The following is a 53,701-nucleotide window of genomic DNA, read 5'->3' as shown; positions in this document are numbered from 1 at the left end:
CATCCAGCACCTGGCCGGCATGAAGGACTCCAAGGTGATCGTGGCGATCAACAAGGACCCCGAGGCCCCCATCTTCAGCGTGGCCGACTACGGCCTGGAGGCCGACCTGTTCCAGGCCGTGCCGGAACTGGTCAAGGCGCTCTGAGCCTCGCGCTATCCAACAACGACAAAAGGAGACATCCATGCAACGCCGTCATTTCACCGCCGCCCTGGCCGCCAGCGTCGCCGCGCCCCTGGTGCGCGCGCAGGCCTGGCCCGCGCGCCCGATCCGGGTGCTGGTGGGCTATCCGCCCGGCGGCTTCACCGACGTCACGGCCCGGCTGGTCTGCGACAAGCTGCAGGCGCGGCTGGGGCAGCCGGTGATCGTGGACAACAAGCCGGGCGCCAACGGCATCGTGGCCGTCGACACCCTGGCGAAGGCGGCGCCCGACGGCCAGACCTTCGCCGTGGTGATCGCGGCGCATGCCGCCAACACCACGCTGTACAAGAAGCTGCCGTACGACCCGGTCAAGGACCTGGCGCCGGTGTCGCTGATCGGCCTGTCGCCGCTGGTGCTGGCCGTCAACAACGAAGCGCCGTACAGGAACGCCCGGGAGCTGGTGGCATATGCCAAGGCCAACCCGGGCAAGATCAGCTACGGCTCGAGCGGCAACGGCTCCGCCGTCCACCTGTCGACCGAGCTGCTCAAGTCGCTCACCGGCACGCACATGGTCCACATCCCGTACCGCGGGTCCGCCGCGGCGCTGACCGACCTGCTGGGGGGCCAGATCCAGCTGTTCGGCGACGCCGCGCAGGGCCTCATCAGCCCCGGCAAGGCCGGCAAGGTCCGCCTGGTCGGCGTCGCCAGCGACAAGCGGCTGCCGGCGCTGCCGGACGTGCCCACCTTCGAGGAGCAGGGCGTCACCGGTTTCGTTGCCAGCACCTGGGCCGGGGTGCTGGCCCCGGCCGGCACGCCCGCGCCGATCGTCAAGCGCGTCGCGGACGAGATCGCCACCATCGTGCGCCAGGACGATGTCCGCGCGCGCCTGGAGGCGATGGGCACCATCCCGGCGGGCAGCGGCCCGGCCGATTTCGGCAAGTTCATCGCGGACGAAACCGCCAAGTGGGGCAAGGTGATCCGCGAAGCCAAGGTGACGCTCGACTGAGCGCGCCAACCAAGGAGAAAACAAGCATGGCCAAGACCAAAGCCGCGTTCCAGTGGGACGACCCGTTGCTGCTGGAGCAGCAGCTGACCGACGACGAGCGCGCGGTGCGCGAGGCGGCGCACGCGTACTGCCAGGAGAAGCTGGCCCCGCGCGTGGTGCAGGCGTTCCGCGAGGAGACGACCGACACCGCGATCTTCCGCGAGATGGGCGAGCTGGGCTTCCTCGGCCCGACGATCCCGGAGCAGTACGGCGGCGCCGGGCTGAACTACGTGTGCTACGGCCTCGTGGCGCGCGAGGTCGAGCGGGTCGACTCGGGCTACCGCTCGATGATGAGCGTGCAGTCGTCGCTGGTGATGGTGCCGATCTACGAATTCGGCAACGAGGCGACCCGGCAGAAGTACCTGCCCAAGCTGGCCACCGGCGAGTGGATCGGCTGCTTCGGCCTCACCGAGCCGAACCACGGCTCGGACCCCGCCAGCATGATCACCCGCGCCCGCAAGGTGGACGGCGGCTACCGGCTGACCGGCAGCAAGATGTGGATCTCCAACTCGCCGTTCGCCGACGTGTTCGTGGTGTGGGCCAAGGACGACGAGGGCTCGATCCGCGGCTTCGTGCTGGAGAAGGGCTGGAAGGGGCTGTCGGCGCCCAAGATCCAAGGCAAGGTGGGCCTGCGCGCGTCGACCACCGGCGAGATCGTGATGGACGAGGTGTTCTGCCCCGAGGAGAACGCGTTCCCCGAAGTGCGTGGCCTCAAGGGCCCGTTCACCTGCCTGAACTCGGCCCGCTACGGCATCGCCTGGGGCGCCCTGGGCGCGGCCGAGGACTGCTGGTTCCGCGCGCGCCAGTACGTGCTGGACCGCAAGCAGTTCGGCAAGCCGCTGGCGGCCAACCAGCTGGTGCAGAAGAAGCTGGCCGACATGCAGACCGAGATCACGCTGGGCCTGCAGGGTTGCCTGCGCCTCGGGCGGATGAAGGACGAGGGCACGGCCGCGGTGGAGATCACCTCGATCATGAAGCGCAACTCCTGCGGCAAGGCGCTGGACATCGCCCGGCTGGCCCGCGACATGATGGGCGGCAACGGCATCAGCGACGAGTTCGGCGTGGCGCGCCACATGGTCAACCTCGAGGTCGTCAACACCTACGAGGGCACGCACGACATCCACGCCCTGATCCTGGGCCGCGCCCAGACCGGCATCGCGGCGTTCTGAGCGGCGAGCGCGGACCGGCCAGGCGCAGGCCGTCCGCGCGCCGCACCACGGGCGGCATCCGGATGCCGCGCCGTTGCTCGACGGTTGACCGGGCCGGCCGCCTCCTCGCTTTCACCAAGTCCGCCGGCCGGGCGTCTGGGCAGAATGGCCCGACAACGATCCGGAGACAACCGATGAATGCATTCCGCCTGCTCCCGGTGCTGGCCGCAGCCGCACTGGGCCTTGCATCCCTGGGCGCCGCGGCGCAGGCCGCCTGGCCCACCAGGCCGCTGCGCATCGTCGTCACCTTCCCGCCGGGCGGCGCCCCCGACACGCTGGCGCGCATCCTGGCGGAGAAGTGGGGCGCGCTCGGGCAGCCGGTCACGGTCGACAACAAGCCCGGCGCCGGCGGCAACATTGGCGCCGACTTCGTGGCCAAGAGCCCGCCGGACGGCGCGACGCTGGTGGTGGGGACCGTGGGCACGCACGCCATCAACGCGTCGCTCTACCCGAACCTGCCCTACCACCCGCAGAAGGACTTCACGCCGATCGGCTTCCTGGCGTCCACCCCGAACCTGCTGGTGGTCAACAACACGGTCCCCGCGCGCAGCGTGGCCGAGCTGGTCGAGCTGGCGAAGAAGACGCCCCTGACCTTCGGCTCGAGCGGCAGCGGCACCTCGATCCACCTGTCCGGCGAGCTGTTCAACACGATGGCCGGCGTGAAGATGCAGCACATCCCGTACAAGGGGCGCGCCCAGGCCATCCCCGACCTGCTGGGCGGGCGCATCACGATGATCTTCGACAACATGCCTTCGGCGCTGCCGCTGGTGAAATCGGGCGAGCTGCGGGCCGTCGCGGTCACCAGCGCCAACCGTTCGCCGGCCGCACCGCAGATCCCGACCGTCGCCGAGTCGGGCCTGCCCGGATTCGAGGCGACGTCCTGGTTCGCGCTGTTCGCGCCGGCTGGCCTGCCGCGCGAGGTGCAGACGAAGATCAATGCGGAGCTGGCCAGGGTGCTGGCCATGCCGGACGTGAAGGAGAAGCTGGCGACCCTGGGCCTCGATCCCGCGCCGGGCACGCCGGACCAGCTGGCCACGCTGGTCCAGTCCGAGATCACCAAGTGGGCGAAGGTGGTCAAGGAGTCGGGCGCCAAGCCCGACTGACACGGCGACGACCCCTTGTCCCAGTGGGGCACGGGTGCAAGGCAGGTGGAGACAATGCGCCGCGAAGGTGCCCGATTGCCGATGCCTGCCATGCCGTTCCCACCTTGCCACCGGTGCGTGCTCCCGGACGGACCGCGTCCATGAACGTGGTCAACGTCCTGGGCACGCCGCTGGTGCCGTGTTCCTACGATCCGCTGACCGGGTTCTTCCGGGACGGCTGCTGCCAGACCGACGACCAGGATCACGGCACGCACGTGGTCTGTGCGCGCGTCACGCGGGAGTTCCTGGCGTTCTCGCTGGGGCAGGGCAATGACCTGGTCACCCCGCGCCCCGAGTTCCGCTTCCGGGGCCTGAAGCCGGGCGACCGCTGGTGCCTGTGTGCCCTGCGCTGGCGGCAGGCACTCGAGGCCGGCGTGGCGCCGCCCGTCGTGCTGGAGAGCACGCACGCCAAGGCGCTGGAGTTCGTCGCACTGGAGGACTTGCGCCGGCACGCGTGGCAGCCGGGCGGCCGGATCGCCTGAGGCGACGCCTCGACACGGGGTCCGGCGAGCGCCCGGGGTGCCGCCGCCGTCGGCGACATGGCTGGAAGCCCGCCCTCAGGCCGCTGCTTCCAGGCCGTTGCGGAAGTGTTCCTGCATCCGCAGCGTGGCGGCGGCCGCATCGCGCGCCAGCAGCGCCTGCAGGACCAGCCGGTGCTCGGCCAGGCTCTCCTCGATGCGGCCCGACTTGAGCAGCGAGTGATGGCGGTTGAGCTTCATCACCTTGCGCAGGTCGGCCACCATCTGGTTGCGCCAGCGGTTGCCGGCGACTTCCAGCAGCCGCATGTGGAAGCGTTCGTTGATGGTGAAGAAGCGGTCGCGCTGGCGGACGGCAGCTTCCAGGTCGTCGTGGATCGCCTGGAGTTCGCGCAGCTCGGCGTCGCTGGCCTTCGACGCCACGACCCCCGCGGCGTCGCTCTCCAGCAGCGAGAGCAGGTGGTAGACCTCGGCCAGGTCCTGCTCCGACACTTCGGTGACGTACGCCCCGCGGCGCACCTTCATCGTCACCAGGCCCTCGGCGGCCAGCACCTTGAGCGCCTCCCGCAGCGGCGTGCGGCTGATGCCGTATTCCTGCGCGAGCTTCACCTCGTCGATCCAGCTGCCCGGTTCCAGCTCGCGCCGGAAGATCCGCTGGCGCAGCAGCTCCGCCACCTCTTCATAGAGGGCACGGGGGGCGAGCGAGACGGCGGACATGGCGGGCGATTCTAGGGGTCGCGGCATTCTGCATCAATAATTATGAATACGATAAGATGCCGCACCTCCGGAAGAACCTCATGCCTGACACTCCCGAATTCCCGGCGGCGAGCCTCGAGGACTGGATCCGAGCCGCTGCCAAGTCCGCGCCCGGCGGCCAGGTCGACGCACTGAACTGGGTGACGCCGGACGGCATCGCCGTCAAGCCGCTGTACACCGCCGCCGACCTGCAGGGTCTGCCTCACACCGACACCCTGCCGGGATTCGAGCCCTACGTGCGCGGGCCCCAGGCCACGATGTATGCGGTGCGCCCCTGGACCATCCGCCAGTACGCGGGCTTCTCGACCGCGCAGGAGTCAAACGCGTTCTATCGCAAGGCACTGGCCGCGGGCGGACAGGGCGTCTCCGTGGCGTTCGACCTCGCCACCCACCGCGGCTACGACAGCGACCACCCGCGCGTGACCGGCGACGTCGGCAAGGCCGGCGTGGCGATCGACTCGGTGGAAGACATGAAGATCCTGTTCGACGGCATTCCGCTCGACAAGGTCAGCGTGTCCATGACCATGAACGGCGCCGTGCTGCCGGTGCTGGCGGGCTATGTGGTGGCAGCGGAAGAGCAGGGCGTGCGGCAGGACCAGCTGTCGGGGACCATCCAGAACGACATCCTCAAGGAGTTCATGGTCCGCAACACGTACATCTACCCGCCCCAGCCGAGCATGCGGATCATCGGCGACATCATCGAGTACACGGCCCGGAACATGCCGAAGTTCAACTCGATCTCGATCTCGGGCTACCACATGCAGGAGGCCGGCGCGAACCAGGCGCTGGAGCTGGCCTTCACGCTGGCCGACGGCAAGGAATACGTCAAGACGGCGCTGGCCAAGGGACTGAGCGTCGACGACTTCGCAGGCCGGCTGTCGTTCTTCTGGGCGATCGGGATGAACTTCTATCTCGAGATCGCCAAGATGCGCGCCGCGCGCCTGCTCTGGTGCCGGATCATGAAGGGCTTCGGCGCCAGGAGCGCCAAGAGCCTGATGTTGCGCACGCACTGCCAGACCTCGGGCTGGTCGCTCACCGAGCAGGACCCGTACAACAACGTGGTGCGCACCACGATCGAGGCGATGGCCGCGGTGTTCGGCGGCACGCAGTCGCTGCACACCAACAGCTTCGACGAGGCGATCGCGCTGCCCTCGGAATTTTCTTCGCGCATCGCGCGCAACACCCAGCTGATCATCCAGGAAGAGACCCACATCCCGAACGTGATCGATCCCTGGGCCGGCAGCTACATGATGGAGAAGCTGACCCAGGACATGGCCGACGCGGCCTGGGCCATCCTGGAGGAGGTCGAGGCCATGGGTGGCATGACCCGCGCGGTCGACTCCGGCTGGGCCAAGCTCAAGATCGAAGCGGCCGCGGCGGAGAAGCAGGCCCGCATCGATTCGGGCAAGGACGTGATCGTCGGCGTCAACAAATACCGGCTGGGCAAGGAGGATCCCGTGGAGATCCTCGAGGTGGACAACCACCGCGTGCGCGAGCAGCAGGTGGCGCGGCTGCAGCAGATCCGTGCGTCGCGCGACGACGCGAAGGTCCAGGCCGCGCTGGACGCGCTGACCGCGGCCGCCGAGCGGGGCGACGGCAACCTGCTGGACCTGAGCATCCTGGCCGTCCGGGCGCGCGCCACCGTCGGCGAGGTGTCCGACGCGCTGGAGAAGGTGTTCGGGCGGCATCGAGCCGACACGCAGAAGGTGACCGGCGTGTACGCCGCAGCCTACGACTCGGCCGAGGGCTGGGACAAGCTCAAGGGCGAGATCGCCGCGTTCGCCGAGCAGCAGGGCCGCCGCCCGCGGGTGATGATCGCCAAGCTGGGCCAGGACGGCCACGACCGCGGGGCCAAGGTGGTGGCCACGGCCTACGCCGACCTCGGGTTCGACGTCGACATGGGGCCGCTGTTCCAGACGCCCGAGGAATGTGCGCGCCAGGCCATCGAGAACGACGTGCATGCCGTCGGCGTCTCGACGCTGGCGGCCGGCCACAAGACGCTGGTGCCGGCGATCATCGCGGAGCTGCGCAAGCAGGGCGCCGACGACATCATCGTGTTCGTCGGCGGGGTCATCCCGCAACAGGACTACGCGTTCCTCTACGACGCCGGCGTGAAGGGCATCTACGGCCCCGGCACGCCGATCCCCGCCAGCGCCAAGGACGTGCTGGAACAGATCCGCAAGGCGCAGGGCTGATGGCCCACGCGCTGGCCGAGCAGGTGTTGCACGGCGCCGCCGTGCCGCAGCGCCGCGCCATCGCCAAGTCCATCACCCTGCTCGAGTCCACCCGGCCCGACCACCGCGCACAGGGCGACCAGCTGCTGACGCAACTGCTGCCGCACACCGGCAACTCGTTCCGCCTGGGCATCTCGGGCGTGCCCGGCGTGGGCAAGAGCACCTTCATCGAGGCGCTCGGACTGTTCCTGATCGGCCAGGGCCACCGGGTGGCGGTCCTGACCATCGATCCGTCCAGCAGCGTCTCGGGCGGCTCCATCCTCGGCGACAAGACCCGGATGGAGCAGCTGTCGGTGCACGAGAAGGCCTACATCCGCCCCAGCCCGTCGGGCGGCACGCTGGGCGGGGTTGCCGAGAAGACGCGCGAAGCGATGCTGGTCTGCGAGGCGGCCGGCTACGACGTGGTGATCGTCGAGACGGTCGGCGTCGGCCAGAGCGAGACCGCGGTCGCCGGGATGACCGACATGTTCGTGCTGATGCAGCTGCCCAACGCCGGCGACGACCTGCAGGCGATCAAGAAGGGCGTGATGGAGCTGGCCGACCTGGTGGTGATCAACAAGGCGGACCTGGATGCCGACGCGGCCACCCGCGCGCAGGCCCAGATCACCAGTGCGCTGCGCCTGCTCACGCAGCAGGGACGCGACCGCGGTCGCTGGCAGCCGCAGGTGCTCCAGCTGAGCGCGCTCAAGGCGGTCGGCGTCGACGCATTCTGGGCGACGGTGTGCCGCTTTCGCGAGCTGCAGTCGGCCGACGGCCGGCTGCCGGCACGCCGGCGGCAGCAGGCCCTGGCATGGATGTGGGAGCGCATCGAGGCCGGGCTGAAGCAGGCCTTCCGCCAGGATCCCGCGGTGCGCGACCTGCTGCCCGAGCTGACCGGCGCGGTGGAGGCGGGACGCCTTCCCGCGTCCACCGCCGCGCGGCGGCTCCTGGGCGCGTTCCGCCCGGACGGGGCCGTCGCGGCCGGAGGCGGCGCAGCCGGCCCTGAGACCTGACAGAACAGAACACGGAGAACGACAGCATGCAAGACATCCTCGACCAGCTCGAACGCAAGCGCGCTGCGGCGCGCCTGGGCGGCGGCCAGAAGCGCATCGACGCGCAGCACAAGAAGGGCAAGCTCACGGCGCGGGAGCGCCTGGAGCTGCTGCTCGACGAGGGCACGTTCGAGGAATGGGACATGTTCGTCGAGCACCGCTGCCACGACTTCGGCATGCAGGACAACAAGGTGCCGGGCGATGGCGTGGTCACCGGCTACGGCATGATCAACGGCCGCCTGGTGTTCGTCTTCAGCCAGGACTTCACCGTGTTCGGTGGTGCGCTGTCCGAGGCCCATGCGGAGAAGATCTGCAAGGTGATGGACCAGGCGATGAAGGTCGGCGCCCCGGTGATCGGCCTCAACGATTCGGGCGGCGCGCGCATCCAGGAGGGCGTGGCGTCGCTGGGCGGCTACGCGGACGTGTTCCAGAAGAACGTGCTGGCCTCGGGCGTGATCCCGCAGATCAGCATGATCATGGGGCCGTGTGCGGGTGGGGCGGTGTACTCGCCGGCCATGACCGACTTCATCTTCATGGTCAAGGACAGCTCGTACATGTTCGTGACCGGCCCGGACGTGGTCAAGACCGTGACCCACGAGGAGGTCACGGCCGAGGAGCTGGGCGGTGCCGGCACCCACACCACCCGCAGCGGCGTGGCCGACCTTGCCTTCGAGAACGACGTCGAGGCGCTGATCATGCTGCGCCGCCTGTACAACTACCTGCCGCTGAACAACCGCGAGAAGCCGCCGATCCGCCCGAGCAACGATCCGGTTGACCGGATGGACTACTCGCTCGACACGCTGGTGCCGGACAACCCGAACAAGCCCTACGACATGAAGGAGCTGATCACCAAGACGGTGGACGACGGCGACTTCTTCGAGCTGCAGCCGGAGTACGCGAAGAACATCGTCATCGGCTTCGCGCGCATGGAGGGGCAGACGGTGGGGATCGTGGCCAACCAGCCCCTGGTGCTGGCGGGCTGCCTGGACATCAGGAGCTCGATCAAGGCTGCGCGCTTCGTGCGGTTCTGCGATGCGTTCAACATCCCGGTGGTCACCTTCGTCGACGTACCCGGTTTCATGCCCGGCACCAGCCAGGAATACGGCGGCATCATCAAGCACGGCGCCAAGCTGCTCTATGCCTACGCCGAGTGCACCGTGCCCAAGATCACCGTCATCACCCGCAAGGCCTACGGCGGCGCCTACGACGTGATGAGCTCCAAGCACCTGCGCGGCGACGTCAACTTCGCCTGGCCGAACGCCGAGATCGCGGTGATGGGGGCCAAGGGCGCGGTCGAGATCATCTTCCGAGAGGACAAGGGCGACCCGGCCAAGCTCGCGGCCCGCGAAGCCGAGTACAAGGCCCGCTTCGCCAACCCGTTCGTGGCCGGCGCCCGCGGCTTCATCGACGACGTGATCCTGCCCCACGAGACCCGCAAGCGCATCTGCCGCTCGCTGGTGATGCTGCGCGACAAGAAGCTCGAGAACCCGTGGCGCAAGCACGGGAACATCCCGCTGTGACCAGGGGCGGCTGGCTGCTGGCGGCCTTGCTGGTCCTGCAGGGCTGCGCGTCGCCGTCCCGCGACCGCGCGCCGTTCCCGGCGGTGGACGACGCCTTCACCGACGAGGCGGTGGTGCGCGGCGTGCAGACCACCCAGGCCCAGTGTGCCGCGACCGCCGGCGCCGTCTGGGCGCAGCCGCCCGGCGAGGCGGGCGAGTGCCTGCGGTACTGGTTCTCGGGCCTGGATGGCGAGCGCGGCCGGGCCGCGCTGTTCTTCTTTTCGGGCGACCTCCTGGTGCGAGACAGCGTGGCCAAGGGCTACGCCGGCACCACGCCGGCGGCGGTCCAGGCGACCGTGGACCGTGTGCCGGGCCGCTACGGCGTGCCGTACGTCTTCATCGGCCGCCCCGGCACCTACGGCTCCTCGGGGGACCACAAGCAGCGCCGGCGGGTGGCCGAAGGCCGCCTCGTGTCGGCGGCCATCGACGAGATCAAGCGGCGCCACGCCATCGGGGACATCGCCGTTGCTGGGCTGAGCGGCGGCGGACATGTGGTCGCGTCGCTGCTCGGCGACCGGTCGGACATCGTGTGCGCGGTGCCGACCTCGGCGGTGGCCTCGCCCCGTCGCCGGGTTGCCGCCCGCGGCTGGACGATCGACGCGACGGGCTACGCGGATTCGTACGAGCCGGCGGAGCACCTCGAGGCGCGCCGGATGCACCCGGCGTTGCGCGTGTTCGTGCTCGGCGATCCGCAGGACAGCAACGTTCCCTGGCCGGTCCAGACCTTCCTGGCCGACCAGTTGCGTGCCGCGCGCGTGCCGGCCGAAGTGCTCCAGGCCGAGGGCCTCGGGCCCGAACGGCACTTCATCCTGCAGTCCGCCCTGCTGGTGGGCGCGATGTGCCTGCAGGGCAAGACCACCGACGAGATCCGCCAGCGGGCGGCCCAGGGCCTGAAAGGCTGACCACCATGTTCGACAAGATCCTGATTGCCAATCGCGGCGAGATCGCCTGCCGCGTCATCAAGACCGCCCGCAAGATGGGCATCAAGACGGTCGCCGTCTACTCCGACGCCGACCGCGACGCTCGCCACGTGCAGCTGGCCGACGAGGCCGTGCACATCGGCGCCGCGCCCAGCCGCGAGAGCTACCTGCAGGCCGACCGCATCATCGAGGCGTGCAGGCAGACCGGGGCGCAGGCAGTGCACCCGGGCTACGGCTTCCTGTCCGAGAACGAGGACTTCGCCCGCAGGGTGGAGGAAGAGGGCATCACCTTCATCGGGCCCAAGCACCACTCGATCGCGGCGATGGGCGACAAGATCGCCTCCAAGAAGCTGGCCAACGAGGCGCGGGTCAACACCATCCCGGGCTGGAACGATGCCATCGAGACCGCCGAGCGGGCCGTGGAAATCGCCCGAGGCGTCGGCTATCCGGTGATGATCAAGGCCTCGGCGGGTGGCGGCGGCAAGGGCCTGCGCGTGGCCTGGAACGACAAGGAAGCCCTGGAAGGCTTCACGTCCTGCCGCAACGAGGCCCGCAACAGCTTCGGCGACGACCGGGTCTTCATCGAGAAGTTCGTCGAGGAGCCGCGCCACATCGAAATCCAGGTGCTGGGCGATGCGCACGGCAACGTGATCTATCTGAACGAGCGCGAATGCTCGATCCAGCGGCGTCACCAGAAGGTGATCGAGGAGGCGCCGTCGCCGTTCATCAGCGATGCGACGCGCAAGGCGATGGGCGAGCAGGCCGTCGCCCTGGCCAGGGCGGTGAACTACCAGAGCGCGGGAACGGTGGAGTTCGTCGTCGGCAAGGACCAGAGCTTCTACTTCCTGGAGATGAACACGCGGCTGCAGGTGGAGCATCCGGTGACCGAGTGCATCACGGGCCTGGACCTGGTGGAGCTGATGATCCGCGTGGCCGCCGGGGAGAAGCTGCCGCTCGCGCAGGACGACGTCAAGCGCGAAGGCTGGGCCATCGAGTGCCGCATCAATGCGGAGGACCCGTTCCGCAATTTCCTGCCGTCCACCGGGCGGCTCGTGCGCTTCCAGCCGCCCAGGGAGAGCATGTGGGCCGCCGACACGGCGCACCTGCACGGCGTGCGGGTCGACACCGGCGTCACGGAAGGCGGCGAGATCCCGATGTACTACGACTCGATGATCGCCAAGCTGATCGTGCACGGAACCGACCGCCGCGACGCGATCGCCAAGATGCGCGAGGCGCTCAACGGGTTCGTGGTCCGCGGGATCTCCAGCAACGTGCCGTTCCAGGCCGCGCTGCTGGCGCATCCGAAGTTCGTCGACGGCCAGTTCAACACCGGCTTCATCGCCGAGCACTACGCCAAGGGTTTCCGTGCCGAGGACGTGGCGCACGAGGACCCGGACTTCCTGGTGGCCCTGGCGGCATACGTGAACCGGCGGGCCTTGCAGCGCTCGGCGGGAATCAGCGGACAGATGCGCGGCCACGAGTTCCGCGTCGGCGAGGAGTTCGTGGTGGTCAAGCTGGGCGAGGGCGGCCGGCACGAACGCCAGCCCGCGCGCGTGTCGGATTTCCAGGCCGTGTCGGGCTCCAGCGTGGTGGAAACCGGCGGGCGGCGCTACGAGATCTGCAGCCAGTGGCATCTGGGCGCCTCGCGCATCCGCGGCACGGTCGGCGGCCGGCCCTTCACCGCGCAGGTGGAGCGCGGCGTCGGCAGGAACCCGCTGGCGGTCGCCATCAGCCATGACGGCACGCGGCTGGCCGCCCTGGTGTTGACGCCGCGCAGCGCCGAGCTCCACGCGCTGATGCCGTACAAGGCGCCGCCCGACATGAGCCGCTTCGTGCTCTCCCCCATGCCGGGCCTGCTGGTCGACGTGGCCGTGCAGCCGGGCCAGAAGGTGCAGGCGGGCGAGCGCGTGGCCGTGATCGAAGCCATGAAGATGGAGAACGTGCTGTTCGCCGCCGCCGACGGGGTGGTGAGCAAGGTGCTGGCAGCCAAGGGCGAGTCGCTCGCGGTGGACCAGCCGATCATCGAGTTCGGCTGAGCCGCATGCAGCGCCGCGACCTGCTCGCCTCCGCAGCCGCGCTGGCCGCCCTGAGCGGATGTGCATCGCCGCGGACCAGCGATGCGCCGTTGCGACGCATCGGATTCGGCTCCTGCATGGACCAGAACCGGCCGCAGCCGGTGTGGGATGCCGTGCTCGCCGTGCGCCCGGACCTGTTCCTGTTCGGCGGGGACAACGTCTACGTCGACGCGCCGCCCTCAGCGCAGGCCTTCCGGCGTGCGTATGCCCAGGCAGCCGAACTGCCCGGCCTGTCCCGCGTGCGCGCCGCCATCCCCCACCTGGCGATCTGGGACGACCACGACTTCGGCCTGAACGACGGCGGCGCCGAGTTTCCCCTGCGGCAGCTGGCCAAGGATGAATTCCTCGCGTTCTGGAAGGTGCCGGCCGACGATCCGCGGCGGCGCCGCGAGGGCCTGTACCACGCGCAGGTGTTCGGTCCGCCGGGGCGCCGGGTGCAGGGCATCCTGCTCGACGACCGCTGGTTCCGCTCGCCCTGGCGCCCGACCGACCGGCGCGACGCGCCCGGCCGCGAGCGCTACCTGCCGGACCCCGATCCCGACAAGACGCTGCTCGGCCCGCTGCAGTGGCAGTGGCTGGAGGCACAGCTGCGCGAGCCGGCGCAGGTGCGGCTGGTGCTGTCGGGCATCCAGGTGCTGGCCGAGGGCCACGGCTGGGAGCGCTGGGGCAACTTCCCGCTGGAGCGCGAACGCCTGGTGCGCCTCGTCGCCGACACGCGGGCCGGCGGCGTCGTCCTGCTCTCCGGCGACCGGCATTTCGGCGCGGTCTATCGCCGCACCGACGGCGTCGCCTACCCGCTGACCGAGCTCACCGCGAGCGGCTTCACCCACACCTGGCGCGGCGTGCGCGAGGCTGGCCCGAACCGGATCGGCGAGCCGTTCACCGAGCTGCATTTCGGCCTGGTGGACATCGACTGGGACGCCCGCGCCCTGACGCTCTCGCTGGTCGACGTCCAGGGGCGCGCTGCCCGCCGCCATGCCATTCCTTTCGACGAACTGAAGATCACCCCATGAACCAGCCTGCTTCCCCCGTTGCCGCCGGGCGGCCGTTCCGTGTTCTCGGCCTGCAGCAGATCGCCATCGGCGGTCCCGACAAGCTGCGGCTGCAGAAGCTCTGGGTCGACCTGTTCGGCCTGGAGGTCACCGGGACCTACAAGAGCGACCGGGAGAACGTGGACGAGGACATCTGCGCGCTCGGCGTCGGCCCGTTCAAGGTCGAGGTCGACCTGATGCAGCCGCTGGACCCGGAGCGCAAGCCCGCCGTGCACGCCACGCCCTTGAACCACGTGGGTCTGTGGGTCGACGACCTGCGCGCCGCCGTCGCGTGGCTGCAGGGGCAGGGCGTCCGGTTCGCGCCCGGCGGCATCCGGCGCGGTGCGGCCGGGTTCGACATCTGCTTCATCCATCCCCGTGCCAGCGACGAGGCGCCGGTCGGCGGCGAGGGGGTGCTCATCGAACTGGTGCAGGCGCCGCCCGAAGTCGTGCAGGCCTTCACCGCGCTTGCGCGAGAATCGAGCCATGGACCTTTCTAGATTCCCCCGCCGCCGCTACACGCCCTTCGCAACGCCGCTCGAGTTCCTGCCGCGCTTCAGCGCCGCACTGGCCGAGTCCTGCCCCGGTGGGCAGGGCCCGAACGTCTGGATCAAGCGCGACGACATGCTGGGCCTGTTCCCCGGCGGCAACAAGACCCGCAAGCTGGAGTTCCTCGTCGCCGACGCGCTCGCCAAGGGTGCCGACACGCTGATCACCTGCGGCGCTCCGCAGTCGAACCACTGCCGCATCACGCTGGCCGCCGCCGTGAAGGAGGGCCTGAAATGCCGCTTCGTCATCGAGGAGCGGGTGCCCAACAGCTACGACACCAAGGCCAGCGGCAACAACTTCATGTTCCGCCTGATGGGCGTCGAGGCGATCACCGTGGTGCCCGGCGGCAGCAACATGGCCGCCGAGATGCAGAAGGTGGCCGATGCGCTCGCCGCCGAAGGCCGCAAGGGCTACATCATCCCGGGCGGTGGCTCCAATGCGTTGGGCGGCCTGGGCTACGTGGCTTGCGCCCAGGAGCTGCAGCAGCAGCTCTTCGAGCAGGGCCTGCGCATCGACCGCGTGGTGGTCGGCTCGGGGAGCTCGGGCACGCACGGCGGCCTGCTGGCGGGCTTCATCGGCAACAACATCCGCATCCCGATCACCGGCATCGGCGTCAGCCGCGATCCGGCTGACCAGGAGCCGCTGGTGCACAAGGAAGCCCAGGCGGTGATGGAGCTGCTGGGCCTGCCGCTCACGGTGCCCCGCGAGGCGGTGCAGAGCGTGGGCGGCTACTGGCAGCCCAAGTACTCGATCCCGAACCAGGCAATGGTGGAGGCGGTGCAGCTGCTGGCGCGCACCGAAGGCATTCCGCTGGATCCGGTCTACACCGGCAAGATCATGGCCGGTCTGATCGGCCTGGCGCGCAAGGGGTTCTTCCAGCCGGGCGAGAACGTCCTGTTCCTGCACACCGGCGGCCTGCCGTCGTTGCACGCCTACGAGGCGCAGGTCCTGGGCGACACGCCGGTCGCTGGTTGATCCCGAGACCGGGCCGTTTCGCCAGCAGGTCCGGCGGCACGGCCCGGCGCTCCGCCAGGGCTGTTGGGCGTCCACTTCGGACTTCGGCGGGGGCACGGGATGCGACGGGCCAGCGGACCGGACGGCCCGCGCCGCGCTGCTAGGTTGACGGGCTCCCCGCGCGCCGCGCGCGAGCCCGGGCCAGCGCTGCTTCGATGATGGCGCGCTTGCGCTCGGCCTCGGCCCCTTTCGCCCCGTGGGTGTGCGCGGGCAGGTCCGCCAGCTTGGCCTCGGCCTTGCGCTCCAGCCGCTGCTGCTGCTCGGTCTCCTCCCGCGCCAGCCGCAGCTGGCGGCGGCGGTAGCGGGCCAGCGCCTCGTCGGCCTGCGCCTGGCTCCACGCCTGCCAGCCCGTCCGGTCGCCGCTCACGTTGTCCAGGGAGATGCAGTCGACCGGACACACCGGGACGCACAGCTCGCACCCGGTGCAGGCCGGTTCGATCACCGTGTGCATGCGCTTGTTCGCACCCAGGATGGCGTCGGTCGGGCAGACCTTCAGGCACAGCGTACAGCCGATGCACCAGTTCTCGTCGATGACCGCCACGGTCCGCGGCGCTTCGATGCCGTGCGCGGCATCCAGCGGCAGGGTGGGCCGCTGCAGGATCGCCGCCAGTCGGACGACGCCTTCGGCCCCCCCGGGCGGGCACTGGTTGAGCTGCGCTTCGCCCGCCGCCATGGCGGTCGCGTACGACTCGCAGTCGGGATAGCCGCAGCGCGTGCACTGCGTCTGCGGCAGGGCGGCGTGCAGCCGCGCGGCCAGCGGGTTCACGCCGCGGGGGCGGCTGCCTTTTTCCGGGACGCCGCCTTGGCCGGAGCCGTGCGTGCCGCGTCGGGCACGGTCGGGCCGTCGTTGAAGCGCGCGATGAACTCGCGCACCTGCGGGTACACCGTCTCGCGCCAGCGGCGGCCGCTGAAGATGCCGTAGTGGCCGGCGCCCTTGACCTCGATGTGCTTCTGGCGCGACTTCGGCACGTTGATGCACAGGCCATGGGCGGCCTCGGTCTGGCCGGCGCCGGAGATGTCGTCGAGTTCGCCTTCCACCGTGAGGTGCGCGGTGGTCCTGATGTCCTCCGGCCGCACGCGCTCGAGCTCGCCGTCCTCGCTGATCACGTCCCAGGTGCCGTGCACCAGGGCGAACTCCTGGAACACCGTGCGGATGGTGTCGAGGTAGTAGTCGGCATCCATGTCGAGCACGGCGTTGTACTCGTCGTAGAACTTGCGGTGCGCCTCGGCGCTGGCGTCGTCGCCCGCGATCAGGTGCTTGAAGTAGTCGTAGTGGCTGGACAGGTGGCGGTCGGGGTTCATCGCCACGAAACCGGTGTGCTGCAGGAAGCCCGGGTACACGCGCCGGCCCGCGCCGGGAAAGTTGGTCGGCACGCGGTAGATGACGTTGTTCTCGAACCAGGCGTGGCTCTTGTTCGTCGCGAGGTTGTTGACGGCCGTGGGCGACTTGCGGGCATCGATCGGGCCGCCCATCATGGTCATGGTGAGAGGCGTCACCTCGCCGCGCGAGGCCATCAGGGAGACCGCGGCCAGCACCGGCACGGTGGGCTGGCAGACGCTGATCACGTGGCAGTTGCCGTAGATGCCCTGCAGGTGCCGGATGAATTCCTGCACGTAGTTGACGTAGTCGTCCAGGTGGAACTCGCCCTCCGCCAGCGGCACCATCCGCGCGTTCTTCCAGTCGGTGATGTAGACCTTGTGGTCGGCCAGCAGGCTTCGCACGGTGTCCCGCAGCAAGGTGGCGTAGTGGCCCGACAGCGGGGCCACGACGAGCACCGCGGGTTGGCTCTTGAGCTTGGCCAGCGTGTCGGGATCGTCGGAGAACCGCTTGAAGCGGCGCAGTTCGCAGAACGGCTTGTCGAGCTCGACGCCCTCGTGGATCACCACCTCGTCCCCGTCGACCTCGACGGTTTGGATGCCGAACGCCGGCTTCTCGTAGTCCTTCCAGAGCCGGTACATCAGCTCGTAGCTGGCGGAGACGCGCTGGGCCAAGGGGTTCTGGGCGAACGGCGTGAGGGGATTGCTGTACAGCTTGGCGGCGGCCTGCGCGAAATCGGCGAACGGCTCCATCAACGACCGTTGCGCCTCGTAGATCTGGTAAAGCATGCTCTGGGCCCCTGGTTGTGCGGTGCAATATAGCAGTCCCGCGGGCGGCGGCGCTCATCCATGTGTCGCGCGCGCGCCGTCAACAATCAGGCCACAGCATGCGCGTGACGGATGCCTGGATCTGACGGACTTTCCTGCGTCTTTGTGTGAGACGGGGCACCTTTGGCGGACGGTCGATGCGTGTCGGCATCGGCATCCGGCCGCAATCGCAGCCGACCGGCAGGCGCCGGAGGCGGGCATGCAGGCGCTCCCGCGGATGGACGCTCCCGGCAGCTGCAGCGTGGGCTGCCGGGAGGTTCAGCCCATCAGAGGACTCTGGCGATGGCCTGGCTGACGGCGTCGATGTTCTTGGTGTTCAGCGCGGCCATGCAGATCCGGCCGGTGTCGATGCCGTAGACGCCGAACTCCTCGCGCAGGCGGACCATCTGCTCCTTGGACAGCCCGGTGTAGCTGAACATGCCGACCTGCTGGGCGATGAAGCCCATGTCCTGCTGCACGCCGGCTGCCTTGAGCTTGCCCACCAGGGCGGTGCGCATCTCCTTGATGCGGGCGCGCATCCCGCCGAGCTCCTGCTCCCACAGCGCGCGCAGCTCGGGCGTGTTCAGCACCGTGGCCACCACGGTGGCCCCGTGGGTCGGCGGGTTGCTGTAGTTGGTGCGGATGACGATCTTCAGCTGGCTCAGCACCCGGGCGGCTTCGTCCTTGTTCTCGCACAGCACCGACAGCCCGCCGACCCGTTCGCCATAGAGGCTGAAGCTCTTGGAGAACGAGGTCGAAACGAAGAAGTCCTGGCCGGAGGCGACGAACTTGCCGATCGCGACGCCGTCTTCGGCGATCCCCTGGCCGAAGCCCTGGTACGCCATGTCGACGAACGGCACCAGCTTGCGGGCCTTGGTGGCGGCGATGACCTCGTCCCATTGCTGGGGCGTGAGGTCGTAGCCCGTCGGGTTGTGGCAGCAGGCATGCAGCACGACGATGGTGCCGGGCGCCGCCATGTTCAGCGCCGTCAGCATGCCGTCGAAGTCGATGCCGCGCCTGGCCGCGTTGTAGTAGGGGTAGCTGTCGACGGTGAAGCCGGCCTGGGTGAACAGGGCGCGGTGGTTCTCCCAGCTCGGATCGCTGATCAGGACCTTGGCACCGGGATTGACCTTGCGCAGGAAGTCGGCGCCGATCTTCAGGCCGCCCGTGCCGCCGAGTGCCTGGACGGTGGCGACACGGCCGCTCTTGACCGGCTCGCTGTCGGCCCCAAATACGAGGTTCTTGACGGCACTGTCATAGGCGGCAATGCCGTCGATCGGCAGGTAGCCGCGGGCCTTGGGCGCCTCCATCATCTGCTTCTCGGCACGCTGCACGCATTGCAGCAGCGGCAGCTTGCCGTTGTCGTCGTAGTAGACGCCGACGCCGAGGTTGACCTTGTGCGGGTTGGTGTCGGCGTTGAACTGCTCGGTCAGACCCAGGATCGGGTCACGCGGTGCCATCTCGACGGCTTGGAACAAAGACATGCAGGAAATCCTCTGGAAGTGGTGCGCGCCCGGATGGCGCGATCCCGGCTGCCGGCCCGGGCTTGCGTTACGCTGTCCGGCTGCCCGATTTTAAGCCGCCGCCCCTCGACCTTCCTCCACCAGCGCCATGCCAGAAGTCAACGAAGTCACCGAAGTCACGCCGCAGCAGCAAAACGGCCAGTTCGTCACCTTTCCGGGCTCCCCGTTCGAGCTGTTCCAGCCTTACCCGCCGTCCGGCGACCAGCCCACCGCCATCGAAAAGCTGGTCGAGGGGGTGAACGACGGCGAGGTGTACCAGACCCTGCTGGGCGTGACGGGCTCGGGCAAGACCTTCACGATGGCCAACGTCATCGCCCGGCTGGGCCGCCCGGCCATCGTCTTCGCGCCGAACAAGACGCTGGCGGCGCAGCTTTACAGCGAGTTCCGCGAGTTCTTCCCCAAGAACGCCATCGAGTACTTCGTCAGCTACTACGACTACTACCAGCCGGAAGCCTACGTTCCGCAGCGCGACCTGTTCATCGAGAAGGACAGCTCGATCAACGAGCACATCGAGCAGATGCGGCTGTCGGCCACCAAGAGCGTGCTGGAGCGGCGCGACACGGTGATCGTGGCCACGGTGAGCGCGATCTACGGCATCGGCGCGCCCGAGGACTACACCCAGATGCGTTTCATCTGCCGGGTGGGCGACAAGATCGGCCAGCGTGACGTGATCGGCCAGTTGATCCGGATGCAGTACACGCGCAACGAGCAGGATTTCTCGCGCGGCACGTTCCGGGTGCGGGGCGACACCATCGACGTGTTCCCCGCCGAGCACAGTGAGCTGGCCATCCGGCTGGAGCTGTTCGATGACGAGATCGAGACGCTGCAGTTGTTCGACCCGCTCACCGGGCGCATCCGCCAGAAGGTGCCGCGCTTCACCATCTATCCGTCCAGCCATTACGTCACCCCGCGCGAGAAGGTCGTCTCCGCCGTGGAATCGATCAAGCTGGAGCTGGACCAGCGTCTGAAGGAGCTGGTGGGCGCCGGCAAGCTCGTGGAGGCGCAGCGGCTCGAGCAGCGCACCCGGTTCGACTTGGAGATGCTCAGCGAAGTGGGGCACTGCAAGGGCATCGAGAACTACACCCGGCATCTCTCGGGTTCGCCCCCTGGCGCGCCGCCGTCGACGTTGACCGACTACCTGCCCAAGGACGCGCTGATGTTCCTGGACGAGAGCCACCAGATGATCGGCCAGCTCAACGCGATGTACGCCGGCGACCGGCAGCGCAAGACCACGCTCGTCGAATACGGGTTCCGGTTGCCGTCGGCGCTGGACAACCGGCCGCTGAAGTTCGAGGAATTCGAGACGCGCATGCGCCAGGTGATCTTCGTCTCGGCCACGCCCGCCGCGTACGAGCAGCAGCACGCCGGCCAGGTGGTGGAGCAACTGGTGCGTCCCACCGGCCTGATCGACCCGGAGGTCGAGGTCCGCCCCGCGACGCACCAGGTGGACGACGTGCTGCAGGAGATCCGCATCCGCGCCGAGAAGAACGAGCGCGTGCTGATCACCACCCTGACCAAGCGGATGGCCGAGCAGCTGACCGACTACCTGGCGGACAACGGCGTCAAGGTGCGCTACATGCACAGCGACATCGACACCGTCGAGCGCGTCGAGATCCTGCGCGACCTGCGGCTGGGTGCCTTCGACGTGCTGGTGGGCATCAACCTGCTGCGCGAGGGACTGGACATCCCCGAGGTGTCGCTGGTCGCGATCCTTGACGCCGACAAGGAGGGATTCCTGCGGGCGGAGCGATCGCTGATCCAGACCATCGGCCGGGCAGCCCGGAACCTGCATGGCAAGGCCATCCTGTACGCCGACCAGATGACCGAGTCCATGAAGAAGGCCATCGGCGAGACGGAGCGCCGTCGCGAGCGGCAGATCGCCCACAACCTGGCCCATGGCATCACGCCCCGCAGCATCCGCAAGGAAGTGCGCGACCTGATCGATGGGGTCTACAGCGAGAAGACCAGCCGGGAGCAGGAAAAGCAGGAGCTGCAGCGCGCCATGGCCGAGGACATGTCCGAGAAGGACGTGGCCAAGGAGATCAAGCGCCTGGAAAAGCAGATGGTCGAGCACGCGCGCAACCTGGAATTCGAGAAGGCCGCACGGGTACGCGACCAGTTGGCCGTGCTCAAGCAGCAGGCGTTCGGCGCGGTGGTTCACGACAACGTCGTGCCCATCCACTCGGGACGGCGCTGAGCAGCAGATCGTCAGCTCCAACGCGACAGTTGGGAACCAAAGTGCGACTGGCCAGTCTATTTACCCGAGCGTCACGCCGGGTTTTCGGGTATACTTGACGGAATCGCTCAGGAACGAAGAACAAGCAGCCGGCGCAGGTCGCCGGCGGGAGCCGGCAGGTGCCGGACACAAGGGTGGAGACGGACCGCGTCGACGGGTGTCGGCGCGGCGCAATGGGTACGGACAAGCAACAAGGAGGTTGCGATGCGTCTCACGACCAAAGGCCGCTTTGCGGTCACCGCGATGATCGATCTGGCCCTGCGCCAGAACAACGGTCCCGTCACGCTGGCGGCGATCAGCCAGCGCCAGCAGATCTCGCTGTCCTACCTGGAACAGCTGTTCGGCAAGCTTCGCCGGCACGAACTGGTGGAATCCACCCGTGGGCCGGGTGGCGGTTACACGCTGGGCCGCAAGGCGGCCGAGATCACCGTCGCGGACATCATCGTGTCCGTCGACGAGCCGATCGATGCCACGCAATGCGGTGGCAAGGAGAACTGCAACGGCGACGGCGGCCGCTGCATGACGCACGAGCTGTGGTCCGCCCTGAACCAGCGGATGGTCGAGTTCCTCGATTCCGTCACGCTGCAGAAGCTGGTCGACGAGCAGCTCGCCAAGGGCGTGCAGATCGAGGACAAGCCGGCCGTCAAGCGTGCGATCTCGAGTGCGCCGGTGGTCAAGCCGATCCGTGTGAATGCACCGAATTCCGTCTTCGCACTGGGCAACGCCCTGGCGAAGTCCTGATCCCCTCCAACCCTCCAGCAGCCAGTCAGAGCGAGCCGAGCAGCCAGCCATGGACATGACCCCGCATTTCCCGATCTACATGGACTACGGCGCCACGACGCCGGTCGATCCGCGCGTGGTCGACGCCATGATTCCCTGGTTGCGCGAGCACTTCGGCAACCCGGCTTCGCGCAGCCACGCCTGGGGCTGGGAGGCCGAGGCCGCGGTGGAGAAGGCGCGCGAGCAGGTGGCCGATCTGATCGGCGCCGACCCGCGCGAGATCGTCTGGACTTCCGGCGCCACGGAGTCGAACAACCTGGCGCTCAAGGGGGCTGCGCATTTCTACAAGACGCGCGGCAAGCACCTCATCACCGTGAAGACCGAGCACAAGGCCGTGCTCGACACCATGCGCGAGCTGGAGCGGCAGGGCTTCGAGGTGACGTACCTCGATGTCGAGGAGGACGGCCTGCTCGACTTCGACAAGCTCAAGGCCGCCATGCGCGAGGACACCATCCTCGTGAGCGTGATGTTCGTGAACAACGAGATCGGCGTCATCCAGGACATCCCCGCCATCGGCGCCCTGTGCCGGGAGCGGGGGATCATCTTCCATGTCGACGCGGCGCAGGCCACCGGCAAGGTTGACATCGACGTCAAGGCGCTGCCGGTCGACCTGATGAGCCTGGCCTCGCACAAGACCTACGGCCCCAAGGGCATCGGGGCGCTGTACGTCCGGCGCAAGCCGCGCGTGCGGCTGGAAGCCCAGATGCATGGCGGCGGCCACGAGCGCGGCATGCGTTCCGGCACGCTTCCGACGCATCAGATCGTCGGCATGGGCGAAGCCTTCCGGATCGCGAAGGAAGAGATGGCCCAGGACAACGCCAAGGCGCGCGCGCTGCAGAAGCGATTGCTCGACGGGCTGAAGGACATCGAACAGGTGTTCATCAACGGCCACCTCGACAAGCGCGTGCCGCAGAACCTGAACATCAGCTTCAACTTCGTGGAAGGCGAGTCGCTGATCATGGGCATCAAGGGCCTGGCCGTGTCGTCGGGCTCGGCCTGCACCTCGGCTTCGCTGGAACCCAGCTACGTGCTTCGCGCCCTCGGCCGCAGCGACGAACTGGCGCACAGCAGCCTGCGCATGACCATCGGCCGCTTCACGACCGAGGAAGAGATCGACTACGCGATCGAGACGATCAAGAAGAACGTCGCCAAGCTGCGCGAGCTCAGCCCGCTCTGGGAGATGTACCAGGACGGCGTGGACCTGAGCACGATCCAGTGGACGGCACACTGAGAACCTGAGGTAATTGACATGGCTTATTCCGAGAAGGTCGTCGACCACTACGAGAACCCCCGCAACGTGGGTTCCTTCGACAAGGGTGACGAGAGCGTTGGCACCGGCATGGTGGGCGCTCCCGCGTGCGGTGACGTGATGAAGCTGCAGATCAAGGTCAACCCGCAGACCGGGGTGATCGAGGACGCACGCTTCAAGACCTACGGGTGCGGCTCCGCGATCGCTTCCAGCTCGCTCGTGACCGAATGGGTCAAGGGCAAGACGCTCGACGAGGCTGCGGCGCTGAAGAACAGCCAGATCGCCGAGGAGCTGGCACTGCCGCCGGTGAAGATCCACTGCTCGATCCTGGCCGAAGACGCGATCAAGGCGGCGGTCGACGACTACAAGAAGAAGCACTCGCATTGAACTCCGCCATGGCAGTCACGTTGACGGAAGCGGCGGCCCGCCACGTCCAACGCTATCTCAGCAAGCGCGGCAGGGGCGTGGGCGTGCGGCTCGGCGTCAAGACCACCGGCTGCTCGGGGCTGGCCTACAAGCTCGAGTACGTGGACGAGGCCGCGCCCGAGGATCTGGTGTTCGAGAACCACGGTGTGAAGGTGCTGGTCGATCCCAAGAGCCTGGCCTACATCGACGGCACCGAGCTCGATTTCGTGCGCGAAGGCCTGAACGAGGGCTTCCGCTTCAACAACCCGAACGAGCGCGACCGCTGCGGTTGCGGCGAATCCTTCCGGGTCTAGGCGCGACAGGCGCCAGCCGCTGCGGTGCCCCGGCGGGGTGCAGGCGTCCAGGGTGCGGCAGGCACGAGGCAACACCCATGAATCTCCAGGCGAACGATTTCGAGCTGTTCGGCGTGCCGCAACGGTTTGCACAGGACCGCGCGGTGCTCGACGCCCGCTGGAAGGACCTGCAGCGCGAGGCCCATCCCGACCGCTTCGCCTCCCAGGGCTCCGCGGCGCAGCGCGTGGCGATGCAGTGGTCGGTCCGCATCAACGAGGCCTACCAGCGGCTGAAAGATCCGCTGCGCCGGGCCGCCTACCTGTGCGAATTGCAAGGTGCTCCCATCGATGCGGAGCGCAACACGGCCATGCCACCCGAGTTCCTGATGGAGCAGATGGAATGGCGCGAGGAGCTCGACGAGGCGTCCTCGCCGCAAGCAGTAGACGTCGTCGCGGGTCGGCTGGACGCGGCGCGGCGCCGCATCCTCGCCGACATCGAGCGGCTGCTGGACAAGGAGCGCGATCCCCCGGGCGCTGCCCAGCAGGTGCGCGTGCTCATGTTCATCGAGCGCTTTGCCCATGACGTCGAGCAGCGCATCGACCAGCTGGGACAATAGACGCCATGGCCCTTCTCCAAATTTCAGAACCTGGGCAGGCTCCCGACCCCCACCAGCGCCGCATCGCCGTCGGCATCGACCTGGGCACGACCCATTCCCTTGTCGCGGCCGTGCGCAACGGCGTGGCCGAATGCCTGCCCGATGCGCAGGGCAGGGTGCTGCTGCCCTCCGTGGTGCGCTACCTGGAGAACGGCGGGCGGCAGATCGGCTTCGAAGCCCAGAGCGCCCAGGCCGAAGATCCCGAGAACACCATCGCGTCGGTCAAGCGCTTCATGGGCCGCGGCGTCGAGGACATCGCAGGCCGCGGCAAGCTGCCGTACCGCTTCGTCGACAACCCCGGCATGCTGGCGCTCCAGACCCGGGCCGGGGAGAAGTCCCCGGTAGAGGTGAGCGCGGAGATCCTGGCGACGCTGCGCTACCGGGCCGAGGACACGTTCAACGACGATCTGCACGGCGCCGTCATCACCGTGCCCGCCTACTTCGACGACGCCCAGCGGCAGGCCACCAAGGATGCCGCGCAGCTGGCGGGCCTGAAGGTCCTGCGTCTGATCAACGAGCCGACCGCGGCAGCCATCGCCTACGGCCTGGACAACGGCAGCGAGGGGGTCTATGCGGTCTACGACCTTGGCGGCGGCACGTTCGACATCTCGATCCTGCGGCTGGCGCGCGGCGTCTTCGAGGTGATCGCGACCGGCGGCGACTCGGCCCTGGGTGGCGACGACTACGACCGCTCACTGGCCGAGCATCTCTTGAAGGTCGCAGGCACCGACGCGCAATCACCGGCGGAGAAGGCGGCCGTGAAGATGGCGGCGCGGGCGGCCAAGGAACGGCTCACCGATGCCGATCGGACCCAGGTCGACCTGCCCCTCGATGGCCGCAGCGTGGCCGTGGACGTGGCCCGTGTCGACTTCGAGCGGATCACCGCCGACCTCACGCAGCGGACGCTGGCGGCGGTGCGCAAGGCGCTGCGCGACGCGAAGCTGTCGCGCGAGGAGATCCAGGGCGTGGTGCTCGTCGGCGGCTCCACCCGGATGCCGCAGGTGCGCCGCGCCGTCGCCGACTTCTTCGGCCGCGAGCCGCTGGTGAACCTGAACCCCGATGAAGTGGTCGCCCTGGGCGCTGCCATCCAGGCCAACCAGCTCGCGGGCAACGACGCGGCCGGCGATCTGTTGCTGCTGGACGTGATCCCGCTGTCGCTGGGCATCGAGACCATGGGAGGGCTGGTGGAGCGCATCGTGCCGCGCAACGAGACGATCCCCACGGCCAAGGCGCAGGACTTCACCACCTACAAGGACGGCCAGACCGCGATGGCGCTGCACGTGGTGCAGGGCGAACGCGATCTCGTGCAGGACTGCCGCAGCCTCGCGCGCTTCGAGCTGCGCGGCATCCCGCCAATGGCCGCCGGGGCCGCGCGCATCCGCGTCACCTTCACCGTCGATGCCGACGGGCTGCTGAGCGTCAGCGCGCGCGAGCAGACCAGCGGCGTGGAAGCGCGGATTGATGTCAAGCCGTCCTATGGCCTGTCGGACGAGCAGGTCGCCAAGATGCTGCAGGAGAGCTTCTCCACGGCGCAGCAGGACATGCAGGCCCGCGCGCTGGCCGAGGCCCGCATCGACGCCGACCGCATGCTGCTGGCCACACAGAGCGCGCTCGACGTTGATGGCGATCTCCTGGAGTCGGCCGAGCGGACCGCGATCGACGGCCTGATGGCCGCCCTGCGCCGCGAGGCGCAGACAGGGGATGCCGCGTCGATCGAGGCGTCGACCGAGGCCCTGGCCAAGGGAACGGAAGCCTTCGCTGCCCGCAGGATGAACCAGAGCATCCGTCAGGCGCTTGCCGGCCGCAACGTGGAGACGCTCTGAGCATGCCAGTCATCCGGATCCTGCCTCACCCCGAGTACTGCCCGCAGGGCGCCCAGGTGCAGGCGCCCGCCGGCACTTCCGTCTGCGAAGCCTTGCTGGACAACGGCATCAACATCGAGCATGCGTGCGACATGAGCTGCGCGTGCACCACCTGCCACGTCGTGGTGCGAGAAGGGTTCAACTCGCTCAACGAGATGGACGAGAACGAGGAGGACCTGCTCGATCGCGCCTGGGGCCTCGAGCCGAACTCGCGCCTGTCGTGCCAGGCCATCGTGGCGCAGAAGGACCTGGTGGTCGAGATCCCGAAGTACTCGATCAACCACGCCAAGGAGAACCACTGAGGTTCTCCTTGGCGGCTACGTGATCGAGTAGCCGCCGTCCACCGGGATGGCGGTGCCCGTCACGAAGTCGGATGCGGGGCTGGCCAGGAAGACGGCGATCCCGGCCAGGTCGTCCGGTGCGCCCCAGCGGCCGGCCGGTGTGCGGGCCAGCACGCGCTCGTTCAGGCCGGCCACCTGCTCGCGCGCACCCCGTGTGAGGTCGGTGTCGATCCAGCCGGGAAGGACGGCGTTGGCCTGGATGCCGTCGGCTGCCCACGCCGTGGCGATCGAGCGCGTGAACTGCACGATCCCGCCCTTGCTGGCGCCGTACGAAGGCGCGTAGGGCGCGCCGAAGATCGACATCATCGAGCCGATGTTGATCACCTTGCCGCCTTGCCGCCTGAGCCATCCGTGGGCGCTGCGGCAGCAGAGAAAGGCGCTGGTGAGGTTCACGTCCATCACGTGGCGCCATTCGTCCAGCGACATCTCGTGAGCCGGCTTGCGAACCGTCGTGCCGGCGTTGTTCACCAGGATGTGCAGCGCCCCGTGGCGCTCCCCGACCTGGGCGAACAGGCGTTCCACCTCGCCTTCATCCGTCACGTCGGCCTCGATGGCATCGGCCCGTGCGCCTTGGGCGCGCAAGGCGTGCGCGGCCTCGCGGGATTTCTCGGCATTGCGCCCGGCGATGACGACGACCGCGCCCGCTCTGGCGAGTCCCCGCGCCATGCCCAGGCCGATGCCGCCGTTGCCGCCCGTGACCAATGCCACCTTGCCCGCCAGATTGAACATGCTTCCTCCGCGATGATCGAGGCCGACAGCATAATCGCGCCCATGCGCCAGATCGTGCTCGACACTGAAACCACCGGCCTGTCCGCCGAGGCCGGCGACCGGATCATCGAGATCGGCTGCGTCGAACTGGTGGGCCGCAAGCTGACCGGGAACAACAAGCACTGGTACCTCAACCCGGAGCGCGACAGCCACGAGGATGCGCTGAAGGTCCACGGGATCAGCAACGAATTCCTGCGCGACAAGCCCAAGTTCGCGGCGGTCGCCGACGAACTGCTCGATTACCTGCAGGGCGCCGAGATCATCATCCACAACGCGGCGTTCGACGTGAGCTTCCTGAACAAGGAGCTGGAACTGCTCGGCCGCCCGGCCTTTCGCACCTTCGTCGGCAGCATCACCGACACCCTCGCGATGGCCAAGGAGATGTACCCGGGCAAGCGCAACAGCCTCGACGCGCTGTGCGATCGCCTGGGCGTCGACAACTCGGGCCGGACGCTGCACGGCGCGCTGCTCGACGCCGAACTGCTGGCCGATGTCTACATCAACCTCACGCGTGGCCAGGAAGCGCTGCTGATCGACGTGCTGCCCAGCGACACCGCCAGCGGTATCCAGACGCGCGTGGACCTGCGTGCCTTCACGCTGCCAGTCCTGCTCGCGAGCGAGCAGGAAGCGGCCGCGCACGAGGAGGTGCTGGCCCAGTTGGACAAGGCCAGCGGCGGCAAGACGCTGTGGCGGATCCAGGTGCGGGAAGACGGCTCCGCACCTGTGGCATAATTGCGAGCTCTCCAGCAATGGGGAGTGCCTGAAGAAGGCACGAGCGTCCGCAAGGACGGTCACGGGTGATTAGCTCAGCGGTAGAGCACTGCCTTCACACGGCAGGGGTCACATGTTCGATCCATGTATCACCCACCAGAATCCTTGAAAGCCGGCCCTCTGGGCCGGCTTTTTTTTGGGGCTGACGGAGCACGAAGATGGACCAGGTCGATGCAGTGGTGATCGGGGCAGGGGTGGTCGGGCTCGCCGTGGCGCGGTCGCTGGCCCAGGCCGGCCACGAGACGATCGGGGCGGAGTCGCAGGCGGCCATCGGGCAGGGCGTCAGCTCGCGCAACAGCGAGGTGATCCATGCCGGCCTGTACTACGCCCCAGGCTCGCTCAAGGCACGGCTGTGCGTGCGGGGCAAGGAACTGCTCTACGCCCTGTGCGCCAGCCATGGGGTGGAGCACCGGCGCTGCGGCAAGTTCACGGTTGCCAACAGCACCGCGGAGGTCGAGGCCTTGCGGGCACTGCAGCAGCGGGCGGCCGCGAACGGCGTGCCGGTGGAGTGGCTCGAAGGCGGCGACGCGCGCGCGCTCGAGCCGGCGTTGCAGTGCATCGCGGCGCTGCACTCGCCCAGCACCGGCATCGTCGACAGCCATGGCCTGATGCTGGCGCTGCAGGGCGACCTCGAACGGGCCGGCGGCATGGTGGCATTGGGCTCGCGCATCGATGGCGTGCGACTGGCGCAGCGCGCCGGCGAGCCGCACATCGTGCGCCTGGCCGACGGCAGCGAGCTGGCTGCTCGCATCGTCGTCAATGCCGCGTCGCTGCACGCGTGTGCCCTGGCCCGGCGTTTCGAGGGGCTGGATCCATCGCATGTGCCGCGCGAGTGGTTCGCCAAGGGGAACTACTACGCGCTGGCGGGCCGCTCGCCCTTTCACCGGCTGATCTACCCGGCGCCCGCCGATGCCTGGCTGGGCGTGCACCTCACGCTCGACCTGGGCGGACAGGCCAAGTTCGGTCCGGACATCGAGTGGCTGGACGTGCAAGCGCCCGAGCAGATCGATTTCCGTGTCGATCCGGGCCGGGCCGACGGCTTCTATGCCGAGGTCCGCCGCTATTGGCCCGACCTGCCCGATGGTTCGCTGCAGCCCAGTTACAGCGGCGTGCGACCCAAGATCCATGGGCCGCACGAGAAGGCGCCCGATTTCCGCATCGACGGTCCCGCGCTGCACGGCGTGCCGGGGCTGGTCAACCTGTTCGGCATCGAATCGCCGGGCCTGACCAGCTCGCTGGCCATCGCGGAACTGGTCCCGCAGCTGCTGGCAGGTTAACGCACGGTCCGTTCGCGCCGCAGCGCGCGCGCGACGTCCCCGACCAGCGACGGGCCCTTGTAGATCAGGCCGGTGTAGATCTGCACCACGTCAGCGCCCGCGCGCAGCTTGCTCACCGCATCCTCGGCGCTGAGGATCCCGCCCACGCCGACGATGGGGAACGACGTGCCAAGTGCAGCCCGGAGCTGGGCGATGACCCGGTTGCTGGCCGCGAGCACCGGTGCACCGCTGAGACCGCCGGTTTCCTGGGCATGCGGCAGGCCCTGCACCGCCTCGCGCGAGATGGTGGTGTTGGTCGCGACCACGCCGTCCATGGCGTGGCGTTTCAGCGTCGCGGCGATCACGTCCACCTGCGCCTCGTCCAGGTCGGGAGCGATCTTCACGAAGACCGGAACGCGACGCCCGTGCTCCCGGGCAAGCTCCTCGCGGCGAGCCGCCACGGCGCCCAGCAGCGCATCGAGCGCCTCGTCGCTCTGCAACGCCCGCAGGTTCCTGGTGTTCGGACTCGAGATGTTCACCGTGACGTAGTCGGCATGCGGGTACACCCCGGTCAGGCCGACGAGGTAGTCCTGCGTGGCCTGCTCGATCGGGGTGGCGGCGTTCTTCCCGATGTTCAACCCGAGGAGACGGCCGCCTCGCCGGAAGGTCGAGCGCTGGACGTTGGCCACGAAGGCCTCCAGGCCGTCGTTGTTGAAGCCCAAGCGGTTGATCAGAGCGCCGGCCTGGGGCAGTCGGAACATCCGCGGCTTGGGATTGCCGGGCTGCGGCCTGGGCGTGACGGTGCCCACCTCGACGAATCCGAATCCCATCGCGCCGAGGGCGTCGATGCACCGGGCGTTCTTGTCCAGCCCGGCCGCCAGGCCCACGCGGTTGGGAAACTTCAGGCCCGCGAGCGCGACCGGATCCTCGACCAGGGCCGACCGCCAGGCCAGCGACAGCGGGGTCCGCTGCAGCCGAGCCAGCGAGTCGAGCGTGAGGTCATGGGCGGCCTCCGGGTCGAGCCCGAAGAGGAAGGGACGCGCGAGCGAGTAGGGCAGCAGCGGCATGGATAATTCCTGGCAACACAACAAAGCCCGAGGATTGTCGCGTGACGCAGGATGAACTGAAGACCCTGGTCGGCCAGGCTGCCTTGCAGTACGTGGTGCCAGGCGAGATCGTGGGTGTCGGCACGGGTTCGACCGTCAACAAGTTCATCGAGGCGCTCGCGTCGATGAAGGATCGCGTCCGTGGCGCCGTGTCCAGCTCGGTCGCCTCCACCGAGCGGCTGCGCGCGATCGGCATCCCGGTGTTCGATGCCAACGAGGTGGGCGAGCTCGCGGTCTACATCGACGGTGCCGACGAGATCGATGGCCAGGGACACATGGTCAAGGGCGGGGGCGCCGCGCTCACGCGAGAGAAGATCGTGGCCGCGCAATCGCGCCGGTTCGTGTGCATCGCCGACGAATCGAAGCTGGTCCAGGCGCTGGGCGGGTTCCCGGTCCCGGTGGAGGTGATCCCGATGGCTGCCGCGCGGATCACGCGGCAGTTCGCCGCGCTGGGGGGGCAGGCCCGATTGCGGACACGGGACGGCGACGCGGTGGTCACCGACAACGGGCAGCACCTGCTGGACGTGTCGGGCCTGCGGATCACGCAGCCGCTCGCGTTCGAGTCGGAGGTGAACCAGTGGCCCGGCGTGGTGACGGTCGGCGTCTTCGCGCACCAGAAGGCGGCCGTGTGCCTGCTCGGCACAGCCACCGGCGTGCGGACGCTGACCTTCTAGAACTGGATGCCGGCCGGGTTCCCGCCCGAGGGCGGGGGCGGCGGCGGCAGCGTGGGCGTCGCGGTCGTGGTACCCGCAGAAGTGGGCGGCTTCCTTGCCGCTTCCTGGACGGCCACCAAAGGCGTGGGCGCCGGACGCGCATAGCCGGGCGGCAGCTGCGAAGTCTTGGGGTAGCCCGCCGCATCCAGGTACTGCGCCCATTCCGATTGCGAGAAGCCGAGCAGCTGTTGCGAGCCGATGGTCAGCACGGGTACCGTGGAGGCGCCGGTCAGTCGCTTGAAGGCTTCCGCGTCGTCGTTGCTCGTCACCGTCTTTTCGGTGAACGGAATCCCACGGCCCGACAGGAAGCTGCGGCCGGTGCCGCAGGGGCCGCAGTCGCGCCCGGTGTAGAGCGTGACCGGGAATTTGGTCGCCGCCTGCCGCACCTCGAAGGGAAGGCCGCCGGTGGAGGCCGCCGCCGCCCCGCCAGGCATCGGGACGGTGGGGGCGGGCGTTGCCTTGCCGCCCGTCTCGGCGGGGGGCTTGTCGGAGAAGGTGACCTTCCCGTCGGGTCCGACGATGCGGAAGACCTGGGCGCTGGCGCCGCAAGCCAGGCCCGCCAGCAGGGCCGCTGCCGCCACGCGGCCGGTCAGTTGGGATCTCTCAAGCATGCTCACCCCTCTCCTTGGTTTGGTGTCGTTTCAGGCCATTCCCTGGTGGCGCAAGAGCGCGTCGATGGACGGCTCGCGGCCACGGAATGCCTTGAACGATTCCATGGCCGGGCGGCTGCCGCCCGCCTCCAGGATGGCCTGCCGGTATTTTCGCCCGGTTTCCACGCTGGGTGAACCGTCGGCATCGGCCGTCTCCTCGAAGGCGGCGTACGCGTCGGCCGACAGGACCTCGGCCCACTTGTAGCTGTAGTACCCGGCCGCGTAGCCGCCGGCGAAGATGTGGCTGAAGGTGTGCGGTGTCCGGCTGAAGGCAGGCGAGGGCAGCACGGCCACTTCGGCGCGCACCTGCTGCAACAGCTTCATGAAGTCGCCCGCGGGGTCGTGCTCGGTGTGCAGCAGCATGTCGAACAGCGCGAATTCCACCTGGCGCAGCGTGGCCAGCCCGCTCTGGAAGTTCTTGGCGGCAAGCATCTTGTCGAACAGCTCGCGCGGCAGCGGCTCCCCGCTGTCGACGTGCGCAGTCATGTGCCGCAGCACGCTCCACTCCCAGCAGAAGTTCTCCATGAACTGGCTCGGCAGCTCCACCGCATCCCACTCGACTCCGCTGATGCCGGAGACATCGCGCTCGTTCACGCGGGTGAGCATGTGGTGCAGGCCGTGACCGGACTCGTGGAACAGCGTGATCACGTCGTCGTGGGTGAGCAACGGCGGCTTGCCCTCGACACCGTCCGCAAAGTTGCAGACCAGGTGCGCCACCGGCGTCTGGAGGCGGCCATCGTCGGGGCGCAGCCACCGCGCCCGCACGTCGTCCATCCAGGCGCCCCCGCGCTTGCCATTGCGCGCCGTCGGATCGAGGTAGAACTGCCCGACCAGCTCCGTGGCCACGTGGTCGCTGGCGTCCTTGCGCTCGCGCTCGATGCGGTAGAACTCTACGCCCTGGTTCCACACGGGCGCATGGTCCCGGCGGATCGTCACCTCGAACAGGGTCTCGATGATCTTGAACAGACCGGCGAGCACCTTGGGGGCCGTGAAGTACTGCTTGACCTCCTGCTCGCTGAACGCGTAGCGGGCTTCCTTCAGCTTTTCGGCGATGTAGCTCCAGTCCCAGGGTTGCGGGTCGGCGATGCCCAGGTCACTGGCGGCGAAGGCGCGCATGTCCGCGACGTCCTTCTCGGCGTGCGGACGCGCCTTGGCGGCCAGCTCGCGCAGGAATGCGATGACCTGGGCGGGCGACTCGGCCATCTTCGGCACCAGGGACACCTCGCCGAAGTTGGGGTAACCCAGGAGCTGCGCCTCCTCCTGGCGCAAGGCCAGGATCTCGCGAATCAGGTCGGTGTTGTCGAACTTGCGGAATTCCTCCGGCGCCTGGTCGCTCGCCCGCGTGACATATGCGCGGTACAGGCGCTGGCGCAGCTCGCGGCTGTGGGCGAACTGCATCACCGGCAGGTAGCTCGGCATCTTGAGCGTGAGCTTGTAGCCGTCCTTGCCTTCGGCCTGGGCCGCAGCGCGGGCACCCTGGATCACGTCCTCGGGGACGCCCGCCAGTTCCTCGAGAGAGGCGTAGTAGGCGAATGCGTCGGTGGCGTCCAGCGCGTGCTCGCTGAACTTCTGGCTCAGCTCCGCCTGTCGCTCCTGGATGGCCGCGAAACGCTCCTTGGCCGCGCCCTGCAGTTCGGCACCGCCCAGCACGAAATTGCGCACGGCATTCTTCAGGGCCTGGCGCTGGTCGCTGCTGAGGCCGGACGTGTCGATGGCCTTGTACTTGGCGTAGAGACGCTCGTCCGAGCCCAGCCGGGTCCAGAACTCGGTCATGCGTGGCAGCGCCTCGTTGTACGCAGCCCGCAGCTCAGGCGTGTCGGCCACCGCGTTGAGATGGCTCACGGCACCCCAGGCCCGGCCCATGCGTTCGGTCGTGCAGTCCAGCTTGGACGCCAGCGCCTTCCAGTCAGCCGGAAAGTCGGGTGCAACGACCGCCTCGAGGGCAGCCTCGCTCTCGGCCAGCAATCGATCCATCGCCGGGGCCACGTGCTCCGGGCGGATCTGGTCAAACAGGGGAAGGTCTTGTGTCTCGAGCAGGGGATTGGTGGGCATGCCCTGCATTTTGAGGCAGCCGCTCCCGCTTCAACGTCGAACGGGGATTGCGATTCCCAATGGCGGCCATCAGGCTGCGGCGCGCTCCGCCGCTTCCAGGGTGTTCACCAGCAGCATGGCCCGCGTCATCGGGCCGACGCCGCCCGGCACCGGCGTGATCCAGCCCGCGACCTGCCGGACACCTTCGAAGTCGACGTCACCGCAGAGCTTGCCTTCGTCGTTGCGGTTCATGCCCACGTCGATGACCACGGCGCCAGGCTTGACCATGTCGGCGGTCAGCACGTTGCGCTTGCCAACGGCGGCGACCACCACGTCGGCCTGCAGCGTGTGTGCCTTGAGGTCGCGCGTGGCGCTGTGGCAGACCGTCACCGTCGCATTGCGGCCCAGCAGCATGAGCGCCATCGGCTTGCCCACGATGTTGCTGCGGCCGATCACGACCGCGTGCTTGCCGCGCAGGTCGTAGCCGATGCTGTCGAGCATCTTGAGGCAACCGTAGGGCGTGCACGGCCAGAAGCCGGGCTGGCCGGTCACCAGTGCACCCGCGCTCGCCACGTGGAACCCGTCGACATCCTTGGCCGGCGAAATGGCTTCGATGACCTTGCTCGCGTCCATCTGCTTCGGGAGCGGCAGCTGCACCAGGATGCCGTGCACGCTGGGGTCGGCGTTGAGCTCGCGGATCCGACCGAGCAGGCGTTCCTCGGTCAGGTCGGCCGGGTACGTCTCGAGGGTCGCCTTCAGGCCCGTTTCCGTGCTGTCGTTGACCTTGTGGCGGGTGTAGACCTGGCTGGCCGGGTCTTCGCCGACCAGGATGATCGAGAGCGCCGGCTGGATGCCCCTGGCCAGCAGGGCCTGCGTGCGGCCAGCGACTTCGGCGCGGATGGTCCTGGCGAGCGCGTTGCCGTCGATGTTCTGCGCGGTCATGCCTTCGCGGCGTGGTTCTGCCCCAGGGCGATCTTCAGCAGGTCGGCCACGGTGTTGGCGTTGAGTTTTTCCATGATGTTGGCGCGGTGCGCCTCCACGGTCTTGATGCTGATGCCCAGGTCGTCGGCGATCTGCTTGTTCAGGCGGCCGGCGACGATGCGCTCGAGCACCTGCGCCTCCCGGCTGGTGAGCTTGGAGAGCAGGGCGTCGCGGCTAGCGGCGCTCTGGTACTCGGCGAAGGCGCCCCGGGCGTGTTCGAGCATGCGCTCGACCAGGTCGACCAGTTCCTCTTCCTTGAAGGGCTTCTGGATGAAGTCCATCGCGCCCTTCTTCATGGTGTTCACCGCCATCGGCACGTCGCCGTGGCCGGTGATGAAGACGATGGGCAGCGGCGACTTGCGCTCGATCAGGCGGTCCTGCAGCTCCAGGCCCGTCATCCCCGCCATGCGGATGTCGACGATCAGGCAGGCGACCTCGCGTGGGTCGTAGCGGGAGAGGAAGGATTCGGCCGAATCGAAGCAGCGGACCCGGTAGTCCTTGCCTTCCAGCAGCCATTGCAGGGAGTCGCGCACGGCTTCGTCGTCGTCCACGACGTACACGGTGCCCTTCTTCGGGATCAGGCTCATGCGGCGACTCCGGTGTCCTTGTTTGCTGCGGAATTGATAGCGCCAGAGACAGGAATCCAGAAGGAGAACCGGCAGCCGGCGACGTCGGCGCCATTGTAGATGTTCTCCGCCTGCATCCTTCCCTGGTGCGATTCGACGATGCTTCGGCACAGGTTCAGGCCGATGCCCATGCCTTCGGCCTTGGTGGAGAAGAACGCCTCGTACAGGCGCTCCAGCACCTCTGGGGCGAGGCCTTGGCCGGTGTCCTGCACCGAGAACTCCACCACCGCCTGGTTCTCCACCTGGCGCGGCACCGCGCGCAGTTCGACGCTGCGCTGCGGGGTTGCGCGGCGGGCCAGGTCGATCGATTCGGCCGCGTTCTTCAGCAGGTTGACCAGCACCTGCTCGATCAGGATCGGGTCGACCATCAGCTTGGGCAATCGTGCCGCGACGTAGTGCGAGAGCCGCACGTTGCGCCGCCGCAGTTCGATCTCCGCCAGTTCGACCGCCTCGCCCACCATCGTCGCCACGTCGGACAGCGTGCGATTCGGCTCGCTGCGGCGCACGAAACTGCGGATCCGCTGGATGATCTGGCCCGCGCGCTGGGCCTGCCTCGCCGTCTTGTCGAGCGCCAGCAGCAGGTCGTCCTGGTTGATCTGGCCGGCCCGGATGCGCGAGACCATCCCGTTGCAGTAGTTGTTGATCGCCGTCAGCGGCTGGTTCAACTCGTGGGCCACGCTGGACGCCATCTCGCCCATGGTGATGAGTCGGCTGGCGGACTGGGCCCGCTCGGCCTGGGCCGCGGCCTGCTCCTCGGCATGGCGGCGCGGCGTGATGTCGGTGGCGATGACCATCTGCGCCAGCCGGCCGTCCACCCAGTTCAGGTAGCGCGAGCGCACTTCCAGCCACTTGCCCAGCTCGGGCACGAAGATCTCGGCGTTCTCGGTCTGCGCGGTGGTGAGCTGTCCGGTCGGCAGACCGACGAAGGAATCCACCTCGTCGAGCGATTCGTCCGTACGCGGCTGTTGCGGCACCCCGGCCTGTGCGACCAGCTGCAGGTGGCCGCCGGTGTGCTGGCCGAACCAGAGCCGGTAGAGCTTGTTGGCGAACAGCAGCTCCTCGCTCCCCAGCGGCGCGACCGACACGGAGGCATCCAGGGCCTCCAGCACGGTGGTGAACCGTTCGTACGAGGCGGAGAGCTGTTCGCGGATGCGGTTCGGCTCCGTGATGTCCGTTATCGATGTCATCCAGCCGGTCTGGTGACCCTTCGGGTCGATCAGCGGCGAGACGTACATCCGGGCGTCGAACAGGCTGCCGTCCTTGCGCTTGACCCGCACCTGGAAGCCGGCGGGGCTGGTGCGTCCGCTCAGCTCGTCGTCCAGCCGGGCGGTCAGCTGCTCCAGGTCGGCTTCGGGCCAATAGGGGAAGGGCGCAGTACGGCCCACCAGCTCGCCTTCGCTCCAGCCGGTCATCTGGCAGAACGCCGGATTCACGTAGGTGATGCGGCCGTGCATGTCGAGCGCCCGCATGCCGGTCAGCATGGAGTTCTCCATCGCGCGGCGGAAGTTGGTCTCCGCCACCAGGGCCTGCTGCGCCTTGATGCGCCGGCGGGTGTGCCGCCAGTTGCCGATCAGCATCCAGGCGGTCATTGCACTGAGGGTGCCGACCAGCCAGAACAGCCCGCTGCCGACGACACCCAGCGAGGTTCGGTAGGCCTGTGCACGCAGCACCAGTCCATTGCCCACCGGGGACACCGGCACTTCGTACTCGTTGGCCTGCGGCGTGACCCAGGCCAGCAGCCGGCTGGCGGGACGCGAAGGCAGGGCCTGGCCGGCCAGCAGCCGCCCCTTGCCATCCAGCAGCGAGACGGCATAGCGCGCCGACACCTCGGAAGGAACGCCGTAGCGCAGCAGGCTGTCGATGGAGTACTCGCCCAGGATCACGCCGGCGAACTTCGCCTGGCTGGTCAGCGGCACGTGCAATTGCAGCAGCGGCACGGGCTCGACGCCGCCGGCCGGTTGCGAGTAGACCGGCTGCTGCAGGTCGCGCACCAGGCTGAAGGTGGACTCGGTCTCGCCGCGGCGCAGGATTTCACCCGCCAGGCGTTGCTGCTGCACGGCCAGGCTGGGACCGGCATAGGCGGCCCGGATGCGCCGGCGCTCGTCGATCCAGGACAGGGACTGCAGCTCGGGGTACTGGGTCACCAGGGTTTCGGCGCGGCTGACGAAATCATCCCGGTCCACGTCGCGGTTGGACACGTCCCGGGCCATCAGCATGAGCTGCTCCTGCCGTTCCAGCAGGCGCAGGCGCAGCCGTTGCTGCGCGTATTCGACGTCCCGCCGCACCGCTTCCTGCTCCCGCTCCATCTCTTCGAGCCGCAGGTACCAGAACGCCGAGATGATCGCCGCCAGGAACAGCAGAACGGCGGCCAGCGGGGCCAGCATCGCGTAGCGGTCCTGTCGGCCGGGCGTCTGCCGGCGCCACCAGCGCCGCAGCCACGAGATGGGGGGCGCCGCCTCGTGCAGGTCGGGGAGCACGGAGTCTTGCATGGATGGCTCGGAGTGTAGGTGAGCGCTTCAAGCTCCTTCCAACCGCATTGTGAAACGGCGGAGCACCATTTGAAACCGCATACATTCTGTGCGACACTGCCCGCCGTCGGGAGGGCCGGCTGCGCTCTCCACGGACTAAATTACCCGACCTCCAGGAGACAAACCATGTCAGCTCAGCCCGACCATCTGTTCGGCGCGGCGGCCAATGATGCCGACGCCCAGGAGACCCGCGAATGGATCGATGCCCTGTCCGCGGTGATCGCCGCCGAAGGGCGCGAGCGCGGCCATTTCCTGCTGGAGCAGCTGCTGGAAGAAGCCCGCCAACAGGGCATCGACCTGCCGTTCTCGGCCACCACGGCCTACGTCAACACCATCGAGCCGCAGGACGAGGAGCGTTGTCCGGGCAACCTCGAGATCGAGGAGCGGCTGCGCGCCTACATGCGCTGGAACGCGATGGCCATGGTGGTCAAGGCCAACCGCCTGCATCCGGAGGACGGGGGCGATCTGGGCGGCCACATCAGTTCGTTCGCGTCGCTGGCCACCATGTTCGGGGCCGGCTTCAACCATTTCTGGCATGCCGAGAGCGAGAACCACGGCGGTGACTGCCTCTTCATCCAGGGCCACAGCTCGCCGGGCGTCTACGCTCGCGCCTACCTGGAAGGCCGCATCACGGAGGAGCAGCTCCTGAACTTCCGCCAGGAGGTGGACGGCAAGGGTCTCTCGAGCTACCCGCACCCGAAGCTGATGCCCGACTTCTGGCAGTTCCCGACCGTGTCGATGGGACTGGGCCCGTTGATGGCGATCTACCAGGCCCGGTTCCTCAAGTACCTGCACGCGCGCGGCATCGCCAACACCGAGAACCGCAAGGTCTGGGTGTTCTGCGGCGACGGGGAGATGGACGAGGTGGAGTCGCTCGGTGCCATCGGCGTGGCGGCGCGGGAGAAGCTGGACAACCTGATCTTCGTCGTCAACTGCAACCTGCAGCGGCTGGACGGCCCGGTGCGCGGCAACGGCAAGATCATCCAGGAACTCGAAGGCGAATTTCGCGGCGCCGGCTGGAACGTGATCAAGCTCGTGTGGGGCAGCTACTGGGATCCGCTGCTGGCCCGCGACAAGGAAGGCATCCTGCGCCAGATCATGATGCAGACGCTGGACGGCGACTACCAGGCCATGAAGGCCAACGACGGCGCCTTCGTCCGGAAGAACTTCTTCGGCCAGCATCCCAAGGCGCTCGAGATGGTCGCCAAGATGAGCGACGAGGACATCTGGCGCCTCAACCGTGGCGGCCACGATCCGCAGAAGGTGTACGCGGCGTACCACAAGGCGGTCAACCACAAGGGCCAGCCCACCGTGCTGCTGATCAAGACGGTCAAGGGCTTCGGCATGGGCAAGGCGGGCGAGGGCCGCAACATCGCGCACCAGGCCAAGAAGCTGACGGACGACGACATCAAGATCTTCCGCGATCGCTTCAACATCCCGATTCCGGACGACAAGCTCGCCGACCTGCCGTTCTACAAGCCGGAGGAGCACACGCCCGAGATGCAGTACCTGCACGAGCGCCGCAAGGCCCTCGGCGGCTACCTGCCCAAGCGCCGCGTCAGGGCCGACGAGCAGCTGCCGGTGCCGCCGCTCGACACCTTCAAGGCGGTGCTCGATCCGACGGCCGAAGGCCGCGAGATCAGCACGACGCAGGCCTACGTCCGCTTCCTGACGACGCTGCTGCGCGACAAGGAGCTCGGACCGCGAGCCGTGCCGATCCTGGTGGACGAGGCGCGCACGTTCGGCATGGAAGGCCTGTTCCGCCAGATCGGCATCTACAGCATCGAAGGCCAGAAGTACACGCCGCAGGACCGCGACCAGGTGTCCTACTACAAGGAAGACCAGCACGGTCAGATCCTGCAGGAGGGCATCAACGAAGCCGGCGGCATGGCCAGCTGGATCGCGGCGGCGACCTCGTACTCGACGAACAACCGCATCATGGTGCCGTTCTACATCTACTACTCGATGTTCGGCCTGCAGCGGGTGGGCGACCTCGCCTGGGCGGCCGGCGACATGCAGGCCCGCGGCTTCCTGCTGGGCGGCACGTCCGGGCGCACGACGCTGAACGGCGAAGGCCTGCAGCACGAGGACGGCCACAGCCACGTGCTGGCCCACACCATCCCGAACTGCGTGAGCTACGACCCGACCTTCGCCCACGAGCTCGCGGTCATCATGCACCACGGCCTGCAGCGCATGGTCGAGAAGCAGGAGAACGTCTTCTACTACATCACCCTGCTGAACGAGAACTACCCGATGCCCGGCCTGGTGGCCGGCACCGAGGAGCAGATCGTCAAGGGCATGTACCTGTTCCGCAAGGGCGGCAAGGCCAAGGCGAAGGGCAGCGTCAACCTGCTGGGCTCGGGGACCATCCTGCGCGAGTCGATCGCCGCGCAGGAATTGCTGGAGAAGGACTGGGGCGTCTCGGCCAATGTCTGGAGCTGCCCGAGCTTCAACGAGCTGGCGCGCGACGGCCAGGCGTGCGAACGCTGGAACCTGCTGCATCCGACCGAGACGCCGCGCACGCCATTCGTGACGCAGCAGCTCGAGCCGCACGCCGGCCCGGTGGTGGCCTCGACCGACTACATCAAGGCCTATGCCGAGCAGATCCGTGCCTACGTGCCCAAGGGTCGCAGCTACAAGGTGCTGGGCACCGACGGCTTCGGCCGCAGCGACTTCCGCAGCAAGCTGCGCGAGCATTTCGAGGTCAATCGCCACTACATCGTCGTGGCCGCACTGAAGGCGCTGAGCGAGGAGGGCGCCGTGCCGGCCGCCAAGGTGGCCGAAGCCATCGCGAAGTACGGCATCAAGGCCGACAAGATCAACCCGCTGTACGCCTGAGCGCCGGCCGGCGGCTCACAAGAACAACCAGGAGAACAAAGCCCATGGCATCGGTCGAAGTGAAGGTCCCCGACATCGGGGACTTCCAGGAAGTCGCGGTCATCGAACTGCTGGTCAAGCCCGGCGACACCATCATGCCCGAGCAATCGCTGGTCACGGTGGAGTCGGACAAGGCATCGATGGAGATCCCCGCGTCGACCGGTGGCGTGGTGCGGGAGCTGAAGGTCAAGATCGGCGACAAGGTGTCGGAAGGGACTGTGCTGCTCGTGGTCGACGCGCAGGAGCCGGCAGCCGGGCCGGCTGCTCCTGCGTCTGCACCGTCGCAGCCGTCGCAACCCGCGGCCGCCGCGCCTGCGCCGGCGCCGGCGCCGGCCGCCGCGGGGCCGGTCGAGGTCCGGGTGCCCAACATCGGCGACTTCAAGGACGTGGCCGTGATCGAGGTGCTGGTCAAGCCCGGTGACGCGATCAAGCCGGAGCAGTCGCTCATCACGGTGGAATCGGACAAGGCCTCGATGGAAATCCCGTCGTCCGCCGGCGGCACGCTGCGGGAGCTGAAGGTCAAGATCGGCGACAAGGTGAACATCGGCGATCTGGTCGCGGTGCTCGAGGGCGCCAGCGCCGCAGCGTCGTCGGGCGCGGCCGCTCCGTCGCCTGCCACCGCGCCTTCCGGCGCCTCTGCCTCTGGTCCTGCCGCGGCCGCCACCGCACCCAGTGCCTCCACGCCGGTTCCTGCTCCGGCAGCCGAACGCGCGGTCCCGACCGCGGCCTTGCCGCCGCACGAGCCCTCGACGCCTTCGGGCACCCTGCCGCACGCGTCGCCGTCGGTGCGCAAGTTCGCGCGCGAGCTGGGCGTGCCGCTGGAGGAGGTGAAGGGCACCGGGCCGAAGGGCCGCATCCTCCAGGAGGACGTGCAGAACTTCACCAAGGCGGTGATGGCGGGCCAGACGGCCACCAAGGCAGCGGCCGCCAAGGCACCGGCGGCCGGGGGTGGCGAGGGCCTGGGGCTGCTGCCCTGGCCCAAGGTCGATTTCGCCAAGTTCGGCCCGATCGAGCGGAAGGACCTCTCGCGCATCAAGAAGATCAGCGCCGCCAACCTGCACCGCAACTGGGTGATGATCCCGCACGTCACCAACCACGACGATGCCGACATCACCGAGCTGGAGGCGTTCCGCGTCCAGCTGAACAAGGAGAACGAGAAGAGCGGCATCAAGGTGACGATGCTGGGCTTCCTCATCAAGGCCTGCGTGGCGGTCCTGAAGAAGTTCCCGGAGTTCAACAGTTCGCTGGACGGCGAGCAGCTGGTGCTGAAGAACTACTGGCACATCGGCTTCGCCGCCGACACGCCCAACGGCCTGGTGGTCCCGGTGATCCGCGATGCCGACAAGAAGGGCGTGCTGCAGATCAGTTCGGAAATGGCCGACCTTGCGAAGAAGGCCCGCGACGGCAAGCTCGGCCCCGCCGACATGACGGGCGCGACCTTCACGATCTCCTCGCTCGGTGGGATCGGCGGCCGTTACTTCACGCCCATCATCAATGCCCCGGAAGTCGCTATCCTTGGCGTCTGCAGGAGCCAGACCGAACCGGTCTGGGACGGCAAGCAGTTCCAGCCGCGGCTGGTGCTGCCGCTGTCGCTGTCGTGGGACCATCGCGTGATCGACGGTGCCGCCGCAGCTCGCTTCAATGCCTACCTGGGCGCCATCCTGGCGGACTTCCGCCGCGTGCTCCTTTAAAAGCAAAAAGCAAGAAATCGTTTCCGTATGACGACTGTAGTAGTAGTGAAGAAGGCCGGTCAGATCGCCATCGCCGCCGACACCCTGGTCACCTTTGGCGACACCATGCTTTCCAAGCGCTACGAGGACAACACGAAGATCTTCCGCGTCGACACCGATGCCGGCCCCAGTTACGTGGGCATGGCCGGCACGGTGGCGCACTTCCCGGTGCTGCGCAAGGCCATGAGCTCCATGCCGCGCGAGATCCTCCAGCTGGGGAGCAAGGACGAGGTCTTCGACACGTTCACGAAGCTGCACCCGTACCTCAAGGACAACTTCTTCCTGCAGACCAAGGAGGAGGACAGCGACCCGTACGAGTCCAGCCAGTTCAGCGTCGTCATTGCCAACGCGACCGGCATCTACGGGCTCTACAGCTATCGCGAGGTGTTCGAATTCAAGGAGTTCTGGGGCATCGGTTCGGGCCGCAGCTTCGCACTCGGTGCGATGCATGCGATCTACGGCAAGGCCAAGACCGCCCGCGAAGTGGCCGAGGCGGGCATCACTGCCGGCTGCGAGTTCGACCGCAATTCGGCGCTTCCCTTCGACGTGTTCACCGTGCGGACCAAGGAAGCCAAGTGACGGCTGCCGGGCACTGCGCACGGCACGCCATGACAAGCGGGAGGGGGCGGGTATGAGTCAGGTCGAAGTGAAAGTCCCCGACATCGGGGACTTCGACGAAGTCGCGGTCATCGAGTTGCTGGTCAAGCCCGGCGACACCATCAAGCCCGAGCAGTCGCTCGTCACGGTGGAATCCGACAAGGCGTCCATGGAGATCCCCGCCTCGATCGGCGGCGTGGTGAAGGAGCTCCGGGTCAAGATCGGCGACAAGGTGTCGGAAGGCTCGGTGCTCCTCACGGTCGACGCCGACGCGGCCGCGACGAGCGCTGCATCTGGCGCGTCTGCACCGGCGGCTTCGCCGTCCGCGACGCCGGCAGCACCCGCCCCGTCGCCGGTTGCGGCGCCGACCGCCTCCACCGATGCCGGCGGCGCCGACCTCGAGTGCGACATGCTGGTGCTGGGCGCCGGTCCCGGCGGCTATTCGGCGGCGTTCCGCGCAGCCGACCTGGGCATGAAGGTCGTGCTGGTCGAGCGCTACGCGACGCTGGGTGGCGTCTGCCTGAATGTCGGCTGCATCCCGTCCAAGGCCCTGCTGCACGTGGCCGCGGTCATGGACGAGGTGAGCCACTTCGACGCGCTGGGCATCAGCTACGGCAAGCCGACGCTGGACCTGGACAAGCTGCGCGCCCACAAGGCCAAGGTCGTGGGCAAGCTCACCGGCGGGCTGACGGCGATGGCCAAGATGCGCAAGGTGACCGTGGTGCGCGGCCTCGGCCAGTTCGTCGATCCACATCACCTGGAGGTGGCCGAGACGACGGGTGAAGGCCAGGAGCCCACCGGCCGCAAGCAGACCATCCGCTTCCGCCAGGCGATCATCGCCGCGGGCTCGCAGGCCGTGCGCCTGCCGTTCATGCCGCAGGACCCGCGGGTGGTCGATTCCACCGGTGCGCTCGGCCTCGCGCAGGTGCCCCGGCGCATGCTGATCCTGGGCGGCGGCATCATCGGCCTGGAGATGGGCACGGTGTATTCCACCCTCGGCGCGCGGCTCGACGTCGTGGAGATGCTCGACGGCCTGATGCAGGGCGCCGACCGCGACCTGGTGCGCGTCTGGCAGAAGATGAACGCGCCGCGCTTCGACAACATCATGCTCAAGACCCGGACCGTCGGCGCGGAAGCGACCAACGACGGCATCCTGGTGCGCTTCGAGGGCGAGCAGGCTCCAAAGGAGCCGCAGCTGTACGACCTCGTGCTGCAGGCGGTCGGCCGCAGCCCCAACGGACGCAAGATCGGCGCCGAGAAGGCCGGCGTCGCGGTCAGTGACCGCGGCTTCATCCCGGTCGACATCCAGATGCGCACCAACGTGCCCCACATCTTCGCCATCGGCGACATCGTCGGCCAGCCGATGCTGGCGCACAAGGCGGTGCACGAGGGGCATGTGGCGGCCGAAGCCGCGGCAGGCGAGAAGGTCGCCTTCAACGCCCGGGTGATCCCCAGCGTCGCCTACACCGATCCGGAGGTCGCCTGGGTGGGCCTGACCGAGGACCAGGCCAAGGCGCAGGGCATCGCGATCAAGAAGGGACACTTCCCCTGGACGGCTTCGGGCCGCGCCATCGCCAACGCGCGCGACGAAGGCTTCACGAAGCTGCTGTTCGATGCGCAGACGCACCGGATCCTGGGCGGCGGCATCGTCGGCACGCATGCCGGCGACATGATCGGCGAGGTGGCGCTGGCCATCGAGATGGGTGCCGACGAGATCGACATCGGCAAGACGATCCACCCGCACCCCACGCTTGGCGAGAGCATCGGCATGGCCGCGGAGATCGCACACGGCACGTGCACCGACGTGCCACCGCAGCGCAGGTAGCCCACCGGCCGGTCCTCAGCGCTGCGCGCGATGCGGGCGGAGGGTCGCCGCCACCAGCGCCAGCCGACGGCGGTCAGCCGCCGCAGCGTCTCCAGCGCCGCAGGTGCGGCCTGTTTGGCCGCGACCCGCAGGGCGGAAAGCGAGGGAGCATCTCCCGGGCGTTCGCCGCGCGTGAGGGCTGGGCGAGGCCGGCCAGCCGCAGGCCGGAGGAAGCGAGGGCGGCGCAGGGACCGGAGGTCATGCGCGCCGCCGCGTCATCAAGGCGCGCGGTCCTCGGCGGGAACGAGCGCGGCCTGCTGCTGGCCGCCGATGACACGCCGAGCGCCATCGAAGCGCCGCGACCAATAGTTCACGCCCATGTCCTCGACGCGGACTTCGGCGCCTGGCTTGGGCGAGTGGATGAACTTGCCGTCGCCCACGTAGATGCCCACGTGGCTGAACGCCCGGCGCATGGTGTTGAAGAACACCAGGTCGCCGGGCTTGAGATCCTTGCGGTCGATCGCCTGCGTGGCCGCCGCCTGCTCCTTGGCCAGGCGGGGAAGCACCAGGCCCACCGTCTGTTCATAGATCGCCTTGACGAAGCCGCTGCAGTCGAAGCCGGACTCGGCGCTGTTGCCGCCCCGTCGGTAGGGCACGCCCAGAAAACCCATGGCCGTCACCACCAGCTCGGAGGTGGTGTCCGTGATGCGTTCGCGCACCTGGTCCAGCCGGGTGAGGACCGCCTTCTCGGCGATGAACCGCTGCAGATCGTCGTCGGTCGGGAAGGGCGACGCCTGGGCGGCCGAGACGGTCGTGAGGGCGATGAAAATGCTGAGCCAGCGCATGGCGCGCAGGGTAAGCAGAGGCTCCAAACAAGTCAAGCGAGGTATGAGGTGTAACTCCCTGATCCGACTGCATTTTTTCCCAGTCTCGTTCGGGCCAGATCAACGGTTTGCCGGAAGCGACGAAAGGAGTGCGCGCATGGGTTGGACGTTGGCTCGACTGGGCCTGGGTCGATTGGGCTGGCTCGTCCTGGCCTTGGCCGCTTCGCTGGCGCCGCTGGCCGGGACGGCGCAGCAGGTGCGTGCCGAAGCGGTGGCGAGCGGGCTGGCGCATCCGTGGGCCGTGGCCTTCCTCGAAGGCGGACGCTTCCTGGTCAGCGAACGGGAGGGGCGCTTGCGGGTGGTGGAGCCCGACGGGCGGATCGGCCCACCCGTGGCCGGCGTGCCCCAGGTGGCCTCGGGCGGACAGGGTGGGCTGCTCGACGTCGTGCTGGACTCCGGCTTTGCCGAACGTCGCACGGTGTTCTTCTGTTTCTCCGAGCCCGGCGCCGGCGGCAGCACGACGGCGCTGGCGCGGGCCAGGCTCTCCCCCGACCGCGCGCGACTGGAGGACGTTCGGGTGATCTTCCGCCAGCAACCCCGCGTGGCCAGCCAGCTGCATTTCGGCTGCCGCATCGTGGAGGCCCCGGACGGCCACCTGTTCCTGACCCTTGGGGAGCGCTTCACGCGCCGGCAGGACGCCCAGCGGCTAGACAACCACCTGGGCAAGGTGGTGCGCGTGACCAAGGACGGCGCCGCGGCCCCCGGCAACCCCTTCGTCGGCCGGCCGGGGGCACTGCCCGAGATCTGGAGCCTGGGCCACCGCAACGGGCAGGGTGCCACGATCGGGCCCGGGCAGCGCCTGTGGATGCACGAGCACGGGCCGCAGGGCGGTGACGAGATCAACCTGCCGGAGGCCGGGCGCAACTACGGCTGGCCGGTGATCACCCATGGCGAGAACTACGGTGGCGGACCGATCGGCGAGGGCCTCACGGCCAAAGCGGGCCTGGAGCAACCGGTCCACTTCTGGGTCCCGTCGATCGCGCCGTCGGGCATGGCATTCCTCACGAGCGACCGGTACGGCCCGGCGCTGCGGGGCAACCTGTTCGTCGGGTCGCTGAAGTTCACCCACCTGGCCCGGCTCGAGCTGGCGGACGGCAAGGTGGTGCGCGAGCAGCGCCTGCTGGAAGGTGTCGGCCGGGTGCGGGATGTGCGCCAGGGACCGGACGGGTTGCTCTACCTGCTCACGGATGCGCCGGATGGCAGGCTGCTGCGGCTGCTGCCGCGCTGAACCTCAGGGCTTGACCAGGCCCTTGCGCACCGCATAGCGGGTGAGGCTCGCGATGTCGTTGAGTCGCAGCCGCTCCATGATGCGCGCGCGGTGCACGTCGACAGTCTTGGGCGACAGGCCCAGCTCGTAGGCGATCTCCTTGGACGCCTTGCCCTGGGCAATGAGCTTGAGGATCTCCACCTGGCGGTCGGTCAGCTCGTCGTTGGCCGTGGGCTCGGAAGGCTGCAGCAGCCGCTGGGCGATCACCGGGCTGAAATAGGTGCCGGTGGCCATCACGCTGCGGATCGACTGCTCGAGCTCGAACGGTGGCGCGTCCTTCATGAGGTAGCCGCAGGCGCCGTTGGCGACCGCGCGCTTGACGAAGTCCACGGTGTCGTACATCGACAGCACCAGCAGCCGCACCTGCGGATGCCGGGCGTGGATCTCGGCGATCGCGGCGATCCCATCCATGCCCGGCATGGAGATGTCCGTCATCACGACCTCGGGCTGCAGCGAGTCGACCAGGGCGACCAGTTCGGTGCCGTTGCGCGCTTCGGCCACGACCTCCACGCCGTCGACCATGCCCAGCAACGCCTTGATGCCGGAGCGCACCAGGTCGTGGTCGTCGGCAAGAACGACGCGGATCGGACGTGGCGGAGCGGCAGAGGTCTTCATGTCGTGAGATGGGGACGGTGCCAGGTCGGGTGCTGTGGTCCGGCCGAGTGTAGTGCTTGGGCAACCCGCGACCGTGTCAGGACGCTCCTGTGGAGCTGCCGGATAGGTGAATTCCTTAGGTGCCGGTTGCCATCGGCTCAAGTCGGCGGCCGCCCGGCATGGTGTCATCACCCCGACACCGCCATCCCTTCCACTGCCCGACCGCGCCCGAGATTTCCGTGGACAACGACTTCGCTCCCACTTCCATCGAGCCCTGGCAGGTGCCGGCCGGCTGCGGGGCGGATGGCGCGGCGCGCGAGGCCGGCGGCTTGCGGCGCCTGCTGGGGCGGATGCGGCTGGCTCGGCGCAACCCGCAGCTGGACGTGCTGACCCCCTTGCTCAGCCGGGAAGGCTTGATCGCCCAGGGCGAGCGGCTGCTGTCGCATGGCCGCTACCGGGCGGACGGAGCGGCCCTGGTGCTGTTCGACTTCGCCGACCTGCTGGAGGTGCGCGACATCTATGGCGAGCGGGTGAGCAAGGCGCTGCTGGCCAAGCTGGCCAGTGCGCTGCGTCGGCTGGCCGGTCGCCATGGACTGGCCGCGCGGACCGGCCCGGCCCAGTTCGCTGTCCTGCTGCCGGGGCTGCCGAGACAGGCCGCGGTGGACGCGACCCTGCGGGTGCTCGGCACGCCGTGCCGGATCGAATTCGATGCCGCCGGCTTCGATCTGGTGCTGGTGCCCGATGTCTCGGTGGACACCTGCGATGCGCAGTCCGGGAGCCTGGAGGCGCTCTACAACCGCCTCAGCGTCGCGCTGGCACGCTATCGCGACCACGAGGAGCGCCGTCGCTCGCATCTGCGCCGCTCACGCGAACGGCACTCGCGCCCCATGCCCCTGGAACCGGAGACGCAATCCGCGCCGGCGTCGCTGCCGGCGGCCTGAGGGCGTCGGCCGAGGCCGATAATCGGGCCCGCAAGGAACGCCCGAATGCTGCTGGATCCCGAAGAATGCCAACTCGTGCTGGTCGACTGCCAGCAACGCATGCTGCCTGCCCTGAGCGACGGCCCGGCCGTGCTCGCCAATGCCGTCCGGCTGGCCCAGGTGGCGCGGCTGCTGGAGGTGCCGGCCTGGGGCACCGAGCACAACGCGCAGGGCCTCGGGCCGACCGATCCGGCGCTCGCGCCGCTGCTGGGCCGCGTCGTTCCGAAGATGAGCTTCAGTGCCGTCGAGCCGCTGCTGCCCCGGTTGCGCCCGCCCGCGCGCGAGAGCCAGGGCAACGCGCGCAGCCTGCCCAAGCACCTGCGCAAGCCGGCGGAGCCGGCAACCGAACCGCGCTCCAGCATCGTGCTGGCCGGCTGCGAAACGCACGTGTGCGTGCTGCAGACCGCCCTGGAACTGCTGGACGAGGAATTCGAGGTCTGGGTCGTCACCGACGCCTGCGGTTCGCGCACCGAGCGCAACCGTGACGCCGCATTCGACCGGCTGGCCGGCGCCGGCTGCGAACTGGTGACCACCGAGATGGTGGCCTTCGAGTGGCTGCGCAGCGCCGACCACCCGCTGTTCCGGGAAGTCCTGGCCCTGGTCAAGTAGCGCTGCACCTGTCAGCGTCCGGCAAGGCCGGCGGCAACAATGGCCGGGCAAAGGAGACGCCATGGGCTATGCCGACTTCCACCGTCGCTCGGTCGAGCAGCCGGACGAGTTCTGGGCCGAGCAGGCCAGGTTCATCGACTGGCGCGAGCCGCCACGGCAGATCCTGGACGACAGCCGGCCGCCGTTCACGCGCTGGTTCGCAGGCGGCACCACCAACCTCTGCCACAACGCGGTCGACCGGCACCTGGCCGCGCGGGCCGACCAGCCGGCGCTGATCGCGGTCTCGACCGAGACGCAGACCGAGCGCACCTACACCTACGGCGAACTGCATCTCGAGGTGCAGCGAACCGCCGCCATGCTGCGCGAGCTGGGCGTGCGCAAGGGCGACCGGGTGCTGATCTACATGCCGATGATGGCCGAGGCGGTCTTTACAATGCTCGCCTGCGCGCGGCTGGGTGCCATCCACTCGGTGGTCTTCGGGGGCTTCGCCTCGGTGTCGCTGGCGTCCCGCATCGAGGACGCAGGCCCGACCGTGATCGTCAGTGCCGATGCGGGCTCCCGGGCAGGCAAGGTCATCCCCTACAAGCCGCTGCTGGACGAGGCGATCCGCCTGTCGGTGCACAAGCCGCAGGCCGTGCTGCTGGCCGACCGCGGACTCGCGCCGATGGAGCGGGTGGCCGGGCGCGACCATGACTGGGCGCCGCTGCGCGAGCGTCACCTGGACACGCAGGTCCCATGCGAATGGCTGGACGCCACGGACATCAGCTACACCATCTACACCAGCGGAACGACCGGCAGGCCCAAGGGCGTGCAACGCGACATGGGCGGCTATGCCGTGGCGCTGGCCGCCAGCATGCGGCACATCTTCGAGGGACAGGCCGGCCAGACCTTCTTCTGCACCAGCGACATCGGCTGGGTCGTGGGGCACAGCTACATCGTCTACGGGCCGCTGCTGGCGGGCATGGCCACGATCCTGTACGAGGGCCTTCCGGTGCGGCCCGACGCCGGCATCTGGTGGAGCCTGGTCGAGAAGTACAAGGTCGGCGTGATGTTCAGCGCGCCGACCGCGGTGCGGGTGCTCAAGAAGCATGACCCGGCGTTCCTGAAGCGGCATGACCTGTCGAGCCTGAAAGCCCTGTTCCTGGCGGGCGAGCCGCTGGACGAGCCCACGGCCCGCTGGATCTCCGAGGGGCTGGGTGTTCCGATCATCGACAACTACTGGCAGACCGAGAGTGGCTGGCCGATCCTGACGATCGCCAATGGCGTCGAGCGGCGCCCGGGCAAGTTCGGCAGCCCGGGCGTGCCGATGTACGGCTACCGGGTCCGCATCGTCCACGAGGGGACGGGCGAGGAGCTCACTGCGCCGGACCAGAAGGGCGTGGTGGTGATCGAGGGACCGACGCCGCCGGGGTTCATGCAGACCATCTGGCGCGACGACCAGCGTTTCGTGCGCACCTACTGGGACACCATTCCCGGGCGGCAGGTCTACAGCACCTTCGACTGGGGCATCCGCGACGCGGACGGCTACTACTACATCCTCGGGCGCACCGACGATGTGATCAATGTCGCCGGCCACCGGCTGGGCACGCGCGAAATCGAGGAGAGCATCTCCGGCCATCCCGGCGTGGCCGAGGTCGCCGTTGTCGGCGTGGCCGATCCCGTGAAAGGACAGGTGGCCGTTGCCTTCGTCGTGCCGCGCGACGCGTCGGCGGTGGCGCGGCAGGGCGCCGCGCTGGCGCTCGAAGGCGACATCATGGCGCTGGTGGACCGGCAGCTGGGCGCCGTGGCACGCCCGGCCCGGGTGCGGTTCGTCGGCCTGCTGCCCAAGACGCGCAGCGGCAAGCTGCTGCGCCGGGCGATCCAGGCGGTGTGCGAAGGCCGCGACCCGGGCGACCTGACGACGATCGAGGACCCCGCGGCGTTGCAGCAGATCCGCGACCAGCTCGCGTCCTGAGAGGTCGACGCGGCCCCGAGGCGGGGCCATCCGGGGAGTACGCCCGGCCCGTGCGGGGCCGTCAGGATTTCCCCTAAGCCCATCGGGTGTTCGGTGGCACAATGGCCTCCGCAACATCAGGCCCTTCCAGCCCACAGTCGCATCCGCCATCCGGTTCAGCCGTGTCGCGGGAGGTTTCCTCAACCAACTGAAGCTCCCTCCAGGGGGGCAGAAAGTCAGCGAGATGAGCGATCAGAGCTCCGTCTACACGGCCTATCTCGGCAATTCCTATCTGTTCGGCGGCAACGCGCCGTACGTGGAGGAGATGTACGAGAACTACCTGGCCAATCCCGGCAGCGTCCCCGACAACTGGCGCGAATACTTCGACGCCCTCCAGCACGTGCCCGCGGCCGACGGCAGCAATGCCAAGGACGTGCCCCACATGCCGGTGATCAACGCCTTCGCGCAGCGCGCCAAGCAGGGCGGCACCAAGGTGGTCGTGGCCGGCGGCGCCGATCCCGAACTGGCGCGCAAGCGCACCGCGGTCCAGCAGCTGATCGCCGCCTACCGCAACGTGGGCTGCCGCTGGGCCGACCTCGACCCGCTCAAGCGCGCCGAGCGCGAGAACATCCCCGAGCTGGACGCTTCCTTCTACGGCTTCTCCGCCGCCGACCAGGAAGCCGTGTTCAACACCAGCAACACGTTCTTCGGCAAGGACAGCATGTCGCTGCGCGAGCTGACCAACGCGCTGCGCGAAACCTACTGCGGCACCATCGGCGCCGAGTACATGTACATCACCGACCAGGGCCGCAAGCGCTGGTGGCAGCAGAAGCTCGAATCGATCCGCAGCAAGCCGCACTTCAGCGGGGACAAGAAGAAGCACATCCTCGACCGCCTGACGGCAGCCGAGGGCCTGGAGCGCTTCCTGCACACCAAGTACGTCGGCCAGAAGCGCTTCTCGCTGGAAGGCGGCGAGAGTTTCATCGCGTCGATGGACGAGCTGATCCAGCAGGCCGGCGCCAAGGGCGTGCAGGAGATCGTGATCGGCATGGCCCACCGCGGCCGGCTGAACGTGCTGGTCAACACCCTGGGCAAGATGCCGGCCGACCTGTTCGCCGAATTCGAGCACACCGCCAAGGAAGACCTGCCGGCCGGTGACGTGAAGTACCACCAAGGCTTCAGCTCCGACGTCAGCACCCCCGGCGGCCCCGTCCACCTGTCGCTGGCGTTCAACCCGTCGCACCTGGAGATCGTCAATCCGGTGGTCGAAGGCTCGGTGCGCGCCCGCATGGACCGTCGCGCCGACCCCAAGGGCAAGCAGGTGCTGCCGGTGCTGGTGCACGGCGACGCCGCCATCGCCGGCCAGGGCGTGGTGCAGGAGACGCTGGCGCTGGCCGAGACCCGTGGCTACTACACGGGCGGCACCGTCCACATCGTCATCAACAACCAGATCGGCTTCACGACCTCCGACCCGCGCGACACGCGCTCGACCTTGTATTGCACCGACGTGGTCAAGATGATCGAGGCACCGGTGCTGCACGTGAACGGCGACGATCCGGAGGCCGTGGTGCTCGCGACGCAGCTGGCGCTCGAGTACCGCATGGAGTTCAACAAGGATGTCGTGCTCGACATCGTGTGCTTCCGCAAACTGGGCCACAACGAGCAGGACACGCCCTCGCTCACCCAGCCGCTGATGTACAAGAAGATCGCGCAGCACCCCGGCACCCGCAAGCTGTACGCCGACAAGCTCGCGACGCAGGGCCTGGGCGATTCGCTGGGCGACGACATGGTCAAGGCCTATCGCGCCGCCATGGACGCCGGCCGGCACACCATCGACCCGGTGCTGACCAACTTCAAGAGCAAGTACGCCGTCGACTGGAGCCCGTACCTGGGCAAGAAGTGGACCGACGCAGGCGACACCGCCATCCCGATGGCCGAGTGGAAGCGGCTGGCCGAGCGCATCACCACGGTGCCGGACAACTTCACCGTGCATCCGCTGGTCAAGAAGGTACTGGAAGACCGCGCCGGCATGGGCCGCGGCGACGTGAACGTCGACTGGGGCATGGGCGAGCACATGGCGTTCGCGTCGCTGGTGGCCAGCGGCTACCCGGTGCGCCTGTCCGGCGAGGACGTGGGCCGCGGCACCTTCACCCACCGCCACGCCGTGCTGCACGACCAGAACCGCGAGCGCTGGGACGTCGGCAGCTACATCCCGCTGCAGAACGTCGCCGAGAACCAGGCGCCGTTCGTCTGCATCGACTCGATCCTGTCCGAAGAGGCGGTGCTCGGCTTCGAGTACGGCTATGCCTCCAACGACCCCAACACCCTGGTGATCTGGGAAGCCCAGT

The 53,701-nt window shown here is 68.4% G+C and carries 45 protein-coding genes, 1 tRNA gene and 1 pseudogene (1 of these 47 running past the window's edge); 34 read left to right on the top strand and 13 right to left on the bottom strand.

The window, feature by feature from the left end:
- The 5 genes and pseudogenes from VFE82_RS09585 to VFE82_RS09565 all read left to right on the top strand — a co-directional run.
- A pseudogene (locus VFE82_RS09585) lies at positions 1-145 on the top strand (electron transfer flavoprotein subunit alpha/FixB family protein); the annotation flags it as partial.
- A gap of 37 nt (positions 146-182) precedes the next feature.
- Positions 183-1,145: a tripartite tricarboxylate transporter substrate binding protein gene (locus tag VFE82_RS09580; RefSeq protein ID WP_325000074.1), complete on the top strand. Its 963-nt coding sequence runs from the start codon at positions 183-185 to the stop codon at positions 1,143-1,145.
- Between the two features lie 26 nt (positions 1,146-1,171).
- The gene (locus tag VFE82_RS09575) at positions 1,172-2,353 is read left to right on the top strand and encodes an acyl-CoA dehydrogenase (RefSeq protein WP_325000073.1); all 1,182 of its coding nucleotides are present in this window, start codon (positions 1,172-1,174) and stop codon (positions 2,351-2,353) included.
- A 173-nt stretch (positions 2,354-2,526) separates the two neighbouring features.
- Positions 2,527-3,495: a tripartite tricarboxylate transporter substrate binding protein gene (locus VFE82_RS09570; protein ID WP_325000072.1), complete on the top strand. Its 969-nt coding sequence runs from the start codon at positions 2,527-2,529 to the stop codon at positions 3,493-3,495.
- Positions 3,496-3,635: 140 nt separating this feature from the next.
- The gene (locus VFE82_RS09565; RefSeq protein ID WP_325000071.1) at positions 3,636-4,016 is read left to right on the top strand and encodes a DUF2237 domain-containing protein; all 381 of its coding nucleotides are present in this window, start codon (positions 3,636-3,638) and stop codon (positions 4,014-4,016) included.
- A 75-nt stretch (positions 4,017-4,091) separates the two neighbouring features.
- Here the strand turns inward: VFE82_RS09565 and VFE82_RS09560 are convergent, their stop codons facing one another.
- Positions 4,092-4,727, bottom strand: coding sequence for a GntR family transcriptional regulator (locus tag VFE82_RS09560; RefSeq protein WP_325000070.1), 636 nt, complete (start codon positions 4,725-4,727; stop codon positions 4,092-4,094).
- Between the two features lie 80 nt (positions 4,728-4,807).
- Between VFE82_RS09560 and scpA the strand changes: the two genes are divergently transcribed.
- Genes scpA through VFE82_RS09520 form a run of 8 tightly spaced genes read left to right on the top strand, consistent with a single transcriptional unit; the run spans position 4,808 to position 15,140 of the window.
- The gene (scpA, locus tag VFE82_RS09555; RefSeq protein ID WP_325000069.1) at positions 4,808-6,961 is read left to right on the top strand and encodes a methylmalonyl-CoA mutase; all 2,154 of its coding nucleotides are present in this window, start codon (positions 4,808-4,810) and stop codon (positions 6,959-6,961) included.
- Complete coding sequence (gene meaB, locus VFE82_RS09550) at positions 6,961-7,992, top strand: methylmalonyl Co-A mutase-associated GTPase MeaB (RefSeq protein ID WP_325000068.1); 1,032 nt, start codon at positions 6,961-6,963, stop codon at positions 7,990-7,992. The genes scpA and meaB overlap by 1 nt, the downstream gene beginning before the upstream one ends.
- Before the next feature lie 26 nt (positions 7,993-8,018).
- On the top strand, positions 8,019-9,551 hold the full coding sequence (locus VFE82_RS09545; protein ID WP_325000067.1) for an acyl-CoA carboxylase subunit beta: 1,533 nt from the start codon (positions 8,019-8,021) through the stop codon (positions 9,549-9,551).
- A complete protein-coding gene (locus VFE82_RS09540) occupies positions 9,548-10,492 on the top strand; it encodes a hypothetical protein (RefSeq protein ID WP_325000066.1) in 945 nt (314 codons plus the stop codon). Before VFE82_RS09545 ends, VFE82_RS09540 begins: the two co-directional genes overlap by 4 nt.
- Before the next feature lie 5 nt (positions 10,493-10,497).
- On the top strand, positions 10,498-12,546 hold the full coding sequence (locus VFE82_RS09535; protein WP_325000065.1) for an acetyl/propionyl/methylcrotonyl-CoA carboxylase subunit alpha: 2,049 nt from the start codon (positions 10,498-10,500) through the stop codon (positions 12,544-12,546).
- Between the two features lie 5 nt (positions 12,547-12,551).
- Positions 12,552-13,598, top strand: coding sequence for an alkaline phosphatase D family protein (locus VFE82_RS09530; RefSeq protein WP_325000064.1), 1,047 nt, complete (start codon positions 12,552-12,554; stop codon positions 13,596-13,598).
- Positions 13,595-14,116: a VOC family protein gene (locus VFE82_RS09525; protein ID WP_325000063.1), complete on the top strand. Its 522-nt coding sequence runs from the start codon at positions 13,595-13,597 to the stop codon at positions 14,114-14,116. The genes VFE82_RS09530 and VFE82_RS09525 overlap by 4 nt, the downstream gene beginning before the upstream one ends.
- Positions 14,103-15,140 carry a D-cysteine desulfhydrase gene (locus VFE82_RS09520; protein WP_325000062.1) on the top strand — a complete coding sequence of 346 codons (1,038 nt, stop codon included), beginning with the start codon at positions 14,103-14,105 and terminating at the stop codon, positions 15,138-15,140. Before VFE82_RS09525 ends, VFE82_RS09520 begins: the two co-directional genes overlap by 14 nt.
- Before the next feature lie 139 nt (positions 15,141-15,279).
- Here the strand turns inward: VFE82_RS09520 and rsxB are convergent, their stop codons facing one another.
- The 3 genes from rsxB to VFE82_RS09505 form a co-directional block, all read right to left on the bottom strand.
- Positions 15,280-15,945, bottom strand: coding sequence for an electron transport complex subunit RsxB (gene rsxB, locus VFE82_RS09515; RefSeq protein WP_325000061.1), 666 nt, complete (start codon positions 15,943-15,945; stop codon positions 15,280-15,282).
- Complete coding sequence (locus VFE82_RS09510; protein ID WP_325000060.1) at positions 15,942-17,285, bottom strand: polyhydroxyalkanoate depolymerase; 1,344 nt, start codon at positions 17,283-17,285, stop codon at positions 15,942-15,944. The genes rsxB and VFE82_RS09510 overlap by 4 nt, the downstream gene beginning before the upstream one ends.
- A 305-nt stretch (positions 17,286-17,590) precedes the next feature.
- Complete coding sequence (locus tag VFE82_RS09505) at positions 17,591-18,787, bottom strand: amino acid aminotransferase (RefSeq protein ID WP_325000059.1); 1,197 nt, start codon at positions 18,785-18,787, stop codon at positions 17,591-17,593.
- A gap of 127 nt (positions 18,788-18,914) precedes the next feature.
- Here VFE82_RS09505 and uvrB point away from each other — a divergent pair, with 127 nt between their 5' ends.
- From uvrB to fdx, 8 genes are all read left to right on the top strand, one after another.
- Positions 18,915-21,023, top strand: a complete 2,109-nt coding sequence (gene uvrB, locus VFE82_RS09500; RefSeq protein ID WP_325000058.1) for an excinuclease ABC subunit UvrB — start codon at positions 18,915-18,917, stop codon at positions 21,021-21,023.
- Positions 21,024-21,266: 243 nt separating this feature from the next.
- Positions 21,267-21,803 carry a Fe-S cluster assembly transcriptional regulator IscR gene (gene iscR, locus VFE82_RS09495; protein ID WP_325000057.1) on the top strand — a complete coding sequence of 179 codons (537 nt, stop codon included), beginning with the start codon at positions 21,267-21,269 and terminating at the stop codon, positions 21,801-21,803.
- Positions 21,804-21,852: 49 nt separating this feature from the next.
- A complete protein-coding gene (locus VFE82_RS09490) occupies positions 21,853-23,073 on the top strand; it encodes an IscS subfamily cysteine desulfurase (RefSeq protein WP_325000056.1) in 1,221 nt (406 codons plus the stop codon).
- A gap of 18 nt (positions 23,074-23,091) precedes the next feature.
- Positions 23,092-23,478, top strand: a complete 387-nt coding sequence (gene iscU / locus VFE82_RS09485) for a Fe-S cluster assembly scaffold IscU (protein WP_325000055.1) — start codon at positions 23,092-23,094, stop codon at positions 23,476-23,478.
- An 8-nt stretch (positions 23,479-23,486) separates the two neighbouring features.
- Positions 23,487-23,810: an iron-sulfur cluster assembly protein IscA gene (gene iscA / locus VFE82_RS09480; RefSeq protein ID WP_325000054.1), complete on the top strand. Its 324-nt coding sequence runs from the start codon at positions 23,487-23,489 to the stop codon at positions 23,808-23,810.
- A 77-nt stretch (positions 23,811-23,887) separates the two neighbouring features.
- Positions 23,888-24,406, top strand: a complete 519-nt coding sequence (gene hscB, locus VFE82_RS09475; protein WP_325000053.1) for a Fe-S protein assembly co-chaperone HscB — start codon at positions 23,888-23,890, stop codon at positions 24,404-24,406.
- Between the two features lie 5 nt (positions 24,407-24,411).
- On the top strand, positions 24,412-26,268 hold the full coding sequence (gene hscA, locus VFE82_RS09470; protein WP_325000052.1) for a Fe-S protein assembly chaperone HscA: 1,857 nt from the start codon (positions 24,412-24,414) through the stop codon (positions 26,266-26,268).
- A 2-nt stretch (positions 26,269-26,270) separates the two neighbouring features.
- Positions 26,271-26,609: an ISC system 2Fe-2S type ferredoxin gene (fdx, locus tag VFE82_RS09465; protein WP_325000051.1), complete on the top strand. Its 339-nt coding sequence runs from the start codon at positions 26,271-26,273 to the stop codon at positions 26,607-26,609.
- Between the two features lie 15 nt (positions 26,610-26,624).
- Here the strand turns inward: fdx and VFE82_RS09460 are convergent, their stop codons facing one another.
- On the bottom strand, positions 26,625-27,377 hold the full coding sequence (locus VFE82_RS09460) for a glucose 1-dehydrogenase (RefSeq protein WP_325000050.1): 753 nt from the start codon (positions 27,375-27,377) through the stop codon (positions 26,625-26,627).
- 42 nt (positions 27,378-27,419) lie between these two features.
- Between VFE82_RS09460 and dnaQ the strand changes: the two genes are divergently transcribed.
- From dnaQ to VFE82_RS09445, 3 genes are all read left to right on the top strand, one after another.
- Complete coding sequence (gene dnaQ, locus VFE82_RS09455) at positions 27,420-28,148, top strand: DNA polymerase III subunit epsilon (RefSeq protein WP_325000049.1); 729 nt, start codon at positions 27,420-27,422, stop codon at positions 28,146-28,148.
- A gap of 63 nt (positions 28,149-28,211) precedes the next feature.
- A tRNA-Val gene (locus VFE82_RS09450) sits at positions 28,212-28,286 on the top strand.
- A 59-nt stretch (positions 28,287-28,345) separates the two neighbouring features.
- Complete coding sequence (locus VFE82_RS09445) at positions 28,346-29,464, top strand: NAD(P)/FAD-dependent oxidoreductase (protein WP_325000048.1); 1,119 nt, start codon at positions 28,346-28,348, stop codon at positions 29,462-29,464.
- On the opposite strand, the gene VFE82_RS09440 is transcribed toward VFE82_RS09445, so the two are convergent.
- Positions 29,461-30,510, bottom strand: a complete 1,050-nt coding sequence (locus VFE82_RS09440; RefSeq protein ID WP_325000047.1) for a quinone-dependent dihydroorotate dehydrogenase — start codon at positions 30,508-30,510, stop codon at positions 29,461-29,463. The genes VFE82_RS09445 and VFE82_RS09440 overlap by 4 nt on opposite strands.
- Positions 30,511-30,551: 41 nt before the next feature.
- Between VFE82_RS09440 and rpiA the strand changes: the two genes are divergently transcribed.
- Positions 30,552-31,223 carry a ribose-5-phosphate isomerase RpiA gene (gene rpiA / locus VFE82_RS09435; protein WP_325000046.1) on the top strand — a complete coding sequence of 224 codons (672 nt, stop codon included), beginning with the start codon at positions 30,552-30,554 and terminating at the stop codon, positions 31,221-31,223.
- Here the strand turns inward: rpiA and VFE82_RS09430 are convergent.
- The 5 genes from VFE82_RS09430 to VFE82_RS09410 all read right to left on the bottom strand — a co-directional run bounded on the left by VFE82_RS09430 (position 31,220) and on the right by VFE82_RS09410 (position 38,039).
- A complete protein-coding gene (locus VFE82_RS09430) occupies positions 31,220-31,873 on the bottom strand; it encodes a glutaredoxin family protein (RefSeq protein ID WP_325000045.1) in 654 nt (217 codons plus the stop codon). The two genes, rpiA and VFE82_RS09430, sit on opposite strands and share 4 nt — an antisense overlap.
- A gap of 30 nt (positions 31,874-31,903) precedes the next feature.
- Positions 31,904-33,964: a M3 family metallopeptidase gene (locus tag VFE82_RS09425; RefSeq protein WP_325000044.1), complete on the bottom strand. Its 2,061-nt coding sequence runs from the start codon at positions 33,962-33,964 to the stop codon at positions 31,904-31,906.
- Positions 33,965-34,033: 69 nt separating this feature from the next.
- The gene (gene folD, locus VFE82_RS09420) at positions 34,034-34,885 is read right to left on the bottom strand and encodes a bifunctional methylenetetrahydrofolate dehydrogenase/methenyltetrahydrofolate cyclohydrolase FolD (RefSeq protein WP_325000043.1); all 852 of its coding nucleotides are present in this window, start codon (positions 34,883-34,885) and stop codon (positions 34,034-34,036) included.
- Complete coding sequence (locus tag VFE82_RS09415) at positions 34,882-35,511, bottom strand: response regulator transcription factor (RefSeq protein ID WP_325000042.1); 630 nt, start codon at positions 35,509-35,511, stop codon at positions 34,882-34,884. The genes folD and VFE82_RS09415 overlap by 4 nt, the downstream gene beginning before the upstream one ends.
- Complete coding sequence (locus VFE82_RS09410) at positions 35,508-38,039, bottom strand: PAS domain S-box protein (RefSeq protein WP_325000041.1); 2,532 nt, start codon at positions 38,037-38,039, stop codon at positions 35,508-35,510. The genes VFE82_RS09415 and VFE82_RS09410 overlap by 4 nt, the downstream gene beginning before the upstream one ends.
- Before the next feature lie 165 nt (positions 38,040-38,204).
- Between VFE82_RS09410 and aceE the strand changes: the two genes are divergently transcribed.
- From aceE to lpdA, 4 genes are read left to right on the top strand one after another with little or no spacing between them, the layout of a single operon-like run.
- A complete protein-coding gene (gene aceE, locus VFE82_RS09405) occupies positions 38,205-40,916 on the top strand; it encodes a pyruvate dehydrogenase (acetyl-transferring), homodimeric type (protein ID WP_325000040.1) in 2,712 nt (903 codons plus the stop codon).
- A gap of 44 nt (positions 40,917-40,960) precedes the next feature.
- On the top strand, positions 40,961-42,646 hold the full coding sequence (aceF, locus tag VFE82_RS09400) for a dihydrolipoyllysine-residue acetyltransferase (protein WP_325000039.1): 1,686 nt from the start codon (positions 40,961-40,963) through the stop codon (positions 42,644-42,646).
- A 27-nt stretch (positions 42,647-42,673) separates the two neighbouring features.
- Entirely contained in the window at positions 42,674-43,264 is a 591-nt protein-coding gene (locus VFE82_RS09395; RefSeq protein WP_325000038.1) for an MFS transporter, read from the top strand.
- 52 nt (positions 43,265-43,316) lie between these two features.
- Positions 43,317-45,107 (top strand): dihydrolipoyl dehydrogenase, encoded by a 1,791-nt coding sequence (lpdA, locus tag VFE82_RS09390; protein WP_325000037.1) that lies wholly within the window; start codon positions 43,317-43,319, stop codon positions 45,105-45,107.
- A gap of 257 nt (positions 45,108-45,364) precedes the next feature.
- Here lpdA and VFE82_RS09385 read toward each other — a convergent pair whose 3' ends face one another.
- On the bottom strand, positions 45,365-45,931 hold the full coding sequence (locus tag VFE82_RS09385; protein WP_325000036.1) for a C40 family peptidase: 567 nt from the start codon (positions 45,929-45,931) through the stop codon (positions 45,365-45,367).
- Between the two features lie 136 nt (positions 45,932-46,067).
- On the opposite strand from VFE82_RS09385, the gene VFE82_RS09380 reads away from it, so the two are divergent.
- On the top strand, positions 46,068-47,198 hold the full coding sequence (locus tag VFE82_RS09380; protein ID WP_325000035.1) for a PQQ-dependent sugar dehydrogenase: 1,131 nt from the start codon (positions 46,068-46,070) through the stop codon (positions 47,196-47,198).
- Positions 47,199-47,201: 3 nt separating this feature from the next.
- Here VFE82_RS09380 and VFE82_RS09375 read toward each other — a convergent pair whose 3' ends face one another.
- Positions 47,202-47,852: a response regulator transcription factor gene (locus VFE82_RS09375; protein ID WP_325000034.1), complete on the bottom strand. Its 651-nt coding sequence runs from the start codon at positions 47,850-47,852 to the stop codon at positions 47,202-47,204.
- Positions 47,853-48,070: 218 nt separating this feature from the next.
- Here VFE82_RS09375 and VFE82_RS09370 point away from each other — a divergent pair, with 218 nt between their 5' ends.
- The 4 genes from VFE82_RS09370 to VFE82_RS09355 form a co-directional block, all read left to right on the top strand.
- Positions 48,071-48,772: a GGDEF domain-containing protein gene (locus tag VFE82_RS09370; RefSeq protein WP_325000033.1), complete on the top strand. Its 702-nt coding sequence runs from the start codon at positions 48,071-48,073 to the stop codon at positions 48,770-48,772.
- A 45-nt stretch (positions 48,773-48,817) separates the two neighbouring features.
- Positions 48,818-49,420 (top strand): isochorismatase family protein, encoded by a 603-nt coding sequence (locus VFE82_RS09365; protein WP_325000032.1) that lies wholly within the window; start codon positions 48,818-48,820, stop codon positions 49,418-49,420.
- 61 nt (positions 49,421-49,481) lie between these two features.
- Positions 49,482-51,374 (top strand): propionate--CoA ligase, encoded by a 1,893-nt coding sequence (locus tag VFE82_RS09360; protein WP_325000031.1) that lies wholly within the window; start codon positions 49,482-49,484, stop codon positions 51,372-51,374.
- A 223-nt stretch (positions 51,375-51,597) separates the two neighbouring features.
- A protein-coding gene (locus VFE82_RS09355) for a 2-oxoglutarate dehydrogenase E1 component (protein WP_325000030.1) crosses the window boundary here: on the top strand, positions 51,598-53,701 show its 5' portion. It continues 767 nt past the right edge of the window; 2,104 of the gene's 2,871 nt are visible here — the first part of the coding sequence; the start codon lies at positions 51,598-51,600; its stop codon lies beyond the right edge, outside the window.

It is taken from the genome of Ramlibacter sp. (assembly GCF_035655895.1).
In the GTDB taxonomy this organism is placed as follows: domain Bacteria; phylum Pseudomonadota; class Gammaproteobacteria; order Burkholderiales; family Burkholderiaceae_C; genus Ramlibacter.
This window is presented reverse-complemented; position numbering and strand designations above follow the sequence as displayed.

Excerpts from the sequence above, each read along its gene's own strand:
- VFE82_RS09445 (WP_325000048.1), top strand. The coding sequence starts at position 28,346 with ATGGACCAGGTCGATGCAGTGGTGATCGGGGCAGGGGTGGTCGGGCTC.
- VFE82_RS09510 (WP_325000060.1), bottom strand. The coding sequence starts at position 17,285 with ATGCTTTACCAGATCTACGAGGCGCAACGGTCGTTGATGGAGCCGTTC.
- VFE82_RS09410 (WP_325000041.1), bottom strand. The coding sequence starts at position 38,039 with ATGCAAGACTCCGTGCTCCCCGACCTGCACGAGGCGGCGCCCCCCATC.
- VFE82_RS09570 (WP_325000072.1), top strand. The coding sequence starts at position 2,527 with ATGAATGCATTCCGCCTGCTCCCGGTGCTGGCCGCAGCCGCACTGGGC.
- iscA (WP_325000054.1), top strand. The coding sequence starts at position 23,487 with ATGGCAGTCACGTTGACGGAAGCGGCGGCCCGCCACGTCCAACGCTAT.
- VFE82_RS09385 (WP_325000036.1), bottom strand. The coding sequence starts at position 45,931 with ATGCGCTGGCTCAGCATTTTCATCGCCCTCACGACCGTCTCGGCCGCC.
- VFE82_RS09565 (WP_325000071.1), top strand. The coding sequence starts at position 3,636 with ATGAACGTGGTCAACGTCCTGGGCACGCCGCTGGTGCCGTGTTCCTAC.
- VFE82_RS09430 (WP_325000045.1), bottom strand. The coding sequence starts at position 31,873 with ATGCTTGAGAGATCCCAACTGACCGGCCGCGTGGCGGCAGCGGCCCTG.
- VFE82_RS09375 (WP_325000034.1), bottom strand. The coding sequence starts at position 47,852 with ATGAAGACCTCTGCCGCTCCGCCACGTCCGATCCGCGTCGTTCTTGCC.
- VFE82_RS09560 (WP_325000070.1), bottom strand. The coding sequence starts at position 4,727 with ATGTCCGCCGTCTCGCTCGCCCCCCGTGCCCTCTATGAAGAGGTGGCG.
- meaB (WP_325000068.1), top strand. The coding sequence starts at position 6,961 with ATGGCCCACGCGCTGGCCGAGCAGGTGTTGCACGGCGCCGCCGTGCCG.
- VFE82_RS09535 (WP_325000065.1), top strand. The coding sequence starts at position 10,498 with ATGTTCGACAAGATCCTGATTGCCAATCGCGGCGAGATCGCCTGCCGC.
- dnaQ (WP_325000049.1), top strand. The coding sequence starts at position 27,420 with ATGCGCCAGATCGTGCTCGACACTGAAACCACCGGCCTGTCCGCCGAG.
- iscU (WP_325000055.1), top strand. The coding sequence starts at position 23,092 with ATGGCTTATTCCGAGAAGGTCGTCGACCACTACGAGAACCCCCGCAAC.
- VFE82_RS09575 (WP_325000073.1), top strand. The coding sequence starts at position 1,172 with ATGGCCAAGACCAAAGCCGCGTTCCAGTGGGACGACCCGTTGCTGCTG.
- VFE82_RS09425 (WP_325000044.1), bottom strand. The coding sequence starts at position 33,964 with ATGCCCACCAATCCCCTGCTCGAGACACAAGACCTTCCCCTGTTTGAC.
- VFE82_RS09460 (WP_325000050.1), bottom strand. The coding sequence starts at position 27,377 with ATGTTCAATCTGGCGGGCAAGGTGGCATTGGTCACGGGCGGCAACGGC.
- fdx (WP_325000051.1), top strand. The coding sequence starts at position 26,271 with ATGCCAGTCATCCGGATCCTGCCTCACCCCGAGTACTGCCCGCAGGGC.
- lpdA (WP_325000037.1), top strand. The coding sequence starts at position 43,317 with ATGAGTCAGGTCGAAGTGAAAGTCCCCGACATCGGGGACTTCGACGAA.
- hscB (WP_325000053.1), top strand. The coding sequence starts at position 23,888 with ATGAATCTCCAGGCGAACGATTTCGAGCTGTTCGGCGTGCCGCAACGG.
- folD (WP_325000043.1), bottom strand. The coding sequence starts at position 34,885 with ATGACCGCGCAGAACATCGACGGCAACGCGCTCGCCAGGACCATCCGC.
- VFE82_RS09415 (WP_325000042.1), bottom strand. The coding sequence starts at position 35,511 with ATGAGCCTGATCCCGAAGAAGGGCACCGTGTACGTCGTGGACGACGAC.
- aceF (WP_325000039.1), top strand. The coding sequence starts at position 40,961 with ATGGCATCGGTCGAAGTGAAGGTCCCCGACATCGGGGACTTCCAGGAA.
- VFE82_RS09365 (WP_325000032.1), top strand. The coding sequence starts at position 48,818 with ATGCTGCTGGATCCCGAAGAATGCCAACTCGTGCTGGTCGACTGCCAG.
- VFE82_RS09505 (WP_325000059.1), bottom strand. The coding sequence starts at position 18,787 with ATGTCTTTGTTCCAAGCCGTCGAGATGGCACCGCGTGACCCGATCCTG.
- VFE82_RS09490 (WP_325000056.1), top strand. The coding sequence starts at position 21,853 with ATGGACATGACCCCGCATTTCCCGATCTACATGGACTACGGCGCCACG.
- VFE82_RS09530 (WP_325000064.1), top strand. The coding sequence starts at position 12,552 with ATGCAGCGCCGCGACCTGCTCGCCTCCGCAGCCGCGCTGGCCGCCCTG.
- VFE82_RS09580 (WP_325000074.1), top strand. The coding sequence starts at position 183 with ATGCAACGCCGTCATTTCACCGCCGCCCTGGCCGCCAGCGTCGCCGCG.
- aceE (WP_325000040.1), top strand. The coding sequence starts at position 38,205 with ATGTCAGCTCAGCCCGACCATCTGTTCGGCGCGGCGGCCAATGATGCC.
- VFE82_RS09360 (WP_325000031.1), top strand. The coding sequence starts at position 49,482 with ATGGGCTATGCCGACTTCCACCGTCGCTCGGTCGAGCAGCCGGACGAG.
- iscR (WP_325000057.1), top strand. The coding sequence starts at position 21,267 with ATGCGTCTCACGACCAAAGGCCGCTTTGCGGTCACCGCGATGATCGAT.
- VFE82_RS09520 (WP_325000062.1), top strand. The coding sequence starts at position 14,103 with ATGGACCTTTCTAGATTCCCCCGCCGCCGCTACACGCCCTTCGCAACG.
- VFE82_RS09525 (WP_325000063.1), top strand. The coding sequence starts at position 13,595 with ATGAACCAGCCTGCTTCCCCCGTTGCCGCCGGGCGGCCGTTCCGTGTT.
- uvrB (WP_325000058.1), top strand. The coding sequence starts at position 18,915 with ATGCCAGAAGTCAACGAAGTCACCGAAGTCACGCCGCAGCAGCAAAAC.
- VFE82_RS09395 (WP_325000038.1), top strand. The coding sequence starts at position 42,674 with ATGACGACTGTAGTAGTAGTGAAGAAGGCCGGTCAGATCGCCATCGCC.
- VFE82_RS09440 (WP_325000047.1), bottom strand. The coding sequence starts at position 30,510 with ATGCCGCTGCTGCCCTACTCGCTCGCGCGTCCCTTCCTCTTCGGGCTC.
- VFE82_RS09380 (WP_325000035.1), top strand. The coding sequence starts at position 46,068 with ATGGGTTGGACGTTGGCTCGACTGGGCCTGGGTCGATTGGGCTGGCTC.
- hscA (WP_325000052.1), top strand. The coding sequence starts at position 24,412 with ATGGCCCTTCTCCAAATTTCAGAACCTGGGCAGGCTCCCGACCCCCAC.
- scpA (WP_325000069.1), top strand. The coding sequence starts at position 4,808 with ATGCCTGACACTCCCGAATTCCCGGCGGCGAGCCTCGAGGACTGGATC.
- VFE82_RS09545 (WP_325000067.1), top strand. The coding sequence starts at position 8,019 with ATGCAAGACATCCTCGACCAGCTCGAACGCAAGCGCGCTGCGGCGCGC.